Here is a 57,671-nt window from a genome sequence, read left to right as displayed (position 1 = left end):
CAATAATAATAACAGAAAATAAATCTATAAAATACGTATACAACTTTATTCTTTCCTATTCTTTATTAGAAATAATAATACATTACAAAATAACATCAATATAAAATTATTAAATTTAACTAAAAAATAAAAACAAAATTAATATCTTCTCTGTACTAAAATAATTCTATTCTATTCTAAATATTACTTTATTCTACTTATTTTTTATAATAAATAAAATATTTTATACGACAATAAATACTTTTAAAAGTACATCCATAAAAACAAATATTTAAATTAATAAATAATAACTACAAAATAGTGAATTATCTAAAAAAAAGAATCATAAAAATTTTAATACTCACTATGCATCAATATATCACATTAATTTATTAATTTAATATAGACAAAACAGAACTTACTGTAAGAAAAGATCCAAATACAATAATAAGATCTCCACTTTTAGCGATTCTACATGCAGAATAAAAAGATTCTACAGGATCTTTATGAAAAGAAAATTTTAAACAATAAAAATCAAATACATCTAATAATTGATCTTTAGAAACAGAACGTTCATTAAATAATAATGATATATACCAACAATCAACAATTTCTTTTAAAACACCTATCATATTAATAATATCTTTATCTTTAAATGCAGAAAAAACAGTATATATACATTTTCTATTCTTTAAATAAAAATTATCAACAAAAGAATATAAATATTTTACAGATTGTAAATTATGTGAAACATCTAATAAAATAAAAAAATGTTTTTTTATAATTTGTAATCTTCCAGGTAAATATGTATTTTTAATTCCAAAAGAAACTTTATTTAAATTTACAGGAAAATATTTTTTTAAACAAAAACTAGCCATAATAGCTGCAGATACTGAATTTTTATGTAAAAAAGGCATTGGAAATAAAAAATTATCTTGTTTATATGAAAAATAAAAATTTTTTTTATCTAAAAAATAATTATAATCACGACCAAGAATATATGTAGGACAATTTAATTTCATACTTTCTATTAATAATCTTTCCGGTATATCATTATCTGCAAAAATAAATGGCTTCCCCTCTCTTAAAATACCAGATTTCTCATATGCAATACTTTCCCTATCAGATCCCAAAAAATTCTGATGATCAAAATCAACTGTAGTAATGATCGATAAATCTGAATCAATAATATTAACAGCATCCAATCTTCCACCTAATCCTACCTCTAATATTATTAAGTCTAAAAAATATTTTTTAAAATACCATAATGCTGCTAATGTAATCATTTCAAAACTAGTTAATTTTAATTGATCTCTGACTTCCTCCACCGCATAAAAAGCTTTGCATAAAGATTCATCACTAATTTGTTTATTATTAATTTTAATTCTTTCATTAATTTTAAATAAATGAGGAGAAGTATAACTACCAACATTATAACCTAAAGATATGTAAATTGATTCTAAAATTGCTACTGTAGATCCTTTTCCATTAGTTCCAGATATAGTAATAACTTTTCTATTATTCTTTAAAAGACCAAGCTCTTCAGCAACTAACTTCACTTTATCTAGTCCTAATTTAATTCCCAAATGACAATTAAATCCAATTTTATCTAACCAATCAACAAGTACAAACTTTTTATAATCTTTCATACAAACTTACCTAAAAATTTTGAAATTAATCCAAAAATAGTTGCTCTTAAATCTTTTCTTTGTACAATCATATCAATATGTCCATATTTTAAAAGAGTCTCACTTTCCTGAAAACCCTTAGGAAGTTTTTCTCTTAAAGTATCTTTTATAATTTTCGAACCAGTAAAACCAATAATAGAATTTGGTTCAGCTATAATAATATCTCCCAAATTAGCGAAACTAGCAGAAACACCACCCATAGTAGGATCAGTTTGCACTATTATCAATGGCAACTTTTCATTAAAAAATTTAGTAAGTACCATAGATGTTCTAGCCATTTGCATTAATGCAATTAATCCTTCTTGTATTCTAGCCCCTCCGCTAGCAATAAAACAAATAAAAGATCTTCTTTCAGAAATTGCAATATAGATGGATTGAATAAATTTTTCTCCAACTATAAACCCCATTGATCCACCCATAAAATTAAATTCAAATGCACCTGCTATAATAGGAATATTTTTTAATGTACCTTTTACTACTATAAAAGCTTCTTTTTCTCCAGTATATTTTTGCGCTTGACTAATTCTATCTCTATACCTTTTAACATCTTTAAATTCTAAATAATTAACTGGCTTTAAAAATTTAACAATTTCTCTTCTATTTTTTTTATCCAAAAAAAAATTTAGCCTTTCCCTAGCTGTTAAACGATAATGTTTATTACAACTTGGGCAAACAGATAAATTTCTAATTAAAATATCTCTATACAATATGGACTTACAACTAACACACTTTATCCATAATATTTCATCAGAAACATTTTTTTTTTGAAAAACTTTTGTTTTTACTTTAGATAAAAATGATTTGTTAAACCAATTCATATTTCATTTAAAACAACAGAATTTAAACATCCACTTAAAATAAATCTAATACTTTCTAAATAGTATCTATTTTATAAACAGAATTATTAATTTGAAATTACAAAACTATAATTTTATCCCAATTGCTTTTTAATAATATACCCATTTAAATACAATCTAACTTATTTTTTTCAATCACTCTATTAAGTTTTAAAGCAAAAAAATTATTTTGAATAATCCGTAACATATCTGTACCAAAAAACTTTAAAAATAACTTAACCTGAATTGTATAATAACATCGATATTGTTTAATTTCTACCGGAAATTTAATCAAATTCTTTAATTTCTTATAAAAGAAAAATGCTAATTTCTTAGATTTAAAAGAGAAAATTTGAATTGTATCGTGAAAAATATAATCACCAATATTAATTACCTGTATTTCAACAGGAGCAATACCACTTTTTAATAAACCTAACTTAATAGCAGCTGCATAAGATACATCAATAATACGATTCGAATAAAATGGACCTCTATCATTAACTCTTACAATAACTGTATTACCATTATTTAAATTTTTTACCAATAAATAAGTTGGTAACGGTAATGTTTTATGTGCAGCGGTCATTGCATACATATCAAAATATTCACCACTGGAAGTACGTTTTTTATTAAAATCAACTCCGTACCAAGAAGCAATTCCACGCATTTTATAATTAATTACATGTTTCATAACTTTATAAACATGTCCATTAACTTTATAGTAATTTGGATTACCATGACTACTTAATATATGATATTTAGATTGACAAAATCTAAATATAAAACATTCTATTAATAATTTCTGAAAAGAAAACAAAATTTTTTTTCTAAGAAAATCAAAAATATTTTTATTTATATATTTAAAATAATTTGAAATATTAAATATCTTTATGGTATACAATGTACTTTTATGCAAATTATTTTGTAAATTAATACAAATTAGAAAAAAACATAATACAATAAATAAATTTATTTTCATAATATAAAAATAACTTGCGTTTACATTTAATTCAATTTTTAGATAAAATTAACATAAAACCTTATATTTATAAAAATATTTATTTTTCACAAAACTAATATGAAATTATCTATTTTAATTTATAAATTTTTTTTATTATTATTATTTATTCTAATTTTAATTAACAAAAATAATTTCTTATTTCAAATAGAAAATAATGTACTTGCAAAACCTCTGTTAAATAATTTTTCATCATTAATACCAATAAAAAACTTTAATAACAAAAAACTAATTTATATAAATGCGAAATCTTATATTCTCGTTGACACCAATAGTGGAAACATAATTACTGAATTTAATAGCGAAAAAAAAATTTTTCCAGCTAGTCTAACCAAATTAATGACTTTATATATTATATTTCATGCTATAAAAAATAAAGAAATTAATTTATGCAATCAAATAAAAATTAGCCATAAATCATGGTCTACAAAAGGATCAAGTATGTTTTTAAAGGAAGGACAAAAAGTATCTATTAAAAATCTTTTACAAGGAATAATTGTAAACTCTGGAAATGATGCTTGTGTAGCTATCGCAGAATATTTAAATGGAAATGAAACTAACTTTGCTAACATAATGAATCAACAAGCTAAAAAACTTGGTATGATCAATACTCATTTTACCAACAGCACAGGACTACATGATCAAAAATTATACAGTACAGCCAAAGACATAGCCATATTATCTCGTGCTTTAATAAATAATTTTTATCAATATTATAAGTGGTATAAAAAAAAATCGTTTACCTTCAACGGAATTAAACAATTTAACCGTAATAATTTATTATGGAAAAAAACAAGCTACGTTGATGGAATTAAAACAGGTTACACAAAAGAGTCAAAATACTGTTTAGCATCATCAGCGCAACATAATAACATGCGACTATTAGTAATTATCATAGGATCTCCAAATAATAAATCTAGATTTCAAGATAGTGAATATTTATTTCATTACGGATTTCAGTTTTTTAAAACCTTTTTAATATATAAAAAAAAGAAAACCATTGCAAAAATTCCTATTTACAATGGACAAACTGCATTTATACCAATAGGAATAAATAATAATCAGTTTATAACATTGTATAAACAAAATCATAAACCAATAAATATTGTGTTTAAAATTATCAATAATTTACAAGCTCCAATTCGTAAAGGAAAAAAAATTGGAGAATTAATAATTAGTACTAATGAATTTAAAACTACACAACCACTATATACACTAACAAATATAAAAAAAGGGAATTATCTTACATGCATAAAAGATTACATTATTTTAAAATTAAAAAAACATATATATAAAAATCAATATAATTATATCTATAAGAAAATAACTTTAAATAATTAAATACAATTTAACATTGTATACTATGATAGTATAAATTTTATATATAACTATGATAAAAATTCGATACTTGGGAATAGAACACTATTCTATAACTTTTGAAAAAATGAAAAAATTTACTTCTTCAAGAAATCAAAATTCGGAAGATGAATTATGGTTATTAGAACATCACCCAATATACACTCAAGGTCAAAACGGAAATCCAAAAAATATTTTAAATGTAAATAATAACATTCCAATTTTTCAAAGCGACAGAGGTGGGCAAATTACTTATCATGGTCCAGGACAACTTATAGGATATATACTAATAGATCTTAAAAGAAAAAAAATGGGAATAAAAAAATTAATTGATTCTATTCACATATCTTTAATCAATTTACTAACAAATTATTCTATTCCAGCTTCAACAAAAAACAACAACCCAGGAGTTTTTATAAAAAATAAAAAAATCGCATCAATAGGATTAAGAATAAAAAATAATTGCACTTATCATGGATTTTCATTAAACGTATCAATGAATCTTAATCCTTTTAAAAATATTAATCCATGTGGATTTAAACAACTTGAAATGACACAAATAAGTAACTATATTCCTAATATTAGTATGAATACCATTATTAATGCATTCATAAGCAATTTTACAAACCAAATTAAAATTTATGAAAATAACACTTCTATTAAATCATATAATTATACTAAAAACATGGATTTATAACCATCCTATTTGTTTGCTGATAGCTATTTTCTTTATTTCTTTGTTAGAATCTATAACAATTATTGGAAATATAATACCTGGATCAATATTAATTACAAGCATCGGATTTTTTATAGGATTAAAAAAAAATATACGTATTGATTTAGCTATCTTAATATCTTCATTAGGTATTATATTTGGAACTGAAATTAATTATATAATAGGACTTTGTCTTAATAAGTATATTAATATATATCCATTTTATAAATATCCTAAATGGATTAACAATGGAAAAAAATATCTTATTAAAAATGGAGTAAAAAGTTTATTTATCAGTAAATTTATAGGACCATTACGCCCTAATATTCCAGTAATATCAGGATTATTAAAAATGAATCATAAATTGTTCTTTTTTATTAATATATTTTCTGCAATTATTTGGTCTATTATATTTTTAATACCAGGAATATTATTTCATTCAAATAACATCAAATTAATTATAAAAAAAATATTTACTTAAATAAGTAATATATAAATATATTGTTTTTTATATATTCGACAACAAAAACTTACAATATACTTTTTTTTATTCTATATAAAACACGACTAGCAGAATTTTGTTCTGCTTGCTTTATAGTATTCCCAAATCCTATTTCAGATATATTTAAATAACTAACATTACACATTATATAAAAAATTTGTTTATGTATTTTTCCACATTTCTTAATTAATTTATATTGAGGTATAGGTTTTTTCCTAGACTGTAATAATTCCTGCAATTCTGTTTTTGCATCTTTTAAATTTAAAAGTAAAATGCTTTTTGATAAGCGAAATTTATACAACCTAAAAATTAATTTTTTAACTTCTACCATTCCACCATCAATATATACCGCCGCAAATATTGCTTCTAAAGTATTTGATAATATGGAAGCTTTATTTAATCCTCCACTTTTAACTTCTCCAATGCCTAAATTCAAAAATAATTTTAATTTTATTTCTGATGCAATATTAAAAAGCATTTCTTTTTTTACCAATAATGACCTTATTTTACTCATTTCTCCTTCGTTTTTATATGGAAAAAGTTGAAAAACTTTATCAGAAATAATAAAATTTAAAATAGAGTCTCCAAGAAACTCAAATCTTTCATTATTTTTCTTTCCAGCGCTACAATGTGTCAATGCCTTCTTTAACAAAAAAATATTTTTAAAATTATAACCTAACTTTTTTTCCAACAAATTTATATTTAAAAAATTTGACATATATTTATGTAATTTTACATAAAAAATATTATATCTACTAATATCTTAGATCAATGTTACAATATTGATCTAATAAATTATTTTTCCTATTCTATTCCAACGAATACCTATATACTTTTCATAAAAACTTATCCATACGAACATAACTTTCCCTATCAAATATTTATCATTAACCAATCCCCAAAAACGACTATCAAAACTATTATCACGATTATCACCCATTACAAAATAATAATCTTTTGGAATTACAATTTTAAAATCTTGATTTTCTATATCAGGACGTAAATAAATATCATAAATCTTACTATCCAACATTTCCTGACAACGTTTAACAATACTATTAGAACTTTCATCAATTTCATATCTAAGAAAAACTTGTTTAACAATCTTTTTATTAATTGTTAATACCTTATTATGATAAATTATTTTATCCCCTGGAATACCAATTATTCTTTTTACATAATTCAACTTAGGATTAATAGGCCAATGAAATACAATAATATCTCCTCTTTTTGGTTTGTTTTTAAACAACAACCTATGCCCACTTCCTATGGGAGACCTTAATCCATAAATAAATTTATTAACCATAATAAAATCACCTACCATTAAAGTAGGTTCTAAAGAACCAGAAGGAACATGAAATGGTTCAAAAATAAAAGAACGAACTAAAAAAACAAATAAAAATACCGGTAAAAAAGAAGATAAAAAATTAATACTATATTTATACTTGGAATGTAAAAAAAGATTATTTTTAAGAATAAAACAATTAAACAAATAAACTATACCAACTAAAATGGATAATAATAACAATATAAAATTAAAATTCACATACATATATTATTTTTTTTAAATTTAAATATTTCTATAAATATTTCTTTGGAAATATTCACATTTCCTATTTTTTTCATCCGTTTTTTACCATACTTTTGCTTATTAAGTAATTTATTTTTTCTAGAAACATCACCACCATAACACTTATCTACGACATTTTTTCTAAATGCTTTAATTATTTTTTTAACAATAATACGATTATTTACAGAGCTTTGAACAACTATATCAAACATTTGCCTTGGAACAATATTACATAATTTTTCTACAATATTCTTTCCATAATAATATGCCATATCTTTTCTTATAAACACCGAAAAAATATCAATAATTTTCTTATTTATTAAGATGTCCATTTTTACTACATTAGATAATTGAAATTTTAAAAAATTAAAATAAAGCGAAGCATAACCATTACTTTTTGATTTTAATAAATCAAAAAAATCTAAAATCACATTGTTCATTGGAAAATCATATACTAAAAAAACTTGAAAAGTATCATAAGTAATAGAAACTTGAACCCCACAATATTTTATACATAAGTTAATAATTTTCCCTAAATAATCATATGGAACAATAATATTAGCTCTAACAATTGGTTCTAATACTTGTTTTACATAATTAAAATCCAAAATCCTAGAAGGTCTATCAACTAATAATAATTTTCCATCTTTTGTTAAAACTTGATAAGCTACCGTAGGTATAGTAGAAATTACACTTAAATTATATTCTCGTTTTAACCTTTCTTGTATAATTTCCATATGAAGTTTTCCAGAAAATCCACAACGAAATCCACATCCTAATATTTCAGAAAATTCATCTTCAAAAAACAAAGATGCATCATTAAGCTTTAATTTTAATAAAGCTTTTTTAAAAAAATCTATATCATTATTATCTGATAAAAATAAACTAGAATATATTTTAGGATTAGAGCATTTAAATTTTAATAAAGGCACACATGCTGACACATCATTTTTAGTTAACGTATCACCAACTAAAAATAAATTATTATCTATGTTTTTAATCCCAGATACTACATAACCAACTTCTCCAGATTTTAAAACAGTCTTCTTAATACGTTTTGGAGTAAAAATTCCTATATCATCTGCAACACAAGTCTTTCCATTAGACATTATTTTCAATGAATCACCTTTTTTTATAAAACCATGCATAACTCTTACTAAAAAAACTATACCTAAATAATTATTGAACCAAGAATCTATAATTAAAGCTTGTAATGGAGAATTAATATCACCCTTAGGGTGAGGTATATTGTCTATTATACTTTCAAATAAATTATTAATTCCTAATCCAAATTTAGCACTAACTTGTAATATATTATTTATTTTTATTCCAACAAGATCTTGAAACTGATTTAATATATGATCCAAATCCATTTTATTAGTAAGATCAATCTTATTTAAAACAGGTAATATTTTTATAGATTTATTAATAGCTTCTCTACAAACTCCAATAGTTTGAGCTTCAATACCCTGAGTTGCATCAATTAATAAAATCGCACCTTCACAAGCTGATAAAGCTCTAGATACTTCATAAAAAAAATCAATATGACCAGGAGTATCTATAATATTAAATAAATATGAAATACCAGAACGAGATATATAATTTAAAGAAACACTTTGTGCCTTAATTGTAATACCGCGTTCTCTTTCAATATCCATAGAATCCAATACTTGATTCATCATTTCTCTATCAGATAAAGTTCCACAACTTTGAATAAATCGATCAGCTAAAGTAGACTTCCCATGATCAACATGTGCAATAATAGAAAAATTACGAATATTTTTCATATAAATATAAAAAATTTGTTTTAAAATTTTTAATAATAAAAAATAAAAAATTAAAAATATAAACTTTATTAAAAAAAAATATTTTTAATTTATATTAAATAAAAATAAAAAACTCATACAATAAAAACGTCTCCAAGGGGATTTGAACCCCTGTTACCGCCGTGAAAGGGCGATGTCCTAATCCGAACTAGACGATGGAGACATATTTTTCTAACAAACCTTTACAAATGCATTCTAAAAATTAGAATATTATATGAAATAATTTTTAATTTGTAAAAGTACAATATTTTATTAATAAAACTAATGATTACATAAAAAACAAAAAAATCTTTTCAATTAAATAACTTTAAACTTTCTTTTAAACGTAACAATACACGTTTTTTCCCTAAAAAAATAAATATTTTTTTAATTGAAAATGAACAATCATTTCCAGTTAATATAACACGTAAAATTTGTATCACATTATTAACAGTAATATTATTTTTGATACTTAATTTCTTAACAAATTCTAATATTTTATTTTCATTCCAGTCATCTAATAATGTCAATTCTTTTTGTAATTTGATAAAAAAAGGTAAAAAACATAATTTAAAATACTTACCTACTAAACTCATATCATAAATAACTTTATTCTGATAAAATGTTCTACTATTTTCACAAATTTCCACTAAAGTATTATAACGACCAGACTGTACATTAAATAAATCAACTAATCTAGGACCATTATTCAAATTTATATTTAAAGCTCTAAAATATTCAAATAATATAGAATTTATCTCCTCCTCTGACATGTTTTTTTGATAATATTTATTTAACCAATATAATTTATCATAGCTAAACCTAGCATTGCTATGGTTAATGTTAGTTAAATCAAAATAATGAATCATATCTTCCATACTAAAAATTTCTTTATTACCATATGACCATCCTAATCGAACCAAACAATTTAATAAAGCTTGAGGTAAAATTCCCAATTTTTTAAATTTAATAATATCTACAGATCCACTTCGTTTAGATAAAGACTTTCCATCATTTCCAAGAATCATAGGTAAATGAGCAAAAACAGGAAGCTTTACATTTAAAGCATTAAATAAATTAATTTGCTTAGGAGTATTACTAATATGATCATTACCTCGAATAATATGAGTAACCTTCATATCAAAATCATCAACAACAGAAGAAAAATTATATGTTGGAGCTCCATTAGAACGAATCAAAACAAAATCATCTAATTCATTATTTTTTACATTAATATTTCCATAAACCTTATCACAAAATGATACGATACCAGATATAGGTGTTTTAAACCTTATAACTTGATAAATATCTTTTTTAAAAGAAAAATTCTTATCACGACAATATCTATCATATTTTGGTTTTTTATTATTATTAATTTGATTTATACGTAAAATATTTAATCTCTTTTGAGTACATCTACAATAATAAGCTTTTTTTTCATCTAATAACTTGGAAATAATCTCTTGATATCTAAAATAATTATGACTTTGATAAAATGGATTATTGTCATAATTTAAACCTAACCAACTCATACTAGATAAAATAGAATGAATATAATCTATTTTTATACGACTTATATCTGTATCATCAATTCTTAATAAAAATTTCCCATTAAAACGTCTAGCATATAACCAAGAAAATAACGCGGTACGTATACTACCTATATGCAAAAATCCAGTAGGGCTAGGAGCAAAACGAGTTATAACAAACATAAAATACTATTCCATAAAAAAATTTTATTTTATTAAAAATAAATTTGCTTCTACACATAATAATATAAATTTATGTATTTATAATTAGTTTTAAAATTTTAATTTCCATAAAATATAATTAATAAATTCTAATTAATTAAAATTAAGATATTTTTTAACCAAATCAATAATATTTTCTCTCAAATAGTTTAAATTAAAATAATTATCAATAATATTGAATATTACAGATACTATTATACCTAATAATATCACTATTAGCATAAGATTAATTACAGTAATTTTTTTTTTCATTATAGCCTCTTTATAAAGTAATTAAAATTATCTTTAATTTTTATTAATAAATAACATTCTCAAAATATATCTAATTTTATTGGTCATCAAACTAAATCCTAAACCTACTTAATATATAAATATTATTTTTTTTATATTAAAACCTATAAAAATAAAATTTTAAACAAAATAAAAAAATTTTTAAAAACATCAATTAATTTTAAATATTTCTATATAAAATTTTTATGAAAATATTTATTTCAAATTTAATAAAAATTAATAATTTTTACTATTATTAAAAACAACATATCCAATTAATTTTAATAATTTAAAACCAAATATCATAAAATTAAATTTTCTTAAAAAAAGAATTTTTTCAAATTTATAATTAAATTTTTATTTGTTTTACATGATCTTCTTTGATTACTTCTCCCAGAAAAATTTTTCCAACTTTTTGAAAACGTTTTATAGAATCTGTAACAAAATAATAAATTCTACTATTCAATATATCACTAAAATTAAATAAACTATTTTTTTTAAAAACCTTATATAAGGCAAAAGCAGTAGATATTGACGAATCAATTACTCTAATTCTTCTAGGCAAAATTTTTTTTAATAAAGACTTAAAAATATTAAAATGTGTACAACCTAATAAAATAATATCATCTTGATTGATATCACCTAAATAATACTTAAAAACTTCTCTAACAATAGAATTATCTATCATTCCTTCTTCTGCTAAATTTACTAAAACATTACATGGTTTGGATAAAATAGTAGCATGTGGGCAATTTTTACGAATATAACGTTGATATAATGTAGAATCAATAGTGGTTTTAGTAGCTAAAATCACTATACGATTATCTTTTATTACTGAAATTATTTTATTTAAAATAGGATCAATAACTCCAATAACTGGAAATAAATGAGAATATTTACTTTGTAAATAAGGTAAAGATACACTAGAAGCAGTATTACATGCAATAACTAACGCTTTAATTTTCTGTTTAATTAAAAAATTAACTGACCTTATAGTATAGTTATGCACCATATTCCTACTTTTAATTCCATAAGGAAATCTAGCTGTATCACATATATAAATAAATGATTCATTAGATAAAAATTTTTTTAATGAACGCAAAATTGTTAAACCACCAACTCCAGAATCAAATACACCTATTGGAAGTGAACATTTATCTTTCATAATTACATTAACTAATATAAAAATCTATTATTAATAATAAATAAAATTTTACTTATTTTTAATAATAAACTGAATATTAAAAAATAATAAAAAACTATTACATTATTTTTTTTCCAAAATATCTTTGTTTATCAAACCTAATGCAATTTCTTTAAGAGCAACTACTGTAATTTTATCTTTTTTACATTTTACCAATGGTTTTTCACCATTAATTAAAATATCTCTAGCACGCTTAGTTGCTAACATTACCAATTCAAAACGATTAGATACAAAATTCAAACAATCTTCTATTGTAACTCTAGCCATAACATTTAAATCCTAAACCTAATAATTTAAAATATATAATAACAACATAAAATAAATTTTTTATTTAAAAAATACTTTTAATACACACTAAATATAAAATAAATATTTACCTAATGAATATAAACAACATATAAAAATTATTTCCTATAAAGACAATAAAAAAGAAGAAAGTAAATCTTTATTATTTATCTTCTGATATCTCATTTTTAATCTATTTGCTAAAATAATAGCATATAATTCTAATATAGTATGATCCAAATCATCATTGATAATTAAATAATCAAATTCTTTCAAATGAATTACATCATTTTTAACATAACGCATTCTCTCATTAACAAAATTATAATCTTTATTTCGATTAAATAATCTATGTTTCAAAACTCTTAAAGATGGAGGTATAATAAAAATAGAAATAGTCTGATTAGGATATAGATATTTAATTCTTTTAACACCTTGCCAATTAATTGCTAAAATTAAATCTATACCATTATTAATAAATTTATTAATTTCCTCAAAAGAAATTCCATAATAATAATTAAATATACGAGCGTATTCCAAAAAAAATTTTTTTTTTTTCATTATAAAAAATTGTTTTTCTTTAATAAAGAAATAGTCAATACCTTCTTTCTCACCAGGTCTTATTGGTCTAGTAGTATAAGATATAGGAGCGCTGATATTATTAATTAAACGAACTATACTTTTCAATAAAGTTGTTTTTCCTCCTCCAGATGGAGAAGATAAAATAATTATATTACCTAAAGAAATTTTATCCATATTTTATTCAATATTTCTTATTTGTTCTCGTATCTGATCAACACAAACTTTCATCTCTAATCCAAGTTTTATAATTTTGATAAAATCTGATTTTGAAATTAATGTATTAACTTCCCTATAAATTTCTTGCATTAAAAAATCCAAATAACGACTTATAGATACTTTCTCTAATAAAATTTTTTCTATTTCACATAAATGAATCTTAATTCTATCTATTTCCTCATTAACATCTAACCTCATTACCATAAAAGCTACTTCTTGTGCAATACGCGATTGATTTTCTGAATTAACCGAAAATTTCTTAAGATTTAATAATATCTTTTTATACTTTTTTTTTAACAAAAATGAAGAATCATCTTTAATTAAATTAATATTTTTTTTTAATACTTCTATCCTAGAAATAATACATTCCTTTAAAGCATTTCCTTCTAGTTTCTTAACTTCTAAAAGCTTTATTACAGTTACTTTAAATAACTTTAAAATTCTTCTTATTAAGACTTTATCAAATTCAACATCTATTTGAACGATATTAGGCCAAGTTAAAATCTTACTTAAAGTTAAATCGTTCTTTATACCCTCACTTACAGAAATAGAATTCGTGGCATCAATTATTTTTTTTATTAACCTAATATCAATAAATATTTTTTGTTTTTTATAAAAAAAATTCTTAATTTTTAATAAACACTCTATCTTTCCCCGATTAATTTTTTTTTTTAAAATGTTTCTCAATGAATATTCTAAAAATTTAAACTTATCAAATAAAAAAAAAGACACATCAAAACATCTATAATTTAAAGATTTAATCTCCCAATAAATAATATAATCTTTAAAAATTTTTTGAGACTTTGCAAAAGCAGTCATACTATATATCATAATAAATCTATAGAAAAACAATAAAATACTAATATTTTTTATTAAGTAACAATATTTATTGTAATAAAAATAAAATTTTATTTCTTAAAATATTTTTTAGTTACATAAATTTAATGTAAAAAACATAAATCAATTTTTAAAAAAACATAATAAAATCTAAAAATAATAAAAATACAATATATATCAATATTCCTTAATATTATATAAAACATTTTTTATACAATTAGAATACTTTAACATACACATATCTAAAAATAAATATTATTATACAATACATAGGAAAATTATTTAATAACGATAATATTTTGATTTGTAAGGACCATCTATAGGAGTATCTATATATTTAGATTGATCATCTGTTAAAGTCGTTAACTTTGCACCTACATAATCTAAATGCAATCTAGCTACTTTTTCATCATATAATTTAGGCAATGTGTAAATATCATTTTTGTAACGACCAAAACTATTAAATAACTCAATTTGTGCTAACACTTGATTTGTAAAAGATATAGACATAACAAAATTAGGATGACCATTAGCACATCCCAAATTAACTAACCTCCCTTCAGCAAGTAAAATTATATGTTTACCATTAGGTAATTCAATTAAATCAACTTGAGGTTTAATATTAACCCAATTAAAGCTCTTTAGACTATCAACATCAATTTCAGAGTCAAAATGACCTATATTACATAATACAACATTATCTTTCATATTCATCATATGATGATATGTAACAACATGATAATTACCAGTTGCAGTAACAACTATATCTACTTCACTAGAAATATCATCTAAAGTTAACACTTTATATCCATTCATAACTGCCTGTAAAGCACATATAGGATCAATTTCACTAATATATACAACAGCTCCTTGACCACGAAAAGCCTGAGAACAACCCTTTCCAACATCTCCATAACCTAAGACTAAAACTGTTTTACCAGCAATCATAATATTTAAAGCTTGCTTTAAACCACTTAACAATGATTCTCTACATCCATATATATTATCAAATTTAGATTTTGTTACAGAACCATTAATATTAAAAGCAGGTATTTTAAGTTTTCCTTCTTTAACCATCTTATGAAGTCTATATGAACCTGTAGTCGTTTCTTCAGAAACACCTAATATTGATTTTAACATTTCAGGACACTTACTATGCACATAAAAAGTCAAATCTCCTCCATCATCAATTAACAAATTTGGTCTCCAATAATTAGGACCATATAAAACTTTTTTTATGCACCACCAATATTCTTTTTCCGTTTGTCCTTTCCATGCAAAAATAGGAACTCCAGAAACAGCCATTGCAGCAGCAGCATGATCTTGTGTAGAAAAAATATTACAAGAAGACCATCTAACTTCTGCTCCTAAAAATATTAAAGTTTCTATTAAAACAGCGGTTTGCACAGTCATATGTAAACAACCAGAAATCCTAGCTCCTTTTAACGGTTTATCATTACCAAACTCTTTCCTCAAATTCATAAGACCAGGCATTTCCATTCTTGCTATAGAAATTTCTTTCATTCCAAATCTAGCTAAAGCAATATCAAAAACTTTATAATCTTTCATTTTTATGAAATTACATACTTAAAATAATAAAAAATATAATAATCTAAATTAAAATTAATTTACTAAATATTTTATTTATCACCCATACAAAAAAATAATATTTATTATTTTCTAAATAAATTAATAAATTACTAAATCTTTAGTATAAAATATTTATAAAAATATGTTAATTAACAATAAAGAACTTTATCAAAATAAAAAATTTAAACTAATATCGTATTTTAATAAAACTAAAAAAACAACTATTAAAATTAATAAAAAATATCAAACTAAAATTTCATCTTTTCAAAAAACTTCTTTACACCATCAAACCATGAACTAACACGAGGAGAATTAGCACCTCCATTATTCTCTAATGACTCTTGTAAATTTAATAATAAATTTTTTTGTTCCCTAGATAAGTTAACAGGAGTTTCCACAATAATTTTACATAATAAATCCCCTATAGTTCTATTTCTAATAGAACTAATTCCTTTTCCACGAAGACGAAAAATCTTTCCAGTTTGCGTTCCTCCTGGTATCTTTAAAGTAACTCTCCCACCTAATGTTGGAACTTCTATAGAGCCTCCAAGAGCAGCTATTGCATAATTAATAGGAACTTCGCAGTACAAATTGTTTTCCTCTCTTCTAAAAATAGAATGTGGTTTAATTTCTATTTTTATATATAAATCTCCAGATCCACCTCCTTTTAAACCGGCTTCTCCTTCTCCTGTTAAACGAATTTGATCTCCATCATTTACTCCAGAAGGGATTTTTACAGTCAATTTCTTATTTTCTCTAATTCTACCTTGACCAGAACAAGTATAACAAGGATCAACAATCATTTTTCCATCACCGTTACATTTCCTACACGTTTGTTGAATAGAAAAAAATCCTTGCTGCATACGAATCTCCCCAGTGCCATGACAGGCATCACATTTTTTTGGATGAGAACCTCTTTTTGAACCTAAGCCAAAACATATTTTACATGAAGTAAACCGTGGAATATTAACATTAATCTTCTTTCCAGAAGAAGCTTCTTCTAAAGTTATCTGAACATTAAATTGCAAATCAGAACCTCTATTATCATTTGAGGTTTTATTACTATTTCTACCACCTGTAAACATAGTTTCAAAAAGATCAAAAACATCTCCGAATCCACTAAAATTACCAGACTTTACAGTTGACTCTACAGAAGGATCTATACCTGACTGTCCAAATCTATCATACATTGCACGTTTTTCTTTATTAGATAATACTGCATATACTTTTTGAATTTCCTTAAATTTTTCTTCAGCTAACTTATCATTAAGATTTCTATCTGGATGATATTTCATAGCTAATCTTCTATATGCACGTTTGATCTCTAAATCACTTGCATTACGATCCACACCAAGAATTTCATAATAATCCTGATTTGACATTATCTTATAATACCATTTTATCTTGTATCAAATAGAATTTAATCTACTAAAATTTTATAATATAAAATTCTATTTATTATCATCAGATTTTTTATCTTCTTTTACTTCCTCAAATTCAGCATCAACAATGTTATCTTTATTAGAAGAAGAGTTACTTTCCTTAACATCACTATTAGAAACATTATTTTTCGCATTATTATTAAAAGGTTTATTACTACCAGATTTTTTTAATAACTGCAAACGATCTACTAATTTACTAGAAATATCTGTTAAAACACGAATTTTATTTTCAATTAATACTTTATCATCCCCTTTTGTAGATTGCTTTAAATCACTAATAGCATTTTCCATGCTATTTCTATCTTCTTTAGATAAATCATTAGAAAATTCTTTTAAAGTTTTTTCACTAGTGTGAATAAGAGAATCAGCTCTATTTCTTACTTCAATAATTTCTCTAAATTTTTTATCTTCTTCTGCATGAGATTTAGCATCTTTTATCATACTCTGAACTTCATCTTCACTCAATCCACTTGAAGCTCTTATAATAATCGACTGAGCCTTTCCTGTGGTTTTATCTTTTGCAGATACATTTAATATACCATTAGCATCTATATCAAATGTAACCTCTATTTGAGGTACACCTCTAGGAGCTGGAGGTATACCAGTTAAATCAAATCTACCTAATGATTTATTTGCTGACGCTTGCTCTCTTTCTCCCTGTAAAATATGTACAGTAACTGCAGTTTGATTATCATCAGCAGTTGAAAATACCTGAGTAGCTTTTGTAGGTATAGTAGTATTTTTTTCAATGACTTTAGTCATAACTCCACCTAAAGTTTCTATACCCAATGATAAAGGAGTAACATCCAATAATAAAATATCTTTAACATCACCAGACAAAACTGCTGCTTGAATAGCAGCTCCAACAGCAACTGCTTCATCTGGATTTACATCTTTTCTAAGATCTTTTCCAAAAAACTTTTGAACAGTTTTTTGAACTAATGGCATTCTAGTTTGACCTCCAACCAAAATAACTTCATTAATTTGAGATACACTTAATCCAGCATCTTTTAATGCTACCTCACAAGGTTTTATAGTTCTTTGAACAAGATCCTCTACTAAAGATTCTAATTTAGCTCTAGTTAATTTTATATTTAAATGTTTAGGACCGGAGGCATCAGCTGTTATATACGGTAAATTAACATCAGTTTGTTGAGCTGAGGATAGTTCAATCTTAGCTTTTTCTGCTGAATCTTTTAATCTTTGCAAAGCAAGAGAATCATTATTTAAATCGATTCCAGTATCTTTCTTGAATTCCAACACAAGATACTGAATTAAAGCCAAATCAAAATCTTCTCCTCCTAAAAATGTATCTCCATTTGTAGCTAATACCTCAAATTGATGCTCTCCTTCAACCTCTGCTATTTCTATAATAGAAACATCAAATGTACCTCCACCTAAATCATAAACAGCTATAACTACATCTCCCTTTTTTTTATCCATTCCATATGCAAGAGCAGCGGCTGTTGGCTCATTTATAATTCTTTTTACTTCTAATCCAGCAATTCTTCCAGCATCTTTAGTTGCCTGACGTTGTGAATCATTAAAATAAGCAGGAACTGTAATAACAGCTTCTTTGACTTCTTCACCTAAATAATCTTCTGCAGTTTTTTTCATTTTTCTAAGAATTTCTGAAGAAATTTGAGGTGGAGCCAAATCTTTTCCTTTAATTCTAACCCATGCATCTCCATTAGATGCCCTTATTATCTTATAAGGAACCATTTTAATATCTTTTTGTACAATCGGATCATCAAATTTTCTACCAATTAAACGTTTTACCGCAAAAGGAGTATTTTCAGGATTTGTAACAGCTTGTCTTTTAGCTGCATCACCAACCAAAGTTTCTCCTTCTGTATAAGCTATGATAGAAGGAGTAGTTCTACGACCTTCACTGTTCTCAATTACTTTTGGATCTCCTTCCATAACCGCAACACAAGAATTCGTTGTACCCAAATCAATCCCAATAATCTTAGCCATTTTTTAATTACTCCATATAATATTTTATTATTTTACAAATTCTTTAAACAAAATTTTACCGAAATAAATATAAACAATAATTTACTCAGAACATTAACAAACAATCACAAACCTATATAGTCATTTTCCCCTTATTTATAAAAACATTAAACAATTTTAGACTTAGCTACAATTACCCTAGCAGGACGAATAACTCTATCATGTAATTTATAACCTTTTTGAAACACTGATATAACAGTATTATCAAGTAACATTTCACTTTCTTGTTGAATAGACATAGCTTCATGTTCTTCAGGATTAAATTTCTCTCCTTTTGGAAAAATTTCTATAACACCATGCTTAATTAATGCATCTAAAAATAACTTTCTAATTAAAACCAATCCTTCATACATAATTTTTGAATCAGAATTCTCACATGATTGTAAAGCTTGATCTAAACTATCCATAACTGGTAAGAAATCCATTAAAATTTTGCTAATCCCATAACGATGTGCATCAAAAATATCTCGTTCAGAGCGACGCCTAAAATTCTCTAGCTCAGCTATAGCTCTAACAGCTCTATCCCAATTCTCATCAGATTTTTTTTTAGTCTCATCTAAATCTTTTTTAATTTTATCAATTTCACTTAAAGTATCTTTTTTTTTATCTGATTTTTCAGATATACATTCAGATTCATCTAAATTTTCAGATATGATCTTTTCTTGTAAATCATTTGTAGAAAAAATCTTATCTTTTTTATCTTCTTTATTCATAAAAGACTCCAAAACATTTAGCTTTTAAATGTGGGGGCTTTTAAAAAAAAATCAAGTCTAATTACTTTCTAAAAATATAAAATTCATGTATTATTAATACACATAATTAAATTAATTTATAACTACATATTAACACATATAAAATATGTATATTCTAAAAATAAAAAAACTATCCGTAGAAACCAGAATTGGCATATACGAATGGGAACAAAAAATAAATCAAAATCTAAAATTAGATATTGATATTAAGACTAAATATAACCAACATGATGACCAAATAGATAATGTTATTGATTACACCGAAATCATAAATACAATTAATTCTCATCTAAAAAATAATTCTTTTAAATTGATTGAAACTGTTGCATACTCTACAGCAAAAATAATAAAAAACAAATTTAAACTAAATTCAGTAAAAATTACTGTATGCAAACCACAAACAATAACAAACGCAAAAAATGTATGTATAACGTTAAAATGTTGAATAAATCTAAATAATATTTTTTTTCTAAAGAAAATGATTAAATTCACAAAACAATATTTTACATACGTTCTGGAGAAGAAATACCCAACAAATCTAAACCATTTTTTAAAATTTGCCCCACTGACTTGATTAAACATAGTCTAGCATTTCTTAATAAATATTCGTTACATAATAAAGAGACAGAATTATAATAACTATGAAGTTTAGAAGATAAATCTAAAAGATAACAAGAAATTCTATGTGGATCATAAGATTTTGATACACCAATGATAATATCTAAATATTTATTAAGAAGAGATATAATCTCCAATTCCTGAGTTTTATTAAGCAAAGATAAATGTAATAAACCTACATCTTGATCAAAATATAATTTACGTTTACTAACTTGCCGAATTACAGAACAAATACGAGCATATGCATATTGAATGTAATAAACAGGATTTTCATTAGATCTTAATTTTGCTAAATTCAGATCAAATTCTATATATTGATCAGATTTTCTCATTATATAAAAAAAACGAGTAACATCATTTCCTAATTCTTCATATAAATCATGTAAACTAATAGAATAATTATTTCTTTTTGATAATTTAACATTTTTTCCATTCTTATAAAGGACTACAAATTGAATTAATAATATATTTAAAATATCTATGTTATAATTAAAAGATTTTATAGCAGACTTTATTCTCTCAACATAACCATGATGATCACAACCAAAAACATTTATAATTTTATCAAATCCCCTACTATATTTATCAATATGATATGCAATATCTGACGCAAAATATGTAATAGAACCATTAGATTTAATTAAAACTCTATCTTTTTCATCTCCAAATTTAGTTGATTTAAACCATAAAGCACCATTACTAATATAAGTACAATCATTTTTTTTTAATTTCTCTATAATATTTTGAACAACTCCAGAATTTAATAATTCACATTCAGATATCCAATTATCATAATAAATTTTAAAATCTGACAAATCTTTTTTAATATTACATATTATAAAAAATAAAGAATTTTTATAAATGATTTTATAATAAAAACTCCCTAAAACTGATTTAGTTATTCCAATTAAAAAATCAATATAAACTTCTTTTTCATTTTCTACTATTTTTTTAGATAACCACTTATTCTTAATTTTATTCCAGGAATATTTAAATTTTGATCCATATTCTTTATACATACAATTAGCAATGTTTTTTACATATTCATTACGATAAACACCAGTTGGAAAAATAACATGTTCTCCAATTAAATTTAAATATATTAACCAAATACTTAACAATAAAATATCTATTTGTTTTCCAAAATCATTTATATAATATTCTTTAATTACGCGATAACCTAACAACTCAAATAATTTAGACAATATAGAACCAACAACTGCTATCCTACCATGACCAACATGTAATGGTCCTGTAGGGTTAGCTGAAACAAATTCAATAAGTACTTTTTTTCCACTACCTAACGAAAATTTTCCATAATTTTCTGATTGTTCTAAAATTTTTTTAATTACGTTAAATTTCTCATCATAAGATATAAAAAAATTAATAAAACCTGGATAAGCTATTTCAATAGCTTTAATAATTATATGTTTTGAAAATAAAACAACCATATGTTTAGCAATACACATAGGATTTTTTTTTGTAACTTTTGCAATAACTAAAGATATATTTGTAAAAAAATCACCAAATTTCTTATTTTTAGTATAATCTACTTTAAAATTATTAATAACTTTATCAAAAATAATACTTGAATAATTCATTTTTTTAAAAGCATCAATAATTAACGATTTAATTATAAATTTCATAATCTATTTAACATAAATTCTTATCAAATAAAATTAATAAAATTAATTAATAAAAAAACACTACTATTTTTTTAAAAAAAACCAACTACATTATAAAATATATTTTATGATAATTTTTTTATAAAAAAATATAAAAAACTAGAAAATTTCTTTATTTTTAAATATAAATTAACTAAATTATAATAATAAAATATTAAATATATTTATTGTACTTAATCCAATTCTAATAATGAAAAATTAGAAACTTCAAAAAATAATTTTTGTGATCTCTTAATTAAAGATAATCTATTAAAATAAATTAAATTATTATTATCCATGATCTTTACATGATTTAAAAGATCATTCAAAAGTTTTCCTAATTTTACTAAATACTTTAAAAGTAATTCACATTCTTTATTGTAAATAAGACTTTTTATTTTTTTTTCAAAAACAATCAAAAACTTAAATAAACTAAATTCAAAATTACTATTAAAAAACAATTCATCAATTACAAAATTATTAAATTTAATTTTTGGTATTTTAAGCAAAAAATTATTAATACGTTTACAAACCGATATTAAAAAACCACATTCTTTCTTAAAAAGAAAAAATTGCTTCAATATTTCAATTTTATTATTAATCTCATAAAAACAATCTTTATTAAAAATAAGTATAGATTCTAATAAAGATTTATTAACACCATTCTTATAACAATAATATTTAAAACGATCAAGAATAAAATTATTCATTTTATTAACAGTATAAATATTATCAAAATTAACAAAATTACAACGAATATAAGTGTTATATACTAAATTAATAAGAAAAGACAAATTAAATGGATAAGAAATATTTAAAAGCAATCGAACCAAAGATAAAGCATACCTTCTTAATTTGAAAGGATCTTTAGATTTTGTAGGTTCGCCATACTTTAAAAACATACCTACAAATGTATCTAAACAATCAGCCAGTGATAAAGCTATTCCTATCCTTGATATAGGTAACGTATCATTAAAAAAACGAGGAAAATACTGTTCTTTTAATGCTGTAGCTACAGACATCCTTTCCCGATTACAAATGGCATAATGGTATCCCACAAAACCTTGTAATTTAGGAAATTCATGTACCATTTCAGTTAATAAATCACATTTAGATAATTTAATAGCCCTCATAACATCATTAATATTTAAACTTAATGGATTTGCCAACGCAGTTTCTATAATATACCTTATACGATAAATTTTTTCTTTCAACGTACCTAAATCTTTTTGAAAGATTATATTATTTAAATTTCTATATCTACTAATCAATGAATATTTTTTATCTTCATTAAAAAAAAAATCAGCATCATTAAGTTTAAAATGGACAGATTTTTCATTATCTCTAATAACTTTATCAAAATTATTACCCACAATATTGGTAACAATAATAAAATATGGACTTAAATAAAATTGTGAATCTTGTAACGCAAAACATCTTTGATTTACTTCTAAAATCTCTATTATTACTTCTTTTGGTAAAATTAAAAACTTTTTAGAAAATTTCCCCAATAAAACTCTTGGCCATTCAACTGTAGAAGTCACTTCATTAATTAAATTTTCTGAAAAAATAACATGAACATTATAATTTCTTTCTATCTTTTTTATTTCATCTAAAATATATTGTTTCCTTGTAAAAAAATTTGGAATAACATAAAATTTATTTAATAATTTTTTGTAAAAACTTGGATGGTCAATATAAATTTTTGATTTCATAAAAAATTTATTACCATAAGTAAAACGTTCAGACTTCAATCCATAAATCATAAAATCAACAACATCTTTTCCCAATAAAAATACTAACCAACGTACAGGTCTAATAAATACAAAATTACTTAAATTCCAACGCATAAACTTAACAGAAGATAAAGAAGAAAAAGATTTTAATATCAATTCGGATAACAAATCTCTAAGTTTTTTTTTGTCTAACGTAGTATAGTATGCTACGTATTTTTTATTATTATAATAAGCAACAGTAATATCTTGTAATGACAAATTATTATTTTTAATAAAGTTTAATAAAATACTGGTTGGTTGTCCTAACTTGTCATAGGACAAGCCATATAATGGACCGTATCGTAAAAAATTACCACTAATTGCTTTTTTTTTCTCTTGAATATTTTTTATATATATAGCTAATCTTCTCGAAGATAAAAATATTTCTTTACATTCATATAAAATGTTATAAGATTTTATACCATCTAAAATTTTTTTAAAAAATATTCCAGAAAAAACCAATAAATCTTTTGATGGTAATTCTTCATACCCTAATTCAAATAAAAAATCAACTCCCATAAAATTTCCTTATTTCTTTAAAGGAAAACCTAAATTTTTACGCTGAACAAAATAAATCCCTGCTATTAAAGTCGATAATTTTCTAATTTTAAAAATATAATCTTGTCTCTCATTAATGGAAAATATTCTTCTAGCCTCTAATAAATTAAAAAAATGAGAAGCTTTTATTACCATCTCATATGCAGGAATAATTAATCCTATAGAAATTAATCTATCAGCTTCATTTTGACAAAACTCAAAATTTTTCAATAAATTATCAATATCAACTAATTTAAAATTATATAGAGACATTTCAACTTCATTTTGATAATAAATTTCTCTATAATTAATTACTTCTCCTTGCTTTGTTTTTGTCCAAGGTATATCAAAAACATTATCTACATCCAATATTAACATAGAAATACGCTCTAATCCATATGTTAGCTCAACAGATATAGGATCACACACCAATCCACCCATTTGTTGAAAATATGTAAATTGCGAAATCTCCAATCCATTTTGCCGAACTTCCCAGCCAACTCCACAAGCTCCCAATGTAGGAGATTCCCAGTTATCTTCTATAAATTGAATGTCATTAATAGACAAATCAATATTTAAATATTTAAGCGAGTCAAAATACATTTCCTGTACATTATCCGGAGATGGTTTTATAATAACTTGAAATTGACAATAATATTGAAGTCGATTAAAACTATTTCCATACCTACCATCTAAAGGTCTTCTAGATGGTTGAAAATAAGATACAAACCAAGGTTCTGGTCCAATAGTACGAAAAAATGAAGCAGGATGAAATGTACCTGCACCAACTTCCATATCTAATGGTTGTAAAAGTAAACAACCACTATTTACCCAAAATTCCTGTAATTTTATAAAAATATCCTGGAAAGTAACTTTACTACTCATAAATATACAAAAATAATAACAAAAAATACCTTTTTATATAAAAAAATTATATTAAAGAAAATTTTTCAATTAATTTCTGTAAAATATTCTCACTAACAAATCCAGGAATAAATACAGGAATATGTTTTGAATCATACTTCAATTTTCCAGATGAAGTTGTTGATGCAATAATAAAAGCTGGAGTTCCCATTAAATGTAATTTATCAGCCAAATTCCTATTAATATCTAAATCTTTAGATATAGAATTGTTTCTTATATCTTTCCTTAACTGAAATAAATCTACTCCAGATAATCTAGCAATATTTACAATCATTCTACCATTTAATTTTCCATGAAAATCCATTAATATATCATGAATATTTTTATATCTTCCTTGAAAGGACGAAGCCAATGAAATTCTAGAAGCAAAATTAGAAATTTTGCCAAATATAGGAAATTCTTTATAAACCACTTTTAAATTATGATTTTTACTAATTAATGAATTTATTATTCTATTCATCTTCTTACAATGAACACATTGATAATCAAAAAATTCAACTAATGTTACAGTACCATTATGATTTCCAACAGTACTTAAATCATCTACAAATAACTGATTAGAATATCTCTTTATAGAGTCTTGAATCTTTTTTTGAAAAACTTCTTGTTGTTTTTGTTGAAGTATTTGAGACACTTCTAAAAGTATCTCAGGATGAGATAATAAATAATTTTTTACTATCAATTCTATATCTTTTCTTTTAACATCTGCAACCTCTGCAAAACTACTATGAATAAATTGCATATTAACGAATGGAAATACAAATATAGAAAAAAACCAAGTAAAAACAGTAAAAAATCTTTTCATAAAAGTTTCCCTTATTTATTTTTGTTTATTCAACTCACTAATTAAACATATAAACGCATAATATATATTGTACCATAAAATTTTAATTCAATTAAAAAACAAATTATTAACTTTATTTTATCAAATACAAATAAATAAAACTTCAACATATCTATAAAGATAATCATCAATATATAAAATCTATCCCCATTATGTTTTTTGTAAAATAAAATTTTATATTATCATATTTACCTTTATTATAATAAATTTTTTCAAAATAAAAAAATCTAAAAATATTCTATTGATTCTTATCAGATAAAAATGATCTTAAAGTACCTTTAGGTAAAAGCATACTAACCGATTGTTTTTGTAAATAAATTTCTACATTCTCAGAAATCATAACTTTTATATAATCAACACTCGTCAATTGAACTATTTTCCCTAAAATTCCATTTGAAATAATAACTTCATCGCCTTTTTTTAATTTACTAATCATATCCCTATGTTCTTTTGCACGCTTATATTGAGGTCTAATAATAACTAAATAAAATAAAACAAATATACCAACAATCATTATCAATGATACAATACCATCACGAGATGATGTTAATGAACCAGATTGATATGAAGCAAATGCTTTATGAATAAATGTCATAAGAACAAATTATCTCCTTTTTTATAACACTGGTAAAAATAAAAATATACTTATCTAAAAAAAATAGGCTGAACGAATCATATTATCATAAAATAACAATAAATAAAAACATAAAGAATAATATACTCTCTATATGACTAAAAAAATACAGATTATCAAAATCTTCTCTAACATACAACAATTATCAATTAACATACGATAATAAAATTCAAATTTACATATTTACCACTTTAAATAAATAAAATATATTTACTTACATATAAATTATGTCATATATGACTGAAACTATGGAGATGGCGGGATTCGAACCCGCGTCCGAAATCTTTTTATCCTTAGCTCTACATGTTTATCTTATTTTATTTTAACAAAATTATAAGTTATTTAATAAGCAAAATTCTTATAAGATTTGTTCATTTATTTAATTTTTTTACTATCGAACAATAAAATGTAAAAAAACTAGCTTATTTATATTTTTATAATATCACTTAGCATAAACAAGCAAAAATCAAAATGATCTTTTACATTAACTATATGTAAATTATATAATTAAATTAAAATAATTACACTGTACATATAGGGATATACTAAATTGCATATACAAAAAACTGATAAGCAAATTTTACTTATGCAGCAATGGACATACTTGTATATGTCATATCATTTTTTGCACTTTTTATAAGAATGTTTTACGAGTATTCTTTCTCGACATGCACCATAAAGATTATTCTAGATTACGTCTAATCCAATCATCCCCCCTATTTTTTTTAATATAAAAGCTAAAATTATTCATATAAAGATATAATATTTATTATAAATCTCTAATATTTTAATAAAAATATTTAATAATCTTAAATAATCATCTCTAAAAAAGATTTTACTAATAAAAATTAATAAACTTTTATTTTAAAATATTTACAAAAAATAATTAACATATTTAATATATGAAGACATCATAACATATATTCCTAAATATATACAACACATATAACTTTATTATACTTAAAAATAAATGACCAAAATAAACAATTATTTAAAAATTAATTTACTAAAATATAATTCATACAGATTATTAAAATATACATAATAACTTTATTTTAAAATAAACTATCTTTCTAAAAATCAATCTACTATTAAATAAATATTTAAGTTTAATCCAATAATTCTATCAAATTTATAAATTTGAGATAAGTAATTAAAAAACTATATAGTACAAAATCACTTGAATATCTTAATTTTAAATTGTACAATCAAACTTAATAAAGTAAAATTACAATTTTTACAAAATTTTTTATAAATAGATCATATTGACTCGAAATAATAATTTTGAAACAATCAAGAATTTTAATAAATAATCTAAATTAATAACACTTTTATTTTAAAAACAATCTTCTTTCTTAAAACAAACATTGTGTATAATGAAACATTTTAAAAATCTAGCTAATGCTATAAGATTTTTGAGTATAGATTCCATAGAAAAAGCAAAATCTGGACATCCAGGAACTCCATTAGGAATGGCAGACATTGCCACAGTTTTATGGAAAAAATTCCTAAAACACAATCCTAAAAATCCATTGTGGTTCAATAGAGATAGATTTATTTTATCGAACGGACATTGTTCAGCATTATTATATTCTTTATTACACATAACTGGATATAATTTATCTATAAAAGATTTAAAAAATTTCCGACAATTACATTCAAAAACACCTGGGCATCCAGAATACTTAAAAACACCAGGAATTGAAGCAACAACTGGACCATTAGGGCAAGGAATAGCTATGGCAATTGGAATTGCTATTGGAGAAAAAAACTTATCTAAAACATTTAATAAACAAAATCTAAACTTAATCGATCACTATACTTATGTCTTTGCCGGAGATGGATGTTTAATGGAAGGTATTTCTCATGAATCTTGTTCATTAGCAGGAACTTTAGGATTAAATAAATTAATTCTATTTTATGATAACAACAATATTTCCATTGACGGAAAAGTAAAAAACTGGTTTAAAGATGATACAAAAAAAAGATTTCAATCTTACAATTGGAAAGTTATAGGACCAATAAATGGACATAACACAAAAGAAATTATAACAGCTATTCAAAAAGCAAGATCAGAAACAAAAAAACCTAGTATTATTATCTGTAAAACAATTATAGGATTTGGATCCCCTATTGCAGGAAATAAAAAATGTCATAGTAATCCACTTGGAAAACATTATATAAAACAAACAAGAAAAATACTTAACTGGACATACCCACCATTTTTTATACCAAAACATATATATAAACAATGGAATCATATAAAAAATGGAGAAAAAGAAGAAAAATCCTGGATAAATATATGTAATAAATATAAAAAAAAATATAAAAATGATTATCACGAATTTTTACGTCGCATAAATAAAACATTACCAAAACAATGGAAATGTTTTAAAGAATCTTTAATAAAAAAATATACATCTAACAATAAACATAAATATCAATCTACAAGAAATATATCCCAAAAATGTATTCAAAATTTTACAAAAATACTTCCAGAAATATTTGGAGGATCCTCAGATCTAACTGAATCTAATAAAACTGGATTTCAGAACAAAAACGCAATAAATAATAATAATTTTCCAGGAAATTACATACATTATGGTGTAAGAGAATTTGCTATGGCATCTATTATGAATGGATTATCATTGTATGGGGGACATATTCCATATGGAGGAACATTTCTAGTATTTTCAGATTATGCAAAAAGCGCAATACGTATGAGTGCATTAATGAAACAACATGTTATTTATATATTCACTCATGATTCAATTGGAATTGGAGAAGACGGACCAACACATCAACCTATTGAACAAATTTCTATGTTACGTAACATACCAAATATAGAAATATGGAGACCATCTAACTCAATAGAAACTATCATTGCCTGGATCGAAATTATAGAACATAATTCAGGTCCATCTTGTTTAATTCTATCAAAACAAAAATTACCAGAACTAAAACATACCAATATAAACATAAATAACATAAAAAAAGGAGGATATATTATAGACGATACATACAAAAAATTAAATATAATTTTAATATCTACTGGATCAGAATTACAACTAGCTATTTCTGCAAAAAAATGCCTACAAAAATTAGGATATAATATAAGAGTAATCTCTATGCCTTGTTGTGAGCGTTTTTTATCACAAAAAAGTACATATAAAGAATATGTATTACCAAAATTTATAAAAAAAAGAATAGCTATTGAAGCTTCCAGTACATTTTATTGGCATAAATTTGTTGGATTAGACGGATTAATAATCGGAATAAACGAATTTGGAATATCTGCCCCTGAGAAACAAATTTTTACATATTTTAAAATTACTATAAAAAACATTATAAATAAAGCAAAAGAAATATTGGAGAATTAAAAATGATTCGAATCGCCATAAATGGATATGGACGAATTGGAAGATGTATTTTAAGAACTATTTTTGAAAATAAAAAAGAACATAAATTTAATATCATCGCTATTAATGACTTGACAGATATTAAAACAATTGCACACTTAACAAAATATGATTCCACTCATGGAAAATTTAAATACCCAATAAATTTTAATCATAAATATTTATTTATTAAGAATCATACTATTATATTTTTTTCTGAGAAAAATCCTATCAATCTTCCTTGGAAATTATTAAACATAGATTTAGTCTTTGAATGTACTGGACTATTTACAACCAAAAAACAAGTAAAACAACATTTATTAGCTGGTGCTAAAAAAGTTATTATTTCTGCACCAAGTAATGCAGCTGATGCCACTATAGTTTATGGAGTTAATCATAAAAAAATAAAATCGACAAATAATATCATATCTAATGCTTCATGTACAACAAATTGTTTAGCTATTGTAATAAAACCATTACATAAATTTATAGGAATTCAAAAGGGACTAGTAAATACAATACATTCTTATACACAAGATCAATGTTTAGTTGATAATATACATAAAGATTTATGTCGAGCAAGATCAGCAACTCAATCAATTATCCCAACCAAAACAAGCGCTATAAAAACAATAGATTTAATCTTGCCAGAATTATCTGGAAAATTAAATGGACTATCCATGAGAGTTCCAACATTAAATGTTTCAGCAATTGACTTAACTTTTATTTCAAAAAAAAATACATGTATTAACGAAATACATGATATTATGTATAAATCGAAAAGCAACATTCTACATATAACACAAGAACCTTTAGTATCTTGTGATTACAATCACAGTTCAGCATCAGCAATTTTTGATACAACTCAAACAAAAGTAATAAAAAATCTAATAAAAATTATTGCATGGTATGATAATGAATGGGGATTTTCCAATCGAATGATCGATACTGGAAATTATTTATTTAAATTAATTAAAAATTAAATTTTATGATAAAAAAAATAATTAAAATTAATGATATAAATTTTTTTCAAAAACAAGTAGTTATTAGAGAAGATTTTAATGTGCCAATCAAAAATAATATAATTATTAATGATGAACGATTAAAAGCCGCTATACCTACTTTAAAAAGTATTTTAAAAAAAGGAGCTTCCATTATTGTTTTATCTCACTTAGGAAGACCAAAAGAAGGTAAATTTGATAAAAATTTTTCTTTAAAACCTATCGTTAAATATTTTAAAAAAAAATTAAATTATCCAATATCATTTGTTAGTAATTACCTAAATAAAAAAATCTGTACAAAACCAAAAGAACTAATTATTTGTGAAAATGTACGATTTAACATTGGAGAAAAATCAAATAATAAATATTTAGCAAAAAAATTATCTAATTTAGGAGAAATATTTATTATGGACGCATTTGGAGTTTCCCATAGAATACATGCATCAACATATGGAATAGCAAAATATGCTCGCATAGCTATAGCCGGACCTTTATTTATAAAAGAACTTACCACATTACAAAATACCTTTAAAAACTTAAAAAAACCAATAATTACCATCATTGGAGGAGCCAAAATATCTAATAAACTAGAGTTGTTAAAAAAAATTTTAACACGCACCAATTACTTAATTTTAGGAGGATGTTTAATTAACATATTTATTAAAACTAAAATAATACAAACAAAAATATTTCCATATAAAAAAAAATTACTTAAAGAAACTAAACAAATAATAGAACTTTCTAAAACAAACAAATGTAAAATTCCATTTCCAATAGATGTTATAGTAAATAAACCATTTTCAAATACACATTTAGCATACAATAAATATATTACAAATATAAATAATAATGATACTATTATGGACATAGGACCAAATACAATTAATCGTTACATTAATTATATTCACAAAGCAAAAACTATTATATGGAATGGACCATTAGGTGCATTTGAATTTCCACAATTTTCATATGGAACAAAAAAAATAGCGAGAACTGTTGCTAATAGTTCAGCGCTATCTATTATTGGAGGAGGAGATACAATATCTGCAATTAATCAATATAATTTACTAAAAAAAATTGATTATATCTCCACTGGAGGTGGAGCATTTATTTATTATTTCACAAAACGAACACTACCAATAATACCTATTTTAGAAAAAAAATTAAAAATAAACACTCAATAAGATACTGATTTAAAAAATAAATATTTAGAACACACATGCCATCACCAATAATAATAAAAAAACATAAAAAAATCATTGTTAATGGAGCAAATGGGAAAATGGGAAAAATGATATGTTCCGCTATAAAAAATAACCCTAACTTTATTTTATCTGCAAAACTAACAAAAACCGACAACTTAGAAAGGGCAATAAAAAAAACAAATACAAAAATTGTTATTGATTTTACAAACTCAAATTCTGTGTATAAAAATACATTAACTATTATAAATAACAATGTTCATCCTATCATTGGAACCAGTGGTCTGACTAATTCACAAATAAAAAAACTAAAAACTATCTGTAAAAAAAAAAAATTAGGAGGATTAATTGTCCCAAATTTTTCTATCAGTTCTATTGTAATGCAATACATAACACGAAAAATAACAAATTGGTTTAAAGAAATTGAAATTATAGAAATGCATCATAAAAATAAAAAAGATATTCCATCCTACACTGCAATAAAAACTGCAGAAATTATAAAAAATAGTTTTTTAACAAGAAATAAAAAAAATCTTACTTCTAAGCACAAAACATTTAATAAACATAATAAAAAAATAAATTTCATTAAAAAAATACCTATTCATTCATTAAGAATGTCAGGAATATTATCCTGCCAACAAATAATCTTTAGCAATATCGGTGAAACACTTACGATATCACAAAATAATATAAACAGAAAAAGTTTCTTACCAGGAATAATTTTATCTTGTCAAAAAGTATCTAAATTAAAATCATTACACTTAGGATTAGAAAAAATCCTTATAAAAAATAAATATTAATCACTTAATACTATATTAAATTTTCTATTTTATATCTAAAAAAATCTAAAATTCATCATAAAATATAAATAATATAAAACTAATCATTTTACTAATTTTATCCATATTTATACATATATTTAAAATAAAATCTATTTTTGACTTGAATAAATTAAAAATTCAATAGATAATATATATGATTTTTAAAAAAACAAAAATTCATGAATCAAACATTTTTTTTTATAAACAAACATCCAATATTATTATTGTTGTTAACAATAACAATAATATCTATCCTAATTAATGAAATTAAAATAAAAAAAAATCAACCACAAACGATAAATCCAAAAGAATTAATTCAATGGATTAACTATAACAATGCTATAGTTATTGATTTAAGAAATGAAAAATTATTTAAAGATGGACATATCATTAATTCTATAAAAATACAATTTAACCAAACAAAATTTGAAGAAAAAAAATTAGAAAAATACAAAAAAAACCCATTAATTTTAACATGTTCTAATGGATTAACATCTATGAAAATAGGAATGCAACTTAAAAAAAATGGATTTTCAAATATCATGATTTTATCTGGAGGAATATCAAACTGGATAAATCATAAACTTCCATTGATAAAAAACAATATAAAATAAATAATTAAATGCTAATTCATATAAAAAATACTTAATGATATTAAATCAATTTAAATATAAAAATATTTTAAAACAATAAAGATTTTAAAATCAAATATTTACAACATCAATAAAAAAAATACTAAATTTTATTTAAAAATTTAAAAAAAATTATATTTTTATGTCAATACTAAAAAACAACAATAAACAATTCGATAATCAAGATATCCAACTAATCATACAAAGGATCTATATCAAAGATTCATCTTTTGAATCTCCAAATACTCCATTAATATTTAAACAACAATGGGAGCCCAAAATAGAAATAGATTTAAATACTCATTATTTAGTACTAGAAAAAAATACATATGAAGTTATACTTGTATTAACAGTTACTGTAAAAAATGAAAATATTATAGCTTTTATATCTGAAATAAAACAAGCTGGAATTTTTCTTGTAAACAAAAAAATAAAAAATAAACAACATTTAAACTATATGTTAAAAAGCTATTGTCCTAATATTTTATTTCCATATGCCAGAGAAGCCAATTCATCTCAAATAACTAGAGGAAGCTTTCCACAATTAATATTGTCACCTATCAATTTTGATAATTTATATTTACAAAATCTTAAAAATAATAAAAATCAATAATAAAATTATAATTAAAATTTATACTTATTTTCCTTATGAAAAAAAAAACTATAACTATACTTGGTGCTGGAACATTTGGAACTGCCATAGCCATTCATTTATCTCGTAATCAACATAAAGTAATGCTTTGGAGTCAAAATTCTAATCACATAAAAAGTATATACAAAGAACAGCGCAACATGAAATATTTATCAGAAATCCATTTATCAAACTTAATCATTCCAACCAATAATTTTGAAAAATGTTTAAAAAAATCCGACGAAATAATAATAGCTATACCAGCAAATGGATTTACCAGCGTAATAAATAAATTTACAAAACCTCCTAAAAGGATATCATGGGTTACTAAAGGAATTGATCCAATAAATAACAAACTATTTAGCGAAATTATATTCTCAAAATGGGGTAAGCAATTTCCTATAGGAATAATAGCAGGACCTTCTTTTGCAAAAGAATTTGCAAATTCCTTACCAACATCAATGATGATAGCAAGCAATAATGTTCAATATCAAAAAATACTAAAAAAATTATTACATCATAATAACTTACATATCTATAATAGTAAAGATATTATAGGAATACAACTATGTGGAGCAATAAAAAATATATTAGCCATCATGTGTGGAATCATAGACGAATTAAAATATGGTAAAAATGCTCGAGCTATTTTAATTACGAAAGGATTATCCGAAATGATAAAATTAGGTATAAAAATGGGAGCCAAAAAAAAAACTTTCATAGGATTAGCAGGAATAGGAGATCTGATTCTAACTTGTACCAGTAATCAATCAAGAAATTACAAATTTGGAACATATATAGGAAAAAATAAAAATATCAATAAAGCCAAATCTCTTATCTCAAATGTTATAGAAGGAATTAATAATGCTGCACAAATATATAAAATATCCAAAAAATATAAAGTAAATTTACCCATATGCAAACAAATAAATTTACTATTAAATAATAAAATTACAATCAAAAAAGCAATTTACAATATTTTTAATTAATATCAACAAATACAAAAAACATAATATCTTTATAATTAAAATAAAATCTAAAAACATTTATTTAAAATCAAAACTTAAATGGACATTAATAATCAAACAACACATAATCTCTTCTCTATAAAATATTTACACATAAACCTTCAACAATTTTAATAATAAAAATAAAAAATTTTATTAAAAACTATATATTTATACCCAGAACTGGATTCGAACCAGCATGGAGCTTATGATTCTCCGAGGGATTTTAAGTCCCTTGCGTCTACCTATTTCGCCATCTGGGCTATAAATTTTTAAATCAACTATACTCTTATAAAAAAAGGCTGAGGTCGGATTTGAACCGACGTATACGGCTTTGCAGGCCGCTGCATAACCACTCTGCCACACAGCCCCACTAATTATTTTTTCTATTTATACTATTCTACGATATAAAAATAAAAACAATAAAATATTTTTATAAACAATATGAATTTTGATTCAAATAAAATCAAATAATAAATCAAGAGCGGGAAACGAGATTCGAACTCGCGACCACAATCTTGGCAAGATTGTACTCTACCAACTGAGCTATTCCCGCAAATTTTATTTCATTAAAATTCAAATTTTATATTAAAATTAACTTATGTCAATAAACTCAAATTTAAATATTAAATTTATATAAAAAATATCATTAAATACAAAACAAATCATTAGAAATATTTAAAAAAAAATTCTTTTAAATATAAAATTATACTTTTTTTAAAATTTTTTTCTATAATTTAATTATTATAATATATTAATTGAGCTCGAACTATACTTATATATATAATCATAGACCATAATGTTAAAATCACAGAAACATACAATAATACTAATCCAACAAAAAAATAAAAAGAATGGAAAGAATTAAAAAAAATTAATAAAAAAAGTGCAATCATTTGTATTAAGGTCTTTACTTTTCCAATATATTTAACTGCAATACTAGTTCGATCACCCATTCCAGCCATCCATTCTCTTAAAGCAGATATTATAATTTCTCTTCCAATAATAATAAATGCAGGAACAATAATATTATTTATACATTTAGATCCAACTAACAATAATAAACTGCAAACTACTAATAACTTATCTGCAACTGGATCTAAAAATGCACCAAATACTGATATTTGTCTTAATTTTCTAGCTAAATACCCATCTAAACAATCTGTAAAACTAGCAAAGGCAAAAACAATAGCTGCTAATTTATTTGACCAAAAAAATGGTAAATAAAAAATTAAAATAAATATAGGTATCAATACTATACGTACAAAAGTTAAAAAATTAGGAACATTTATAAATATATTCATCATCTAATTTATTTTAACAAAACTATTAAATTAAACTAAATTTAATTTCTCTAATTTTAAATATTATTTATTATTTTAACAATTTTTTTTTATATAATTTAAAATTAAATTCATTTTTTTTTAAAATTTTACTTAAGATTTAAAATATTTAATTTTTATAAAAATATTATACTCATTATTACTTTATTTTTTATAAAGTCAATAAACATTAATTTTAATCAAAATATTATAAAAATAACATTAAAAATATTTATTAATATATGTTAATCAAGAATTAAAATAAAAATTACTACTACGAAATTCCTTTAATAACCTAAAAAAATTTTTATCCAATAAAGACTGAAACTTATAAAATTTTTTATCTATAGTAAAAGATATTGATTCAGCATGTAAATATAATCTATCAATAGAAAAATTTATTGTTTTCAATGTATCTAAAAACATATTTCCATATTTTTTATCTCCAATTATAGGATTTCCTAAATAAGAACTATGCACTCTGATTTGATGAGTTCTTCCAGTTTTCGGAATGATTTTTACTAGACAAGCATTTTGATAATTCTCCAATAAATAAAACATTGTCAACGAATATTTACCTAATTTTTTAGAAATAATAATTTTTTTTCCAAAACGTGTTCTAACTTTTTTTAATCTCACATTAACACTAACTGTATCTGGATGTTTCCAAGTATTTAACAATAAAGCTAAATAAACCTTTTTCACTTTACGATCTTCCAACAATTTTCCAATATACTTAGAAACACTACGTTTCTTGGAAATTAATAAACAACCGGAAGTTTCTTTATCTAGTCTATGAATTAAATTAAGATAAAACAAGTCTTTACGAATCTCACGTAAAGCCTCAATAACCCCTATACATAATCCACTACCCCCATGAACAGCTAAATTTGACGGTTTATTTATTACTAATAATTGATCATTTTCAAAAATCACACTCTTACTTAAACTATATTTGATTTGATAATTAATAAATATATTATTCTTCTTTTTTTCTGTAAAATATACAGATGACACTTGTATCTCATCTTTATAAGAAAGACGCAAGGAAACATTAACTTTTTTCTTATTAACACGTACTAATCCTATTCTAATAATTTTATAAATATGACTTTTTGGAACTCCCTTCAAAATTCGAATAAGATAATTATCTAATCTTTGCCCTATGTAATCAGAATGAATTATTTTATATGATTTTAACATCTCTATTTTAAAATATCTTACAAAAAACATATTATATTGCTAAATAAAACTATTAAATTTTTTTTTAAAAAAAATTCTTATTTAGAATATTCTACATCATTTTTATTTTTCTGTTATAATAAACAATCTAATGTACTAGATCTATATTTAAACTTTAACTACATATAAAAATACATTAACATCCTTATCATCATTATTAGATCAAAAACATACATGTTAATTCATGCCAAACAATAATAATTAAAATAATTTTTATTATAATAAAATTGTATAATACAAACATAAATTAACTAAAAAAAATTAATAAATTTTAATGTAAATAAAATTCTTTATAATTTAAAAAATATTTAAAAAAAAATAAATATACTACATATAGTATACATAATATTTCATAAAAAAATAAACATAAAAATATCATTTTAAGTGATGAAATATTATTAAAAAATAAGAAATAAAAATAATTTAACTTAACTAAACTACTTTAATTAAAATATTATATTTTAAATGTATCGGAGTAAATAATGGAAAAAATACTAATAAATGCAATCCAAAACGAAGAAATTAGAGTTGCACTCATTAAAAACAATTATTTATACGATTTAGACGTTGAATGTCCATCAGAAACTAAAAAAAAAGGTAATATATACAAAGCAATAATTACACGTATAGAACCTAGTTTAAATGCAGTTTTTGTAACATATGGATCTAAAAAGCAAGGATTTTTACCATTAAAAGAGATATTACCTAAATATCTAAAACAAAAACATAATAATAATTCCTTAAACTTCAAAGAAGAATTTAAAAAATATCCAATTCATTCTTTATTGGAAGAAAAACAAGAGTTACTAGTTCAAGTAAATAAAGAAGAAAGAGGAAATAAAGGAGCTGCATTAACTACGTATATAACACTAGCAGGATGTTACTTAGTATTAATGCCAGACAATCCTAAATCAAATGGAATTTCTAGAAGAATTGAAGGAGAAGATAGAGAAAATCTTAAAGAAATTATAGACACTTTAAAAGTTCCTAAAAACATGAGCATTATAATTAGAACAGCTGGATTTGGAAAAAAAATAAATGAATTACAATCCGATTTAAACATATTATATGATCAATGGAAAATTATCTTAAAAGAATTTAATACAAAAACAGCTCCATGTTTAATTCATCAAGAAGGTGATATAATTATTAGATCGATTAGAGATAACTTATATAAAACTATAAACGATATTATCATTGATAACCAATTTTCTTATATTAAAGCAAAAAAATATATAGAAAAAATAAAACCAGAACTTTTGCCAAATCTTAAACTGTATAACAGTAGTATACCACTATTTACTTTTTTTCATATTGAAAGTCAAATTGAAACAGCCTATCAAAGAAAAGTTTTATTACCATCTGGAGGTTCTTTAATCATTGATAGAACAGAAGCTCTGGTATCTATAGATATAAACTCATCCAAATCAACTGGAGGAACAGACATAGAAGATACAGCTCTAAATACTAACTTAGAAGCAGCTCATGAAATTGCAAGACAATTAAGATTAAGAGACCTTAGTGGGTTAATTGTTATTGACTTTATCGATATGTATCAAATCAAAAATCAACGTGAAGTAGAAAATTGCTTACGAGAATCCTTAAAAACTGACAGAGCAAGAATCCAAATAGGTCACATATCACGATTTGGACTACTAGAAATGTCTCGTCAACGATTAAGATTATCTTTAGGGGAATCCTCTCAAGAAGTATGTCCAAAATGTGAAGGAAGAGGAACTGTAAGAAGTATACAATCATATAGTCTATCCATATTAAGATTAGCAGAAGAAGAGGCATTAAAAGAAAAAACATTCGCAGTAAAAATTCAATTACCAGCAGAAATAGCAACTTTTATCTTTAACGAAAAACGTGAATTTATCCAAAACATTGAAAAACGTCATGAAGTAAAAATCTTAATTATCTCTAGTCCTTATTTAGAAATACCTCAATATATAATTACAAAAATTTTTTATTATGAAAAAAATAAAAAATTAAATTATTCTCCAACAAAAAAAATAGATTCATCAAATATATATTCAGATTATAAATATAATAATTTTATAAATCATTCACCAATTACGTCAAAAATATCTACAACATCACAACAACAAAAAAATACAAAAAAATATAAAAAACATAAAAATTTACTAAAACGATTTTGGTATAATTTATTTAGCAATACAAAGGAAAAAAACAACAATATTAAACAAAATAACACTAACATTACTAATCAAGAGTATAATCATAAAAATTTTTACAATCATAACTATTATAATTCTACATTAGAAAATTTTCAAAATCTCAAAAAAGGAAATAAAATTCATCAAAACAAATACATTTTAAAATGTGCACAAAAACAATACAATACAAATACAAATTATTCAATAACAACAATCAATCAACAAAATCTGTTAAAAAAAAATAGTGTAAACAAAGAAAAATAATTAAAAAACAAACAATAATATACAATATTAAATGCAAAAACATAAACAATCAAATATAAATGAACAAATATAAAATAAAAATATCATAAATTATTTTCATTTTAAAAAATTTAAAAATAATCCCTCTGCAAAATCTCAGCAATTTGTACCATATTAGTAGCAGATCCTTTCCTTATATTATCTAAAACAATCCATAAATTTAATCCACAAGGATTTGTAATATCTTTTCTAACTCTACCAACAAAAACTTCGTCTTTTCCAATAGCATGAGAAACTGGTGTAGGATATTTATTACACATTGAACTATCAATCAACTTTATTCCAGATGCTTTTTTTAATATTCTTTTAGCTTCATCTATACTTAATAAATTTTTAAGTTCCAAATTTAACACTTCAGAATGTCCATATAAAACAGGAACACGAACTGCAGTAGGATTAATAAGTATGTCATGATTTCCTATTATTTTTTTAGTTTCCCAAATCATTTTCATCTCTTCTAATGTATAACCATTTTCATAAAAATCATCAATATGAGGAATAACATTAAATGCAATTTGATAAGGATAAATAATTGGTTTATTAATAGCATATCCATTTAACAATAACTTGAATTGAGTGATCAATTCATTAATACCCTTTTTCCCACTACCAGACACTGACTGATAAGTAGTCACATGAACCTTACGAACTCCAACAAAATCAAGAAAAGGCTTTAACACCAAAGCCATTCCTATAGTTGAACAATTAGGATTCGAAATAATTCTTCTTGAAATATACTTACTAATACAAGCACTATTAATTTCAGGTACAATAAGAGGAATATCTTCCTCATATCTATAATATGAAGAATTATCAATAACAATAGAACCTGAATCAACAGCTATAGGAACAAAATTTTTAGAAATAAAACTTCCGCATGAAAAAAAAGTAATATCAACTTGAGAAAAATTAAAAGATTCTAGATTTTCCACAATCAATTCATATTTCTCAAAAAAAATTTTTTTCCCTAAAGAATTTTTTCCAGCTAAAAGATAAATATTATCTATAGGAAATTTCCTTTCTTCTATTATAGATAAAATCATTCTTCCTACTATTCCTGTAGCTCCAACAATTGCAATATTTAGCCTTTTCATTATAAATAAAAAAATCTAAAATACTTTTAAAAGAATAGAATCACCATTGCTAAAAAAAAATACAAACCGATAATTCACTATCATCAAAACAAACTTTTCTTTATCCTATAAAAAAAATAATTATTCTTTATTTATAGAATAAAAAACTTTTTATATAATTTTATAACTTATAATTAAAAATTTTTTTTAAATCTTTTTTAGTAAATAATAACACACCAGTCCCTCCTAATTCTAAATCAACATTTATAAAAGATATTTTTGGAAAAGTACTTATTAATCTACTATATTTATCTCCAACTTCAATGAATAACATTCCATTTTCAGATAAATACTTATAAGCATTCACTAAAATCTTTTTTATAATATAAAAACCATCTTCAATACATTCTAAAGCTATTCTTGGTTCATATCTATATTCCATTGGTAATACAATCATTTCTTTTTTTCCAACATAAGGGGGATTAGAAATAATTAAATCATATTCAATATTTGGAACTTTGCACCATAAATCAGATCTAATAAAATTAATACGATTACATAAGCGATGTTTTTTACAATTAATTCTAGCGATCTCTAACGCTTTTTCAGAAATATCTGTAGCATCAACAATGGATTCAGAAAATATATAACAACAAGATATTGCTAAACAACCACTACCAGTACAAAGATCTAAAATAGATTTTACCTTTAAAGTTTTTACCCAAGGCAAAAATTTTTTATAAAATAAAGATACCATTGGTGAACGTGGAATAAATACATTTCTATTAACATAAAAAAGTAATCCATAAAAATAAGACTTATTAATTAAATAAGACACTGGAACACGATTAACAATTCTTTTATTTATATTACTAAGAATTTTTTTTTTTCTTTAAATGTAACAACAGTTTGCAAAACAATTGGATTTATACTTAGTGGCAAATTCAATGTTCCCAAAACTAATAATAAAATATCATCCCAAACATTGCTAGTACCATGACCAAAATAAAGCGAACACATATTAGAATTATATAGACCAAAATTAATGAAATCAATAATTCTTTTTAAAAAATGACTTCTATTATATACCATAATTTATATAAAACTTCTTAAACATTAAAAAATTAATCAATCCAAATCAACAATAAACTAAATACAATAATTTATCTATAAAAAAATAAAAAATAATCTATTTCTTTAAAGTATATATCTAGCTAAATCATAATTTTCAATTAATTTTCCTAAATACTTACCTACATATTCTGAATCTATATAAATAGTTTCTCCATTTTTATCGCTAGCTTCAAAAGAAATAACTTCCAATAAACGTTCCATTACTGTATATAATCTACGAGCACCAATATTTTCAGTACATTCATTAACCTTCCATGCAACTTCTGCAATTTGACGAATTCCAGAAGATTTAAAAACTAACTTTAACCCTTCAGTAGCCATCAAAGCCACATATTGTTCAGTTAAAGAACAATTTGGTTCTATTAAAATCTTTTCAAAATCTTTTATACTCAAAGCTTTTAACTCAACTCTAATTGGTAACCTTCCTTGTAACTCTGCTATAAGATCTGAAGGCTTTGATATATGAAAAGCTCCAGATGCAATAAATAGTATATGATCAGATCTAATCATTCCATATTTCGTAGATACTGTAGTTCCCTCTAATAATGGCAACAAATCTCGTTGAACACCTTCTCTAGAAATATCACCACCACCACTTGAATGATCAATTCTTTTAGCTACTTTATCTATTTCATCTATAAACACAATCCCATTTTGTTCTACACTTTCTATAACACGACTCTTAATATCTTCTTCATTAACTAATTTGGAAGCTTCTTCTTCCCTTAACAATTCCATCGCTTTAGAAATTAATAATTTCCTAGATTTAGTACGTGTACTTCCAATTTGTTGGAATATAGATTGCAATTGATTGGTCATTTCCTCCATACCAGGAGGGGCCATAATTTCTATACCAACATTTGAAACAGATAATTCAATTTCTATTTCATTTTTATTTAATTTTCCTTCTCTTAATTTATCTCTAAAAATTTTACGAGTTACAGATTCTTTTCCATCACTTGATGATGATATATTATTTGTTAAATCGATATTATTAACACTCTTTTGTTTATCTCCTCTGGCTGGTGGCAACAAAACATCTAAAATTCTCTCTTCAGCAGCGATTCTAGCTAAATGTTCAACTTTTTTCATAGCTATTTCTCGTTCTTGTTTAAAAGCAATTATAGCTAAATCACGAATAATAGAATCAACATCTCTACCAACATAACCTACCTCAGTAAACTTACTTGCTTCGACTTTTATAAAAGGAGCTTTTGCCAATTTAGCCAAACGTCTAGCAATTTCCGTTTTTCCAACACCAGTTGGACCTATCATTAAAATATTCTTAGGCATAATTTCATTACGCAACACTAAATCCGAAATTTGCATACGACGCCACCGATTTCTCAATGCAAGTGCTACAGAACGTTTAGCTTCATCCTGTCCTATAATATATTTATCTAATTCTTGAACAATCTCTCTAGGTGTCATAACTCTTTCATTTATCATATCATTATTCATAATAATCAATCGCTTAACTCTTCAATAGTCAAATTTTCATTGGTATAAATACATATGTTACTAGCAATTAACAAACTTTTTTCTACTATACTACGAGCAGATAAATTTGTATTTTCCAATAAAGCACAAGCAGATGCTTGTGCAAATGGACCTCCAGATCCAACAGCAATTATACCTCCCTCTGGTTCAATAACATCACCATTTCCGGTAACAATCAAAGATGATTCTTTATCAGAAACAGTAAGAATAGCCTCTAAACGCCTAAGTATTTTATCAGTACGCCAATCTTTTGTTAATTCTACAGCAGCTCTTAATAAATGTCCTTGATGCATTTCAAGTTTTCTTTCAAATCTTTCAAATAAAGTAAAAGCATCAGCTGTAGCACCAGCAAATCCAGCTATCACTTTATCTTGATATAATCTTCTTACTTTTCGTGCATTAGCTTTCATAACAATATTTCCCATTGTTACTTGCCCATCACCACCAATTACTACTACATTATCTTTTCTAACCGATAAAATAGTTGTTCCATAATACTGATTCAAATCATTAACCTCATAAACAAAAATTTTTTTTACAACCTAACTTTAAAAAAATAATCTTAAATTATTAAAATAATTATACTTCTTAATAAAAAGATCAAACAGTACAGTATTCTGATACTATCATATCAATGATACATCATTCAACCATAAAAAATTATAATCTATCAACAAAATGAAACCTATCAAATAAATGATATACCATGCATTAATGGACCAACATTTAAATACTCTGCAATACTTTGTCCAATATCTGCAAATGTATCACGACGTCCAATAAAATTACTTGATATTTTTGGCCCAAAACCTAATATTGGAATATGCTCTCTTGTATGACCAAACCCAGAAAATGTAGGATCACAACCATGATCTGACACAATAAATACAAGATCATCTTCACGTAATATAGAAAATAATTCAGGTAACCTAGAATCAAATAACTCTAAAGCGTTCGCATAACCAGCAACATTTCTTCTATGACCATAAACAGAATCAAAATCAACAAAATTAGTAAATATCAAACTTCCATAAGAAGCTGATTTAAGAGCGCTCAAAGTAGCATCAAATAACGCCATATTATTTTTTCCCTTAATTATTCTAGTACATCCTCGATTAGAATAAATATCAGAAACCTTACCAATAGTAATAACCTCCCTATTATTTTCTTTCAAGATATCTAACAAAGTAGACTCAGGTGGCTCACCTATATAGTCACGACGATTTTCCGTTCTAAAAAATGAACCAGGTTTTCCAGAAAACGGTCTAGCAACCACTCTACTAATATTATATTTATCCACTAATATTTTTGCAATTTTACAAATATCATATAATTGTCTTATATTGAATATATCTTCATGAGCCGCAATTTGAAATATACTATCATTAGACGTATAAATGATAGGTTTACCCGTACGTAAATGCTCTTCACCAAACTCTTCTATAATTACGGTACCAGAAGAATGCTTCTGACCTAAAACACCAGGCAAATTAGCTTGTTTAATAAATTCACTAATTAAATCTTTAGGAAAACAAGGATCAGTATTTGGGAAATATCCCCATGGTAAAACAGTTGGAACTCCTGTTATTTCCCAATGACCACTAGGTGTATCCTTTCCAAAACTTTTTTCAACAGCATATCCATAATATCCTAATGGTTTATCTAATACAGATAAGTCTACCAAATCTATTCCAGAACTTGCAACAGCCACATGATATATTCCTAATTTTGATAAATTTGGTATATTCAATTTTCCACTTCTAATACCTACAAGATCTGCCTTTCCATTAGAACAAGCCATATAAATATTTCCAAAAGTATTAGAACCTTGATCATTATATTTATTAGCATCCAAACTTTCTCCCACACCCAAAGAATCTAATAACAATAAACATACTCTTCTTAAAGACATATTATCTCTCCTCTAATAAATTATAATTAATTTCCTTTAAACCAAATAAAATAAAAAAAGCAATAATCATTCCAAAAGGAATAATTAAAATTGCATAACGATAATCTTCTATAGAATAAAAAAATGTAGATTTCAAACATCTTATTTTTTGACAATACATTAATAAAAAACTAAATATATTTTGATACACAACATAACTGCCTTGAGTAATAGTAGAAACTACACTAACTGACATAGTAGAAATCTCTAAATCACCTAATTCAGATACAAAAGCATAACTTATAATTTGCGATGCAGTAAAAAAACCTAACAAAAAAAATAACAATTTCATTTCAAACAATGAAACAGGATAAAAGAAAATAAATACAGAAACTATAAAAGACAATATAGCACCAATTTGCATAACTATAATACGAAGTTTTAACATATCTGATATCCAACCTATAATTGGACTACCAAAAATAATACCTAAAAACAACATAGTATTAATGCTGGAAGCTACTTCTTTAATAACATTCATCCTTCGCATTAAATAAATAGTTCCAATCATTGCTCCAAATACAGCAACAACCATGTTCATTAAACTAGTATACAAAGCAGCTCTCAAAATATAAAAATTACAATATACTTTTTTTAAAATACAAAAAAAAGAAGTATTATTTTTTCTAAAATTGTTTCTAATATCTTTTCTATCAATAATGCCTAAATACATAATTAACAATATAAATACACCAAACCAAGCTACAATTAATAAAGCATTTCTCCATCCAAATCTAATCACCAATTTTGTCAAAGGATATTGAGAAAATATACCGCCAACCATTCCAATAGTAACAATAAATCCTGTAGCTAAAGCCATTTTATTTGAAACAATCCAATTTGACGCAAGACGTATAGGACTCAAAAAACAAAAAGCACTTCCAATTCCCATTACAAATCTACAAATTAAAGCTAAGTAAAAAGATTTAGTATAAGAAAAACAAAAAATGCTAATTATACAAATCAGCATAGATAACAAAATAATTTTTTTAACCGAATATTTATTTAGAATACCACCTGCAAAAGGTAAAAAACATACGTTAGATACGTAATATATACTAGAAAGATAAGCCATTTTATCGGCATGAATACAAAAATCTCTCATAACATTATCAGCAATTGAAGAAAACATATTTCCCTGTATAAATTCATAGAAAAAAAATAAAGAACCACATATACAAATAAACCATGGAAATAAAACCAAACTTAGTTTTTTTTTAAAACAAAAATTTATATTTCTTTTTGCTACTCTAAACATTTTTACGTTCCTATAAACTTATTTTAATCTACTAAAGATCTACAATAAGTCTCTTTTATAAAGAAAACTGTAAATAACGCAATTATTAAAGATATAGGAAAAATTCTCATTGCATAAATAAAATCATAATTTAAATAATATTTAATATAATAATTTGAATGAATTTGCACCAAATAACCAAACAAGACTTGTCCTATAGCTCCTCCACCCATAATTATAATAGAAGCAATACTTGTAGCTGCTCCAGTATTTAAACTAGAATTACTTTCAGAAATTAACGGACAACTAATAACTTGAGAACTCGCAAAAAATCCTATTAAAAAAAATAATATAAACAATAAAAATTTCGATATAAACAAACACTTTATACATAAAGGAATCATGACTATAATATTCATTATAGCTCCAAAAAACATTAATGGTTTTCTACGTTTATAAAAATCTGAAATCCATCCCATCAATGGAGAACCAAATATACTTCCCATAAATATCATATTAATTATTTTAACAGACTCTAATTTAGATAAATGATAAGTATATTGCAAATATGTTCCACCCCATAAAGCACATAAAACCACTACTGGTAAATTTAACAAAGATGTATATAAACCAATTAACCAGTTTTGTTTATTTTTTATAACATTCAAAAAACATATAAATAATCTATACTTATCCATAGATAATATATTCTTATCTTTATTAGGATAAGATAAATATGGAAAATCTTGAATTACAAGATATAACCAAAGAAACAAAAATAAACCAGTCACTACATCTATATATAATGAAAATCTCCAATTAAAAAAATTATTTAACCATGTTAAAAGAATATGAGATATCATACCACCAATAAAAGCCATCATAATAACAATACCAATAATCAATGCTCTTCTACATGACGGAAACCATCTAGAAATCAAAACAACACAAGATAAAAAACAAAAAGCATTACCTATACCTGATATGAAATAAAAAATAGAAGCAAAAATAAATGAATGAGAAATTGCAAAACCAAAAATACCAAAAATACAAATTAACATAGTAATCAATACAACTTTACGAACAGAAAAACAATCTAGAATAATTCCAGCAGGTATTAAGAAAAAAACATCTGCCCATAAATACATACTCGACATCCAACTCAACTGTGCAGAATTAATTTTAAAATCACTACGTAAAGATTCATTAATAACATCAAAAATATTAAATTGAAAAAATTCATAACAAAAAAACAATCCAGAAGATAAACAAACTAACCATGACATAAAGTATTTATTACTATCACTAAAAAAAGATCTTTTAAAAATCATAAATAAACCTATGAATTGTACTTAACCATAAGTATATCAAAAAACTATTTATAAATCTATTTTATCTATTGATAAATATCAATTTCATAACAATCATAAGATTAATATACAACCACATAAAATATAAAATCACTAATTTTAATATACAAAACTTGAAATTAAACTATTAACAATAAAAATAAAACCTGTATTATTAACCATATTATTAATATAAAAACAATTCAAAATTGTCCTTACTAATAAACATAAACCTATAATTTTTAATTATTTTTTAATTTAAACCAATAAGAAGAATTTTCTTCAGAAATACAATAAAAATCATCACTAATCGCATATCCAATAACACATGCTAATACATTATCAATATATAAGAGAGGAATCCTAAACCTCAACCAAGGTGGTACATTCCAATATTGAAATAATTTTTTTAATGTTTTATTTTGTTTTCTCCATCTAATCCTCTCACCTCCAGAACGAAATTTAATAAAAATTTTACTACCCTTAGGTATAAATAATCCATATTTAGTATTTATTACATTTAAAGTACCTAAACTTTTTCCTAAAAATAAAGGACTAGGAAAATTAATCCAATACACTACCATATTCAATTTACAATAATAATTAAATTCATCAAATAAAATATATAAATTCTGTTTATAACTCCTTATGCAAATATTCTTCCAATTTACTTTTACATTAGTAGTATTCTCTGCATTTTTAAGATTACTTGCTATAATATTAAAAATTTTTGAATTAGGAATAAGAATACCTAAATTTTTAAACCAAAAATATAAAACATTTTTTATACGTTCTATGCTTAATTTTATCAAATTTTTTATTGGAATATGAGAAAAATTTTTGTATCTACAATTCAGAATTTCAGGACAATCAATTCTAGCCAAATCAAACAAATTATTGCTAGCATCTAAACAATTAGACGCTAATCTAAACAAATTATTAACAATACCAGGCCAACGTAAAGTAATTAATGGAATAACTTTATTTCTTAAAAAATTTCTTGAAAAAACATTATTATGATTACTATCATCATCAATCCAGTTCAAATTATTTTCATCGGCATATTGCCTCAATATATAAGATTCATATTTTAAAAATGGTCTAACTACGTATCCTAATTTTAAAGATCTTACAGGATGCATAGCAGATAAACCACAAATACCAGACCCTCTAAATAAATGTAATAACAAAGTTTCAACCTGATCATTTTTATGATGACCTAATAAAATTGCATCATTCTTTCCAAGAATACTTAAATAAATACTATATCTAATTCTTCTTGCTATCTGTTCAACATTAGAAAGTTTAGTAAAATAAATATTTTTAGAAATAAATAAAATTTTTTTATTGTAACAAAATTGTCTACAATGATCTTCCCAAAAATAAGAACGATCACTTAAATTATGATTAATATGTAAAGCAATTATTTTTGATCTAAAATATTGCTCTGCAAATAAAGAATATAATAATACTGTTGAATCTAATCCTCCACTAAAACCCACAAATAACCTATCATATTTTTTTAAATAAGATAACCAATAAGAATCTAGCAAAGAACTAATTTTTAACTCCCATTTTAATAAATTTTTTGTAACGATTCTTTAAAATTTCATTTAGAGAAAATGATTTAAGAATCTTTAATTCTTTTAAAAAAACACTTTTTAAATGTAAAAACATTTCATTAGGACATCTATGAGCTCCACCTAAAGGCTCTTTAATAATTCTATCAATCAATTTTAATCTTAAAATATCTTTAGAAGTAATTCCCATAGAACATGCAGCTTCATGAGATTTATTTATATCTTTCCATAAAATGGAAGCACAACCTTCTGGTGAAATAATAGAATAAGTACTATATTCTAACATTAAAATTCTATCTCCTATACCAATCGCTAAAGCCCCACCAGAACCAGCTTCTCCAATAATTGTACAAATAATTCTTGTCTTTAAACTTGACATACCTAATAAATTCTCAGCAATTGCTCTAGATTGATTATATCTTTCTGCAATAACTCCAGGATATGCTCCTGGAGTATCAATAAAAGTAAAAACAGGCAATTCAAATTTTTCTGCTAATTTCATTAAACGCAATGCTTTCCTGTATTCTTCTGGTCTAGCCATTCCAAAATTTCGATATATTTTTTCTTTTGTATGTTTTCCTTTTTGATGACCTATTAACATAACAGAATCATTACCTAACTTAGCCAAACCTCCAATTATTGCCGGAGCTGATGAATAATATCTATCTCCATGTAACTCTTGAAAATCAGTAAAAATACTATATATATAATCACTTGTTTGAGGCCTTAATGGATGTCGAGCAATCTGAACAATTTTCCAAGGATCTAATCTTGAAAAAATTTTTTTTATTAAAAAATAATATTTAGATTCAAGATAATTAATTTTTTTATTAACATGTTTCTTATTGTCATCACAAATTATTACATATAATGCTTTAATTTTTTGATATAATTCTTCTATAGGAGATTCAAAATCTAAAAAATTTCTATTCATAGATACTTATTTAAAAAAAAATTATCTATCAAAACAAATAAAAAACTTTATAAAAATATATAATATATTATATGTCATATAATTTTCTTTTAAAAACAAAAAATAATATATTAAATAATTTTAAATTAAAAACAAACCAAATTGATATATGGGAATTTCCATATAACATTATTCCAATCAAATTAGCAAAAAATTTTCTTAATTCTCAAGAAATTTCAAAAGCATCCAAACTTAATTTTAATTATCATAAACATAAATTTATAATAAATCGTGCTTTATTAAAAATAATATTAAGTCATTATTTAAAACAAAATATTCATAAATTAAAACTAAACTTTAATAAAAATGGAAAACCTTTTATTAATTACAAATATATCCAATTAGAATTTAATTTAAGTCATTCTTACAAAATATCATTATTAGCGATTGGAAAAAAATATCCAATAGGTATTGATGTTGAATTTTTTTTTAAAAGAAATTTCAATAAAATTATAAAAAAAATTCTTAATTTTGAAGAATTAACTATATTTAATCAAATATCTGAAAAATTCAAACCTACCGTGTTTTACAAAATATGGACACAAAAAGAAGCATTTATAAAAACATTCGGATTAAAAATAACCTTTCCTATGTCATATCCATGCTCTTGGACTATTGAAACTCTTATTAACAACCTCAAAGTAGAATTAAAATCAAAAAATAACCAATATTGGAATATAATGTCTTTTTCACCAAAAAATTTATATAATGCATCTATTTGCTATTCTCAAAAAATTAAGACAATACGATATAGAACAATATATCCACAAAACTTCTATAAATACTTTTATAAAATTAATAATTAATAATTTATATATAAAATATTAATATATATATATTTAAAAAATATTTTCTTTATAATAAGAAACATAATCTTTTTAATTACAATCTTTTATTGTACTAAACAAAATTTATTAAAACTATTTAAATGTATTATATAAATAAAAAAATTATTTCTAACTTACTATATAAAAAAAATTTTAAAAAAAAATTTAATTTATATATTTTTAAATCTCTAAAATCAACAAACCAATTTCTTAAAAAATTACCCTATAAATCAATATTAGAAATTTGCTGTTCAGAACAACAAACAAATGGAAAAGGTAAAAATAACAAAAAATGGATTTCACCTTTTGGGAAAAATATTTATCTTTCTAGTAAATGGAATTTAAAATGTAAATCATATCTACTATCTGGACTAAGCTTAATAGTTGGTCTATCTATTATAGACAGTTTAAAATTTAAAAATATCGAACAAGATCTAAAAATTAAGTGGCCAAATGATATTTTCTGGAAAAATAAAAAAATGGGTGGCATTTTAATAGAAAACAATATTAAATGTAATAATTTACAAACCATTGTCATAGGAATAGGATTAAATATAAACTTAAATCCTTATAAATATTCATCAAAAAAAAATCTTTTTTGCTCTTTACATGAAGTAACAAAAAAAAAATATAACCGTAACCATTTAATCGCTAATTTATTATGTTCACTAAACAATAATTTAAAATTATTCCTAAAAACAGGATTTCATTCTTTTTTAAATAAATGGAAGAAATTTGATTATTTATTTGAAAAATATATAGGAATATCACAATCAAAAAAAAAATTATTTGGAATATATAAAGGAATAAATAATAATGGTCACCTTATATTAAAAACAAACAAAAAAATTATCAATATTACATCAGGATCTATAATTTATTTTCGAAATATCAACAAATATTATCATTCTAAAAATATAATTTCCAAAAAAAAATAAAACACCACCAAAAACCTTTTTTACCATTATTTTCTTTTAAAAAAAATACTGATAACTATTTTATTTAGTTTTACTATCTAATACTTTATTACTATTTTCTTTTTTTTCTTTTTGAATACGTAAATATATTTCCTCTCTATGAACTGAAACATTCTTAGGAGCATTAATTCCTAATCTAACTTGATTTCCCTTAACACCTAACACAGTAATATTAACTTCATCACCAATCATTAATGTTTCACCAAGACGCCTAGTCAAAATTAACATACTTAATTCTCCATATAAAATATAGATAATACAACACTAAAAATATATATCTAATTCAAATAACAACCAAAACATTTATAATAATCATTATACATAACAAAAAAAATCAAAAAATAATAAAATAATTATAAAAATTATAATTTCTTAAATCTTAATAGCTTTATCATATAAAAAAAATTATATATCTAATTTAGTATATAATTACCAATACTAATTATATTTTCTTAAAGATATGAAACTAATTTATAATAACATAAAACTTATATATCTACCCATTATATTTTGTATAATATTCTATTTTATAAACTTAAATAAAAAAACTTTAATAACAATCAAAACTTAATTATTTATATATTGTAAAAATAAACTTCACATATTCTCTACTATTTTTTTAGAAAACTCCATAGTACCTAAACAAACTGCATCCTTCATTTTTTTATAAAAATCACTAGTAACAAATTTACTCTTAATAGTTTTTCTTATACCACTTATTATATAATCAGCAGCCTGATACCATCCAATATGCCTTAACAACATTTCTGCGGATAAAATTAACGAACTAGGATTGGCAATATTTAAATTAGCATATTTAGGAGCACTTCCATGTGTAGCTTCAAACAAAGCAATATTATTTCCTATATTAGCCCCTGGTGATATTCCAATACCACCAATTTGAGCAGCTAAAGCATCTGAAATATAATCTCCATTCAAATTCAGGGTAGCAATTACACCATAATCTTCTGGATTTAACAAAATTTGTTGAAAAAAAGCATCTGCCATTATATCTTTGACTATAATATTCATATTATTTTTAGGATTTATTAATTTCGCCCATATTCCATTTGAATGTGGAATTCCATTAAAATATTTATATACAACATCATAACCCCATTCTCTAAATGCTCCCTCAGTAAATTTCATAATGTTTCCTTTATGGACCAATGTTACTGAATCATAATTATTATCAATTGCATACTGAATAGCAAATTTAACTAACCTCTTAGTACCTTTTTCAGAAACTAATTTTATTCCAACACCACACGAATTAGAAAATCTTATATTATTAACTCCCATATTTTCATGCAAAAAATTTATAATTTTTTTTGCACCTACTGAATTTGCTTTCCATTCAATGCCAGAATAAATATCCTCTGAATTTTCCCTCAAAACTACCATATTAACCTTCCAAGGTTCTTTAACAGGAGAAGGAACCCCATAAAAATAACGAATAGGCCTACAACAAACATATAAATCTAACAATTGACGAATTTTTACATTTAATGAACGCATACCACCACCAACAGGTGTAGTTAATGGACCTTTTATTGAAACCAAAGACCTTTTAAGTATATCTAAAGTTTCTTTTGGAAGAAATTCACTAAATCCATATATCTTTTGTGCTTTATCTCCAACATAAACCTCTAACCAAATAATTTTCTTTTTGTTTCCATAAGCTTTATATACAGCAGAATTAACAACATATAACATTGATCCAGTTATATCTTTCCCAATACCATCACCCTCAATAAATGGAATAATAGGATAATGTGGTATATTTAATATCCCATTATCACTAACAGTAATAAATTCTCCATCAGTTGGTATACAAATATAATTCAAAATTACCCCCCCCATATTTCATATTAAATCCAATAACTTCCTAATACATTTAAATATATAAATATATCCCACTCAAAAAAACTAAACATAGAATATCTAAAAACCTTATCTACAAAGTATAAAATATCTATTATTAAAAATAAACTCTTATTAAGTGATATTACATAATATATAATTACATTATTATAATTAATTTTATTTATCATTAATAATTTAATTTCATCGAAAAAAAATAATGCTAATAACAAATTATAATAAAATCTTATTCATTAAATAACATATAAAAGGCCATAAAATAATACTCAACAGTATATTTGTGATTATAACTATTAAATTCATATAATAATGGCCAAATAAAATATTTGTAAAACACATACTAATCTGATACAAACAACATGAACATCCTATTATAAATAACTTTTGCATAAAAGAAAAAAAACTAAAAAACTTAATTTTATCTCTTAAAAAAAATATAGTTAAATTTAAAGAAAAACTATTTTGTCCCAATATTGCACAAGATAACACATCTAATATTATGCCAATACAAAATATAAAAAAAGGATTAACAATATAAGAAAAATAAAATTGAAAATATAAAATTAATATCAAAAATAAAAAAGGTTTAATTTCTATAAAAAAATTCGAAAAAAAATAAACATTTAAAACAAATGTCATAAATATAACAAAATATATACGAAAACATTTTATGTCAAATACATATCTAATAATATGTAACATTCATACTTCTAGTAATTTGATTAATACATTTTACTTCCTGTTTATGAGATAATAATAACAATACTAAATGATCTTTATTTAATAAAGAAAATGGTTTTACTGTTACCTCTAAAAAAAAATGTCCAGTAATATTTTTTACATTTGTAATATATCCAATTGGATAGCCTTCTGGATACACACATCCCAATCCAGATGTAACTAAAACATCACCCTTATAAACAGAAGATTTACCATATGCATTTATCAATGATAAATTATTAGAATTATTGCCTTTTAAAATAAAGTAATTACCATTTCTAATATCCATAACTAAAAACGCACTTTTAGAATCAATAATCAAAAGCACAGTACTTGTATTTTTTCCTACATCAATTATTTTTCCAACAAAACCTTTTGAATCTAAAACAGTCTGTCCAATATAAACACCATCATTTGATCCTTTGTTCAAAACCATTATTTGCTTTGAACTATTAATACTAGTGAACATAACATCTGCAACCATTGTCTTTATTGATTTTCTAATAGATGCAAATAACAATCTACGTAATTCTAAATTTTCTCTTTCAATGAAATTTAATCGATGTAACCTTATTTTGAGAAAAAAAATTTCATAATTTAATTTTTTAATTTCCTTTACAAAATAAAATTTACTAACAAAGGAAAAATATACTAATTGAAAATACTTGACAAAACCATCAATAATATATTTAACCGGGTAAAACAACATTAATACATCATTTCTCAACATACCTAAAAAACTATAATAAAAATCACATATCATTAAAACAAAAGAAAAAAACAAAAAAAATAAAAAACATCTTAGATTTTTTTTACCATGACCCATATTTTAATTATTCAATTGAAATAAAATAATTTTCATAAAAATCCATTGTTTCTAATACTTTTCCACCTCCACGTACTACACAAGTTAATGGATCTTCTGCTATAGAAACTGGTATACCAGTCTCTTCCATCAACAAAATATCTATATTTTTCAATAAAGCACCACCACCAGTTAAGACCATACCATATTCAGCTATATCTCCAGCTAACTCAGGAGGGGTAGATTCAAGGACTGATCTAATTGCTCTAACTATTCCTAAAATCGGTTCACGTAAAGCATCAAATATCTCACTACTATTCAATACAAAAGAACAAGGAATGCCCTCCGTCAAATTTCTACCTCTTACACTAATCTCTAAAATATCTCTATTTGGAAAAGCTAAACCAATTTCATGCTTTATCTTTTCAGCCATAGTTTCTCCAATTAAAGTACCATAATTCCTTCGAACATATGAAATAATAGAATCATCAAACTTATCACCACCGATTCTA

The 57,671-nt window shown here is 23.6% G+C and carries 53 protein-coding genes, 4 tRNA genes and 1 other RNA gene (2 of these 58 running past the window's edge); 14 read left to right on the top strand and 44 right to left on the bottom strand.

Annotation, left to right across the window (positions count from 1 at the left end):
- From RQL38_RS02560 to RQL38_RS02545, 4 genes are all read right to left on the bottom strand, one after another.
- Window positions 1-43, bottom strand: partial view of a CvpA family protein gene (locus tag RQL38_RS02560; RefSeq protein WP_338521552.1) — the start only. Its footprint begins 449 nt before the window's first position; only the first 43 of its 492 coding nucleotides appear in the window; its start codon is at window positions 41-43; its stop codon lies off the left edge, out of view.
- Window positions 44-371: 328 nt separating this feature from the next.
- Window positions 372-1,628 carry a folylpolyglutamate synthase/dihydrofolate synthase family protein gene (locus RQL38_RS02555; RefSeq protein WP_338521550.1) on the bottom strand — a complete coding sequence of 419 codons (1,257 nt, stop codon included), beginning with the start codon at window positions 1,626-1,628 and terminating at the stop codon, window positions 372-374.
- Entirely contained in the window at window positions 1,625-2,485 is an 861-nt protein-coding gene (gene accD / locus RQL38_RS02550) for an acetyl-CoA carboxylase, carboxyltransferase subunit beta (protein ID WP_338521548.1), read from the bottom strand. Before accD ends, RQL38_RS02555 begins: the two co-directional genes overlap by 4 nt.
- 145 nt (window positions 2,486-2,630) lie before the next feature.
- The gene (locus RQL38_RS02545; protein WP_338521547.1) at window positions 2,631-3,320 is read right to left on the bottom strand and encodes a septal ring lytic transglycosylase RlpA family protein; all 690 of its coding nucleotides are present in this window, start codon (window positions 3,318-3,320) and stop codon (window positions 2,631-2,633) included.
- A 261-nt stretch (window positions 3,321-3,581) separates the two neighbouring features.
- On the opposite strand from RQL38_RS02545, the gene RQL38_RS02540 reads away from it, so the two are divergent.
- Genes RQL38_RS02540 through RQL38_RS02530 form a run of 3 tightly spaced genes read left to right on the top strand, consistent with a single transcriptional unit; the run spans window position 3,582 to window position 6,073 of the window.
- A complete protein-coding gene (locus tag RQL38_RS02540; protein ID WP_338521545.1) occupies window positions 3,582-4,862 on the top strand; it encodes a D-alanyl-D-alanine carboxypeptidase family protein in 1,281 nt (426 codons plus the stop codon).
- Window positions 4,863-4,914: 52 nt separating this feature from the next.
- On the top strand, window positions 4,915-5,574 hold the full coding sequence (lipB, locus tag RQL38_RS02535) for a lipoyl(octanoyl) transferase LipB (protein WP_338522019.1): 660 nt from the start codon (window positions 4,915-4,917) through the stop codon (window positions 5,572-5,574).
- Window positions 5,519-6,073 carry a DedA family protein gene (locus tag RQL38_RS02530; protein ID WP_338521543.1) on the top strand — a complete coding sequence of 185 codons (555 nt, stop codon included), beginning with the start codon at window positions 5,519-5,521 and terminating at the stop codon, window positions 6,071-6,073. The genes lipB and RQL38_RS02530 overlap by 56 nt, the downstream gene beginning before the upstream one ends.
- A 49-nt stretch (window positions 6,074-6,122) precedes the next feature.
- Here RQL38_RS02530 and rnc read toward each other — a convergent pair whose 3' ends face one another.
- The 14 genes from rnc to grpE form a co-directional block, all read right to left on the bottom strand.
- Window positions 6,123-6,812 (bottom strand): ribonuclease III, encoded by a 690-nt coding sequence (gene rnc, locus RQL38_RS02525; RefSeq protein ID WP_338521541.1) that lies wholly within the window; start codon window positions 6,810-6,812, stop codon window positions 6,123-6,125.
- Window positions 6,813-6,881: 69 nt separating this feature from the next.
- Complete coding sequence (gene lepB, locus RQL38_RS02520; RefSeq protein WP_338521539.1) at window positions 6,882-7,646, bottom strand: signal peptidase I; 765 nt, start codon at window positions 7,644-7,646, stop codon at window positions 6,882-6,884.
- Window positions 7,637-9,451 (bottom strand): translation elongation factor 4, encoded by a 1,815-nt coding sequence (gene lepA / locus RQL38_RS02515; protein ID WP_338521537.1) that lies wholly within the window; start codon window positions 9,449-9,451, stop codon window positions 7,637-7,639. Before lepA ends, lepB begins: the two co-directional genes overlap by 10 nt.
- A 127-nt stretch (window positions 9,452-9,578) precedes the next feature.
- A tRNA-Glu gene (locus tag RQL38_RS02510) sits at window positions 9,579-9,653 on the bottom strand.
- Window positions 9,654-9,783: 130 nt separating this feature from the next.
- Window positions 9,784-11,181 (bottom strand): glutamate--tRNA ligase, encoded by a 1,398-nt coding sequence (gltX, locus tag RQL38_RS02505; protein ID WP_338521535.1) that lies wholly within the window; start codon window positions 11,179-11,181, stop codon window positions 9,784-9,786.
- 132 nt (window positions 11,182-11,313) lie between these two features.
- Complete coding sequence (locus RQL38_RS02500; protein WP_338521533.1) at window positions 11,314-11,472, bottom strand: hypothetical protein; 159 nt, start codon at window positions 11,470-11,472, stop codon at window positions 11,314-11,316.
- A gap of 367 nt (window positions 11,473-11,839) precedes the next feature.
- Entirely contained in the window at window positions 11,840-12,655 is an 816-nt protein-coding gene (murI, locus tag RQL38_RS02495; protein WP_338521531.1) for a glutamate racemase, read from the bottom strand.
- Between the two features lie 102 nt (window positions 12,656-12,757).
- Window positions 12,758-12,961 carry a DNA-directed RNA polymerase subunit omega gene (rpoZ, locus tag RQL38_RS02490; RefSeq protein WP_338521529.1) on the bottom strand — a complete coding sequence of 68 codons (204 nt, stop codon included), beginning with the start codon at window positions 12,959-12,961 and terminating at the stop codon, window positions 12,758-12,760.
- Between the two features lie 144 nt (window positions 12,962-13,105).
- Window positions 13,106-13,735, bottom strand: a complete 630-nt coding sequence (gene gmk / locus RQL38_RS02485) for a guanylate kinase (protein WP_338521527.1) — start codon at window positions 13,733-13,735, stop codon at window positions 13,106-13,108.
- Window positions 13,736-13,738: 3 nt separating this feature from the next.
- A complete protein-coding gene (locus RQL38_RS02480) occupies window positions 13,739-14,596 on the bottom strand; it encodes a YicC/YloC family endoribonuclease (RefSeq protein ID WP_338521526.1) in 858 nt (285 codons plus the stop codon).
- 300 nt (window positions 14,597-14,896) lie between these two features.
- Complete coding sequence (gene ahcY / locus RQL38_RS02475) at window positions 14,897-16,183, bottom strand: adenosylhomocysteinase (protein WP_338521524.1); 1,287 nt, start codon at window positions 16,181-16,183, stop codon at window positions 14,897-14,899.
- Window positions 16,184-16,452: 269 nt separating this feature from the next.
- Window positions 16,453-17,586, bottom strand: coding sequence for a molecular chaperone DnaJ (gene dnaJ, locus RQL38_RS02470; RefSeq protein WP_338521522.1), 1,134 nt, complete (start codon window positions 17,584-17,586; stop codon window positions 16,453-16,455).
- 69 nt (window positions 17,587-17,655) lie between these two features.
- Complete coding sequence (dnaK, locus tag RQL38_RS02465) at window positions 17,656-19,623, bottom strand: molecular chaperone DnaK (protein ID WP_338521520.1); 1,968 nt, start codon at window positions 19,621-19,623, stop codon at window positions 17,656-17,658.
- Window positions 19,624-19,769: 146 nt separating this feature from the next.
- Window positions 19,770-20,375, bottom strand: coding sequence for a nucleotide exchange factor GrpE (gene grpE, locus RQL38_RS02460; protein ID WP_338521518.1), 606 nt, complete (start codon window positions 20,373-20,375; stop codon window positions 19,770-19,772).
- A gap of 145 nt (window positions 20,376-20,520) precedes the next feature.
- Between grpE and folB the strand changes: the two genes are divergently transcribed.
- Window positions 20,521-20,859, top strand: a complete 339-nt coding sequence (gene folB, locus RQL38_RS02455; protein ID WP_338521516.1) for a dihydroneopterin aldolase — start codon at window positions 20,521-20,523, stop codon at window positions 20,857-20,859.
- Between the two features lie 58 nt (window positions 20,860-20,917).
- Here the strand turns inward: folB and argS are convergent, their stop codons facing one another.
- The 6 genes from argS to ssrA all read right to left on the bottom strand — a co-directional run bounded on the left by argS (window position 20,918) and on the right by ssrA (window position 28,125).
- Window positions 20,918-22,678, bottom strand: a complete 1,761-nt coding sequence (gene argS / locus RQL38_RS02450) for an arginine--tRNA ligase (protein ID WP_338521514.1) — start codon at window positions 22,676-22,678, stop codon at window positions 20,918-20,920.
- Between the two features lie 212 nt (window positions 22,679-22,890).
- The gene (gene glyS, locus RQL38_RS02445) at window positions 22,891-24,990 is read right to left on the bottom strand and encodes a glycine--tRNA ligase subunit beta (RefSeq protein ID WP_338521512.1); all 2,100 of its coding nucleotides are present in this window, start codon (window positions 24,988-24,990) and stop codon (window positions 22,891-22,893) included.
- A 9-nt stretch (window positions 24,991-24,999) separates the two neighbouring features.
- Complete coding sequence (gene glyQ, locus RQL38_RS02440; protein ID WP_338521510.1) at window positions 25,000-25,893, bottom strand: glycine--tRNA ligase subunit alpha; 894 nt, start codon at window positions 25,891-25,893, stop codon at window positions 25,000-25,002.
- A 46-nt stretch (window positions 25,894-25,939) separates the two neighbouring features.
- Window positions 25,940-26,737 (bottom strand): DsbA family protein, encoded by a 798-nt coding sequence (locus tag RQL38_RS02435; RefSeq protein ID WP_338521509.1) that lies wholly within the window; start codon window positions 26,735-26,737, stop codon window positions 25,940-25,942.
- A gap of 277 nt (window positions 26,738-27,014) precedes the next feature.
- The gene (gene yajC, locus RQL38_RS02430; protein ID WP_338521508.1) at window positions 27,015-27,371 is read right to left on the bottom strand and encodes a preprotein translocase subunit YajC; all 357 of its coding nucleotides are present in this window, start codon (window positions 27,369-27,371) and stop codon (window positions 27,015-27,017) included.
- Window positions 27,372-27,656: 285 nt separating this feature from the next.
- Window positions 27,657-28,125: a transfer-messenger RNA gene (gene ssrA / locus RQL38_RS02425) on the bottom strand.
- 661 nt (window positions 28,126-28,786) lie between these two features.
- Between ssrA and tkt the strand changes: the two genes are divergently transcribed.
- The 7 genes from tkt to RQL38_RS02390 all read left to right on the top strand — a co-directional run bounded on the left by tkt (window position 28,787) and on the right by RQL38_RS02390 (window position 36,084).
- Window positions 28,787-30,790: a transketolase gene (tkt, locus tag RQL38_RS02420; protein ID WP_338521506.1), complete on the top strand. Its 2,004-nt coding sequence runs from the start codon at window positions 28,787-28,789 to the stop codon at window positions 30,788-30,790.
- 2 nt (window positions 30,791-30,792) lie between these two features.
- Window positions 30,793-31,791 (top strand): type I glyceraldehyde-3-phosphate dehydrogenase, encoded by a 999-nt coding sequence (gene gap, locus RQL38_RS02415; RefSeq protein ID WP_338521504.1) that lies wholly within the window; start codon window positions 30,793-30,795, stop codon window positions 31,789-31,791.
- 5 nt (window positions 31,792-31,796) lie between these two features.
- Window positions 31,797-32,993 carry a phosphoglycerate kinase gene (locus tag RQL38_RS02410; protein ID WP_338521502.1) on the top strand — a complete coding sequence of 399 codons (1,197 nt, stop codon included), beginning with the start codon at window positions 31,797-31,799 and terminating at the stop codon, window positions 32,991-32,993.
- Between the two features lie 35 nt (window positions 32,994-33,028).
- Window positions 33,029-33,811: a 4-hydroxy-tetrahydrodipicolinate reductase gene (dapB, locus tag RQL38_RS02405; protein WP_338521500.1), complete on the top strand. Its 783-nt coding sequence runs from the start codon at window positions 33,029-33,031 to the stop codon at window positions 33,809-33,811.
- Window positions 33,812-34,011: 200 nt separating this feature from the next.
- Window positions 34,012-34,446, top strand: a complete 435-nt coding sequence (locus RQL38_RS02400) for a rhodanese-like domain-containing protein (RefSeq protein ID WP_338521498.1) — start codon at window positions 34,012-34,014, stop codon at window positions 34,444-34,446.
- 160 nt (window positions 34,447-34,606) lie between these two features.
- Window positions 34,607-35,077, top strand: a complete 471-nt coding sequence (gene secB / locus RQL38_RS02395; RefSeq protein WP_338521496.1) for a protein-export chaperone SecB — start codon at window positions 34,607-34,609, stop codon at window positions 35,075-35,077.
- 35 nt (window positions 35,078-35,112) lie between these two features.
- The gene (locus RQL38_RS02390) at window positions 35,113-36,084 is read left to right on the top strand and encodes an NAD(P)H-dependent glycerol-3-phosphate dehydrogenase (protein ID WP_338521494.1); all 972 of its coding nucleotides are present in this window, start codon (window positions 35,113-35,115) and stop codon (window positions 36,082-36,084) included.
- Between the two features lie 192 nt (window positions 36,085-36,276).
- On the opposite strand, the gene RQL38_RS02385 is transcribed toward RQL38_RS02390, so the two are convergent.
- From RQL38_RS02385 to RQL38_RS02365, 5 genes are all read right to left on the bottom strand, one after another.
- A tRNA-Leu gene (locus RQL38_RS02385) sits at window positions 36,277-36,365 on the bottom strand.
- Between the two features lie 36 nt (window positions 36,366-36,401).
- Window positions 36,402-36,472: transfer RNA gene (locus RQL38_RS02380), tRNA-Cys, on the bottom strand.
- A gap of 113 nt (window positions 36,473-36,585) precedes the next feature.
- A tRNA-Gly gene (locus RQL38_RS02375) sits at window positions 36,586-36,658 on the bottom strand.
- A 181-nt stretch (window positions 36,659-36,839) separates the two neighbouring features.
- Window positions 36,840-37,406 carry a CDP-diacylglycerol--glycerol-3-phosphate 3-phosphatidyltransferase gene (gene pgsA / locus RQL38_RS02370; RefSeq protein WP_338521492.1) on the bottom strand — a complete coding sequence of 189 codons (567 nt, stop codon included), beginning with the start codon at window positions 37,404-37,406 and terminating at the stop codon, window positions 36,840-36,842.
- Between the two features lie 267 nt (window positions 37,407-37,673).
- Window positions 37,674-38,657, bottom strand: a complete 984-nt coding sequence (locus RQL38_RS02365; RefSeq protein WP_338521491.1) for an RluA family pseudouridine synthase — start codon at window positions 38,655-38,657, stop codon at window positions 37,674-37,676.
- A gap of 491 nt (window positions 38,658-39,148) precedes the next feature.
- Between RQL38_RS02365 and RQL38_RS02360 the strand changes: the two genes are divergently transcribed.
- Window positions 39,149-41,110 (top strand): Rne/Rng family ribonuclease, encoded by a 1,962-nt coding sequence (locus tag RQL38_RS02360; RefSeq protein WP_338521489.1) that lies wholly within the window; start codon window positions 39,149-39,151, stop codon window positions 41,108-41,110.
- Window positions 41,111-41,220: 110 nt separating this feature from the next.
- Here the strand turns inward: RQL38_RS02360 and RQL38_RS02355 are convergent, their stop codons facing one another.
- From RQL38_RS02355 to RQL38_RS02310, 10 genes are all read right to left on the bottom strand, one after another.
- Window positions 41,221-42,246 carry an aspartate-semialdehyde dehydrogenase gene (locus RQL38_RS02355; protein ID WP_338522017.1) on the bottom strand — a complete coding sequence of 342 codons (1,026 nt, stop codon included), beginning with the start codon at window positions 42,244-42,246 and terminating at the stop codon, window positions 41,221-41,223.
- A gap of 157 nt (window positions 42,247-42,403) precedes the next feature.
- Complete coding sequence (gene prmB / locus RQL38_RS02350; RefSeq protein ID WP_338521488.1) at window positions 42,404-43,060, bottom strand: 50S ribosomal protein L3 N(5)-glutamine methyltransferase; 657 nt, start codon at window positions 43,058-43,060, stop codon at window positions 42,404-42,406.
- A 26-nt stretch (window positions 43,061-43,086) separates the two neighbouring features.
- Window positions 43,087-43,314: a hypothetical protein gene (locus RQL38_RS02345; RefSeq protein WP_338521486.1), complete on the bottom strand. Its 228-nt coding sequence runs from the start codon at window positions 43,312-43,314 to the stop codon at window positions 43,087-43,089.
- A 105-nt stretch (window positions 43,315-43,419) separates the two neighbouring features.
- Window positions 43,420-44,817, bottom strand: a complete 1,398-nt coding sequence (gene hslU / locus RQL38_RS02340; protein ID WP_338521484.1) for an ATP-dependent protease ATPase subunit HslU — start codon at window positions 44,815-44,817, stop codon at window positions 43,420-43,422.
- 5 nt (window positions 44,818-44,822) lie between these two features.
- A complete protein-coding gene (gene hslV / locus RQL38_RS02335) occupies window positions 44,823-45,362 on the bottom strand; it encodes an ATP-dependent protease subunit HslV (protein ID WP_338521482.1) in 540 nt (179 codons plus the stop codon).
- Between the two features lie 182 nt (window positions 45,363-45,544).
- The gene (locus tag RQL38_RS02330; RefSeq protein WP_338521480.1) at window positions 45,545-46,768 is read right to left on the bottom strand and encodes a phosphopentomutase; all 1,224 of its coding nucleotides are present in this window, start codon (window positions 46,766-46,768) and stop codon (window positions 45,545-45,547) included.
- A 1-nt stretch (window position 46,769) separates the two neighbouring features.
- Window positions 46,770-48,065 (bottom strand): MFS transporter, encoded by a 1,296-nt coding sequence (locus tag RQL38_RS02325; protein ID WP_338521478.1) that lies wholly within the window; start codon window positions 48,063-48,065, stop codon window positions 46,770-46,772.
- A gap of 23 nt (window positions 48,066-48,088) precedes the next feature.
- Window positions 48,089-49,375, bottom strand: a complete 1,287-nt coding sequence (locus RQL38_RS02320) for an MFS transporter (RefSeq protein ID WP_338521476.1) — start codon at window positions 49,373-49,375, stop codon at window positions 48,089-48,091.
- A 260-nt stretch (window positions 49,376-49,635) separates the two neighbouring features.
- On the bottom strand, window positions 49,636-50,946 hold the full coding sequence (tilS, locus tag RQL38_RS02315; protein WP_338521474.1) for a tRNA lysidine(34) synthetase TilS: 1,311 nt from the start codon (window positions 50,944-50,946) through the stop codon (window positions 49,636-49,638).
- Window positions 50,947-50,950: 4 nt separating this feature from the next.
- Window positions 50,951-51,907: an acetyl-CoA carboxylase carboxyltransferase subunit alpha gene (locus RQL38_RS02310; protein WP_338521473.1), complete on the bottom strand. Its 957-nt coding sequence runs from the start codon at window positions 51,905-51,907 to the stop codon at window positions 50,951-50,953.
- Window positions 51,908-51,978: 71 nt separating this feature from the next.
- Between RQL38_RS02310 and RQL38_RS02305 the strand changes: the two genes are divergently transcribed.
- Together RQL38_RS02305 and RQL38_RS02300 are read left to right on the top strand one after the other, a co-directional pair.
- Window positions 51,979-52,752, top strand: coding sequence for a 4'-phosphopantetheinyl transferase family protein (locus RQL38_RS02305; protein WP_338521471.1), 774 nt, complete (start codon window positions 51,979-51,981; stop codon window positions 52,750-52,752).
- 122 nt (window positions 52,753-52,874) lie between these two features.
- Complete coding sequence (locus RQL38_RS02300; protein ID WP_338521469.1) at window positions 52,875-53,711, top strand: biotin--[acetyl-CoA-carboxylase] ligase; 837 nt, start codon at window positions 52,875-52,877, stop codon at window positions 53,709-53,711.
- Window positions 53,712-53,771: 60 nt separating this feature from the next.
- Here RQL38_RS02300 and csrA read toward each other — a convergent pair whose 3' ends face one another.
- The 5 genes from csrA to RQL38_RS02280 all read right to left on the bottom strand — a co-directional run.
- Window positions 53,772-53,978 (bottom strand): carbon storage regulator CsrA, encoded by a 207-nt coding sequence (gene csrA, locus RQL38_RS02295; protein ID WP_338521467.1) that lies wholly within the window; start codon window positions 53,976-53,978, stop codon window positions 53,772-53,774.
- 369 nt (window positions 53,979-54,347) lie between these two features.
- A complete protein-coding gene (gene icd / locus RQL38_RS02290; protein WP_338522015.1) occupies window positions 54,348-55,601 on the bottom strand; it encodes an NADP-dependent isocitrate dehydrogenase in 1,254 nt (417 codons plus the stop codon).
- 246 nt (window positions 55,602-55,847) lie between these two features.
- Window positions 55,848-56,336, bottom strand: a complete 489-nt coding sequence (gene mreD / locus RQL38_RS02610) for a rod shape-determining protein MreD (RefSeq protein WP_422388203.1) — start codon at window positions 56,334-56,336, stop codon at window positions 55,848-55,850.
- A complete protein-coding gene (gene mreC / locus RQL38_RS02285) occupies window positions 56,320-57,180 on the bottom strand; it encodes a rod shape-determining protein MreC (RefSeq protein ID WP_338521465.1) in 861 nt (286 codons plus the stop codon). The genes mreD and mreC overlap by 17 nt, the downstream gene beginning before the upstream one ends.
- 7 nt (window positions 57,181-57,187) lie before the next feature.
- On the bottom strand, window positions 57,188-57,671 hold the 3' portion of the coding sequence (locus RQL38_RS02280; protein ID WP_338521463.1) for a rod shape-determining protein. 554 nt of this gene lie beyond the right edge of the window; only the last 484 of its 1,038 coding nucleotides appear in the window; its start codon lies off the right edge, out of view; the stop codon is at window positions 57,188-57,190.

It is taken from the genome of Candidatus Legionella polyplacis (assembly GCF_037013735.1).
Lineage (GTDB): Bacteria > Pseudomonadota > Gammaproteobacteria > Legionellales > Legionellaceae > Legionella_E > Legionella_E polyplacis_A.
The sequence above is the reverse complement of the archived record's forward strand: the minus strand, read 5'-3'. Positions and strand labels throughout refer to the sequence as shown.

Excerpts from the sequence above, each read along its gene's own strand:
- RQL38_RS02555 (WP_338521550.1), bottom strand. The coding sequence starts at position 1,628 with ATGAAAGATTATAAAAAGTTTGTACTTGTTGATTGGTTAGATAAAATT.
- accD (WP_338521548.1), bottom strand. The coding sequence starts at position 2,485 with ATGAATTGGTTTAACAAATCATTTTTATCTAAAGTAAAAACAAAAGTT.
- RQL38_RS02540 (WP_338521545.1), top strand. The coding sequence starts at position 3,582 with ATGAAATTATCTATTTTAATTTATAAATTTTTTTTATTATTATTATTT.
- RQL38_RS02530 (WP_338521543.1), top strand. The coding sequence starts at position 5,519 with ATGAAAATAACACTTCTATTAAATCATATAATTATACTAAAAACATGG.
- rnc (WP_338521541.1), bottom strand. The coding sequence starts at position 6,812 with ATGTCAAATTTTTTAAATATAAATTTGTTGGAAAAAAAGTTAGGTTAT.
- lepB (WP_338521539.1), bottom strand. The coding sequence starts at position 7,646 with ATGTATGTGAATTTTAATTTTATATTGTTATTATTATCCATTTTAGTT.
- lepA (WP_338521537.1), bottom strand. The coding sequence starts at position 9,451 with ATGAAAAATATTCGTAATTTTTCTATTATTGCACATGTTGATCATGGG.
- gltX (WP_338521535.1), bottom strand. The coding sequence starts at position 11,181 with ATGTTTGTTATAACTCGTTTTGCTCCTAGCCCTACTGGATTTTTGCAT.
- RQL38_RS02500 (WP_338521533.1), bottom strand. The coding sequence starts at position 11,472 with ATGAAAAAAAAAATTACTGTAATTAATCTTATGCTAATAGTGATATTA.
- murI (WP_338521531.1), bottom strand. The coding sequence starts at position 12,655 with ATGAAAGATAAATGTTCACTTCCAATAGGTGTATTTGATTCTGGAGTT.
- rpoZ (WP_338521529.1), bottom strand. The coding sequence starts at position 12,961 with ATGGCTAGAGTTACAATAGAAGATTGTTTGAATTTTGTATCTAATCGT.
- gmk (WP_338521527.1), bottom strand. The coding sequence starts at position 13,735 with ATGGATAAAATTTCTTTAGGTAATATAATTATTTTATCTTCTCCATCT.
- RQL38_RS02480 (WP_338521526.1), bottom strand. The coding sequence starts at position 14,596 with ATGACTGCTTTTGCAAAGTCTCAAAAAATTTTTAAAGATTATATTATT.
- ahcY (WP_338521524.1), bottom strand. The coding sequence starts at position 16,183 with ATGAAAGATTATAAAGTTTTTGATATTGCTTTAGCTAGATTTGGAATG.
- dnaJ (WP_338521522.1), bottom strand. The coding sequence starts at position 17,586 with ATGTCAAATCAGGATTATTATGAAATTCTTGGTGTGGATCGTAATGCA.
- dnaK (WP_338521520.1), bottom strand. The coding sequence starts at position 19,623 with ATGGCTAAGATTATTGGGATTGATTTGGGTACAACGAATTCTTGTGTT.
- grpE (WP_338521518.1), bottom strand. The coding sequence starts at position 20,375 with ATGAATAAAGAAGATAAAAAAGATAAGATTTTTTCTACAAATGATTTA.
- folB (WP_338521516.1), top strand. The coding sequence starts at position 20,521 with ATGTATATTCTAAAAATAAAAAAACTATCCGTAGAAACCAGAATTGGC.
- argS (WP_338521514.1), bottom strand. The coding sequence starts at position 22,678 with ATGAAATTTATAATTAAATCGTTAATTATTGATGCTTTTAAAAAAATG.
- glyS (WP_338521512.1), bottom strand. The coding sequence starts at position 24,990 with ATGGGAGTTGATTTTTTATTTGAATTAGGGTATGAAGAATTACCATCA.
- glyQ (WP_338521510.1), bottom strand. The coding sequence starts at position 25,893 with ATGAGTAGTAAAGTTACTTTCCAGGATATTTTTATAAAATTACAGGAA.
- RQL38_RS02435 (WP_338521509.1), bottom strand. The coding sequence starts at position 26,737 with ATGAAAAGATTTTTTACTGTTTTTACTTGGTTTTTTTCTATATTTGTA.
- yajC (WP_338521508.1), bottom strand. The coding sequence starts at position 27,371 with ATGACATTTATTCATAAAGCATTTGCTTCATATCAATCTGGTTCATTA.
- tkt (WP_338521506.1), top strand. The coding sequence starts at position 28,787 with ATGAAACATTTTAAAAATCTAGCTAATGCTATAAGATTTTTGAGTATA.
- gap (WP_338521504.1), top strand. The coding sequence starts at position 30,793 with ATGATTCGAATCGCCATAAATGGATATGGACGAATTGGAAGATGTATT.
- RQL38_RS02410 (WP_338521502.1), top strand. The coding sequence starts at position 31,797 with ATGATAAAAAAAATAATTAAAATTAATGATATAAATTTTTTTCAAAAA.
- dapB (WP_338521500.1), top strand. The coding sequence starts at position 33,029 with ATGCCATCACCAATAATAATAAAAAAACATAAAAAAATCATTGTTAAT.
- RQL38_RS02400 (WP_338521498.1), top strand. The coding sequence starts at position 34,012 with ATGAATCAAACATTTTTTTTTATAAACAAACATCCAATATTATTATTG.
- secB (WP_338521496.1), top strand. The coding sequence starts at position 34,607 with ATGTCAATACTAAAAAACAACAATAAACAATTCGATAATCAAGATATC.
- RQL38_RS02390 (WP_338521494.1), top strand. The coding sequence starts at position 35,113 with ATGAAAAAAAAAACTATAACTATACTTGGTGCTGGAACATTTGGAACT.
- pgsA (WP_338521492.1), bottom strand. The coding sequence starts at position 37,406 with ATGAATATATTTATAAATGTTCCTAATTTTTTAACTTTTGTACGTATA.
- RQL38_RS02365 (WP_338521491.1), bottom strand. The coding sequence starts at position 38,657 with ATGTTTTTTGTAAGATATTTTAAAATAGAGATGTTAAAATCATATAAA.
- RQL38_RS02360 (WP_338521489.1), top strand. The coding sequence starts at position 39,149 with ATGGAAAAAATACTAATAAATGCAATCCAAAACGAAGAAATTAGAGTT.
- RQL38_RS02345 (WP_338521486.1), bottom strand. The coding sequence starts at position 43,314 with ATGGTATATAATAGAAGTCATTTTTTAAAAAGAATTATTGATTTCATT.
- hslU (WP_338521484.1), bottom strand. The coding sequence starts at position 44,817 with ATGAATAATGATATGATAAATGAAAGAGTTATGACACCTAGAGAGATT.
- RQL38_RS02330 (WP_338521480.1), bottom strand. The coding sequence starts at position 46,768 with ATGTCTTTAAGAAGAGTATGTTTATTGTTATTAGATTCTTTGGGTGTG.
- RQL38_RS02325 (WP_338521478.1), bottom strand. The coding sequence starts at position 48,065 with ATGTTTAGAGTAGCAAAAAGAAATATAAATTTTTGTTTTAAAAAAAAA.
- RQL38_RS02320 (WP_338521476.1), bottom strand. The coding sequence starts at position 49,375 with ATGATTTTTAAAAGATCTTTTTTTAGTGATAGTAATAAATACTTTATG.
- RQL38_RS02310 (WP_338521473.1), bottom strand. The coding sequence starts at position 51,907 with ATGAATAGAAATTTTTTAGATTTTGAATCTCCTATAGAAGAATTATAT.
- RQL38_RS02305 (WP_338521471.1), top strand. The coding sequence starts at position 51,979 with ATGTCATATAATTTTCTTTTAAAAACAAAAAATAATATATTAAATAAT.
- RQL38_RS02300 (WP_338521469.1), top strand. The coding sequence starts at position 52,875 with ATGTATTATATAAATAAAAAAATTATTTCTAACTTACTATATAAAAAA.
- csrA (WP_338521467.1), bottom strand. The coding sequence starts at position 53,978 with ATGTTAATTTTGACTAGGCGTCTTGGTGAAACATTAATGATTGGTGAT.
- mreD (WP_422388203.1), bottom strand. The coding sequence starts at position 56,336 with ATGTTACATATTATTAGATATGTATTTGACATAAAATGTTTTCGTATA.
- mreC (WP_338521465.1), bottom strand. The coding sequence starts at position 57,180 with ATGGGTCATGGTAAAAAAAATCTAAGATGTTTTTTATTTTTTTTGTTT.